The organism is Serratia sp. TSA_105.2 (assembly GCF_052692115.1).
Window position 1 is genome coordinate 57,672 of sequence record NZ_JBQZFT010000002.1, and the last position, 56,679, is coordinate 114,350.

General features: G+C 58.5%; 55 protein-coding genes and 1 tRNA gene (2 of these 56 running past the window's edge). 21 read left to right on the forward strand and 35 right to left on the reverse strand.

All coding sequences use genetic code 11. The features are described 5' to 3' along the window. The 4 genes in view from lysC to ACUTSC_RS06615 are tightly spaced (at most 52 nt apart) and all read right to left on the reverse strand, a layout consistent with a single transcriptional unit that may run on beyond the window. On the reverse strand, nt 1-232 hold the 5' portion of the coding sequence (gene lysC / locus ACUTSC_RS06600; protein WP_445653207.1) for an Rz1-like lysis system protein LysC. Its footprint begins 26 nt before the window's first position; only the first 232 of its 258 coding nucleotides appear in the window; its start codon is at nt 230-232; the stop codon falls past the left edge of the window. Then, nucleotides 132-542 carry a hypothetical protein gene (locus ACUTSC_RS06605; RefSeq protein WP_445653208.1) on the reverse strand — a complete coding sequence of 137 codons (411 nt, stop codon included), beginning with the start codon at nt 540-542 and terminating at the stop codon, nt 132-134. Before ACUTSC_RS06605 ends, lysC begins: the two co-directional genes overlap by 101 nt. Before the next feature lie 52 nt (nt 543-594). Continuing rightward, nucleotides 595-1,122 (reverse strand): lysozyme, encoded by a 528-nt coding sequence (locus ACUTSC_RS06610; RefSeq protein ID WP_445653324.1) that lies wholly within the window; start codon nt 1,120-1,122, stop codon nt 595-597. Next, nucleotides 1,122-1,373: a phage holin family protein gene (locus ACUTSC_RS06615; RefSeq protein ID WP_223182091.1), complete on the reverse strand. Its 252-nt coding sequence runs from the start codon at nt 1,371-1,373 to the stop codon at nt 1,122-1,124. The genes ACUTSC_RS06610 and ACUTSC_RS06615 overlap by 1 nt, the downstream gene beginning before the upstream one ends. Nucleotides 1,374-1,684: 311 nt before the next feature. Here ACUTSC_RS06615 and ACUTSC_RS06620 point away from each other — a divergent pair, with 311 nt between their 5' ends. Continuing rightward, the gene (locus ACUTSC_RS06620) at nt 1,685-2,155 is read left to right on the forward strand and encodes a hypothetical protein (protein WP_445653209.1); all 471 of its coding nucleotides are present in this window, start codon (nt 1,685-1,687) and stop codon (nt 2,153-2,155) included. 821 nt (nt 2,156-2,976) lie between these two features. Here ACUTSC_RS06620 and ACUTSC_RS06625 read toward each other — a convergent pair. The 16 genes from ACUTSC_RS06625 to ACUTSC_RS06700 all read right to left on the reverse strand — a co-directional run bounded on the left by ACUTSC_RS06625 (nt 2,977) and on the right by ACUTSC_RS06700 (nt 12,235). Then, nucleotides 2,977-3,053, reverse strand: a tRNA-Ile gene (locus ACUTSC_RS06625). Between the two features lie 143 nt (nt 3,054-3,196). After that, nucleotides 3,197-3,340 carry a hypothetical protein gene (locus ACUTSC_RS06630; protein ID WP_154806004.1) on the reverse strand — a complete coding sequence of 48 codons (144 nt, stop codon included), beginning with the start codon at nt 3,338-3,340 and terminating at the stop codon, nt 3,197-3,199. 213 nt (nt 3,341-3,553) lie between these two features. Next, nucleotides 3,554-4,336 carry an antitermination protein Q gene (locus ACUTSC_RS06635; RefSeq protein WP_445653210.1) on the reverse strand — a complete coding sequence of 261 codons (783 nt, stop codon included), beginning with the start codon at nt 4,334-4,336 and terminating at the stop codon, nt 3,554-3,556. A gap of 102 nt (nt 4,337-4,438) precedes the next feature. Beyond that, nucleotides 4,439-5,422 (reverse strand): hypothetical protein, encoded by a 984-nt coding sequence (locus ACUTSC_RS06640; RefSeq protein ID WP_445653211.1) that lies wholly within the window; start codon nt 5,420-5,422, stop codon nt 4,439-4,441. Nucleotides 5,423-5,478: 56 nt separating this feature from the next. Further along, entirely contained in the window at nt 5,479-5,823 is a 345-nt protein-coding gene (locus ACUTSC_RS06645) for a single-stranded DNA-binding protein (RefSeq protein WP_445653212.1), read from the reverse strand. After that, complete coding sequence (locus ACUTSC_RS06650) at nt 5,823-8,534, reverse strand: DUF927 domain-containing protein (RefSeq protein WP_445653213.1); 2,712 nt, start codon at nt 8,532-8,534, stop codon at nt 5,823-5,825. The genes ACUTSC_RS06645 and ACUTSC_RS06650 overlap by 1 nt, the downstream gene beginning before the upstream one ends. Then, nucleotides 8,527-8,883 (reverse strand): hypothetical protein, encoded by a 357-nt coding sequence (locus tag ACUTSC_RS06655; protein WP_445653214.1) that lies wholly within the window; start codon nt 8,881-8,883, stop codon nt 8,527-8,529. The genes ACUTSC_RS06650 and ACUTSC_RS06655 overlap by 8 nt, the downstream gene beginning before the upstream one ends. Nucleotides 8,884-8,892: 9 nt before the next feature. Then, nucleotides 8,893-9,525, reverse strand: a complete 633-nt coding sequence (locus ACUTSC_RS06660) for a hypothetical protein (protein ID WP_445653215.1) — start codon at nt 9,523-9,525, stop codon at nt 8,893-8,895. Then, a complete protein-coding gene (locus ACUTSC_RS06665) occupies nt 9,525-9,893 on the reverse strand; it encodes a hypothetical protein (RefSeq protein ID WP_063991032.1) in 369 nt (122 codons plus the stop codon). Before ACUTSC_RS06665 ends, ACUTSC_RS06660 begins: the two co-directional genes overlap by 1 nt. Before the next feature lie 88 nt (nt 9,894-9,981). Beyond that, complete coding sequence (locus tag ACUTSC_RS06670) at nt 9,982-10,287, reverse strand: hypothetical protein (RefSeq protein WP_445653216.1); 306 nt, start codon at nt 10,285-10,287, stop codon at nt 9,982-9,984. Continuing rightward, nucleotides 10,284-11,069, reverse strand: a complete 786-nt coding sequence (locus ACUTSC_RS06675; protein WP_445653217.1) for an ORF6N domain-containing protein — start codon at nt 11,067-11,069, stop codon at nt 10,284-10,286. The genes ACUTSC_RS06670 and ACUTSC_RS06675 overlap by 4 nt, the downstream gene beginning before the upstream one ends. After that, complete coding sequence (locus tag ACUTSC_RS06680; protein ID WP_197822887.1) at nt 11,062-11,295, reverse strand: hypothetical protein; 234 nt, start codon at nt 11,293-11,295, stop codon at nt 11,062-11,064. Before ACUTSC_RS06680 ends, ACUTSC_RS06675 begins: the two co-directional genes overlap by 8 nt. Then, nucleotides 11,288-11,458 (reverse strand): hypothetical protein, encoded by a 171-nt coding sequence (locus ACUTSC_RS06685; protein ID WP_172837493.1) that lies wholly within the window; start codon nt 11,456-11,458, stop codon nt 11,288-11,290. Before ACUTSC_RS06685 ends, ACUTSC_RS06680 begins: the two co-directional genes overlap by 8 nt. Beyond that, a complete protein-coding gene (locus ACUTSC_RS06690; protein ID WP_445653218.1) occupies nt 11,451-11,651 on the reverse strand; it encodes a hypothetical protein in 201 nt (66 codons plus the stop codon). Before ACUTSC_RS06690 ends, ACUTSC_RS06685 begins: the two co-directional genes overlap by 8 nt. Next, nucleotides 11,620-11,886 (reverse strand): hypothetical protein, encoded by a 267-nt coding sequence (locus ACUTSC_RS06695; protein WP_445653219.1) that lies wholly within the window; start codon nt 11,884-11,886, stop codon nt 11,620-11,622. Before ACUTSC_RS06695 ends, ACUTSC_RS06690 begins: the two co-directional genes overlap by 32 nt. Further along, nucleotides 11,879-12,235: a host cell division inhibitor Icd-like protein gene (locus ACUTSC_RS06700; RefSeq protein WP_445653220.1), complete on the reverse strand. Its 357-nt coding sequence runs from the start codon at nt 12,233-12,235 to the stop codon at nt 11,879-11,881. Before ACUTSC_RS06700 ends, ACUTSC_RS06695 begins: the two co-directional genes overlap by 8 nt. 106 nt (nt 12,236-12,341) lie before the next feature. Here ACUTSC_RS06700 and ACUTSC_RS06705 point away from each other — a divergent pair, with 106 nt between their 5' ends. After that, on the forward strand, nt 12,342-12,527 hold the full coding sequence (locus ACUTSC_RS06705) for a YlcI/YnfO family protein (RefSeq protein WP_399587689.1): 186 nt from the start codon (nt 12,342-12,344) through the stop codon (nt 12,525-12,527). A 193-nt stretch (nt 12,528-12,720) separates the two neighbouring features. On the opposite strand, the gene ACUTSC_RS06710 is transcribed toward ACUTSC_RS06705, so the two are convergent. From ACUTSC_RS06710 to ACUTSC_RS06725, 4 genes are all read right to left on the reverse strand, one after another. After that, on the reverse strand, nt 12,721-13,416 hold the full coding sequence (locus ACUTSC_RS06710) for a hypothetical protein (RefSeq protein ID WP_445653221.1): 696 nt from the start codon (nt 13,414-13,416) through the stop codon (nt 12,721-12,723). A 91-nt stretch (nt 13,417-13,507) separates the two neighbouring features. Further along, on the reverse strand, nt 13,508-13,825 hold the full coding sequence (locus ACUTSC_RS06715) for a helix-turn-helix transcriptional regulator (RefSeq protein WP_445653222.1): 318 nt from the start codon (nt 13,823-13,825) through the stop codon (nt 13,508-13,510). A gap of 731 nt (nt 13,826-14,556) precedes the next feature. Further along, nucleotides 14,557-15,210 (reverse strand): hypothetical protein, encoded by a 654-nt coding sequence (locus ACUTSC_RS06720; RefSeq protein WP_445653223.1) that lies wholly within the window; start codon nt 15,208-15,210, stop codon nt 14,557-14,559. Continuing rightward, nucleotides 15,207-16,433, reverse strand: coding sequence for a tyrosine-type recombinase/integrase (locus tag ACUTSC_RS06725; RefSeq protein ID WP_445653325.1), 1,227 nt, complete (start codon nt 16,431-16,433; stop codon nt 15,207-15,209). Before ACUTSC_RS06725 ends, ACUTSC_RS06720 begins: the two co-directional genes overlap by 4 nt. A 401-nt stretch (nt 16,434-16,834) precedes the next feature. Between ACUTSC_RS06725 and ycaO the strand changes: the two genes are divergently transcribed. From ycaO to pflA, 4 genes are all read left to right on the forward strand, one after another. Beyond that, the gene (ycaO, locus tag ACUTSC_RS06730) at nt 16,835-18,598 is read left to right on the forward strand and encodes a 30S ribosomal protein S12 methylthiotransferase accessory factor YcaO (protein ID WP_197766471.1); all 1,764 of its coding nucleotides are present in this window, start codon (nt 16,835-16,837) and stop codon (nt 18,596-18,598) included. Between the two features lie 461 nt (nt 18,599-19,059). Continuing rightward, nucleotides 19,060-19,920: a formate transporter FocA gene (gene focA / locus ACUTSC_RS06735; protein WP_107227716.1), complete on the forward strand. Its 861-nt coding sequence runs from the start codon at nt 19,060-19,062 to the stop codon at nt 19,918-19,920. A gap of 54 nt (nt 19,921-19,974) precedes the next feature. Beyond that, entirely contained in the window at nt 19,975-22,257 is a 2,283-nt protein-coding gene (gene pflB / locus ACUTSC_RS06740; RefSeq protein WP_049208015.1) for a formate C-acetyltransferase, read from the forward strand. A 280-nt stretch (nt 22,258-22,537) separates the two neighbouring features. Further along, complete coding sequence (gene pflA / locus ACUTSC_RS06745; RefSeq protein WP_015377324.1) at nt 22,538-23,278, forward strand: pyruvate formate lyase 1-activating protein; 741 nt, start codon at nt 22,538-22,540, stop codon at nt 23,276-23,278. Nucleotides 23,279-23,326: 48 nt separating this feature from the next. Here the strand turns inward: pflA and ACUTSC_RS06750 are convergent, their stop codons facing one another. After that, entirely contained in the window at nt 23,327-24,478 is a 1,152-nt protein-coding gene (locus ACUTSC_RS06750; protein WP_033637849.1) for an MFS transporter, read from the reverse strand. 163 nt (nt 24,479-24,641) lie between these two features. On the opposite strand from ACUTSC_RS06750, the gene ACUTSC_RS06755 reads away from it, so the two are divergent. After that, nucleotides 24,642-25,007 carry a DUF1801 domain-containing protein gene (locus ACUTSC_RS06755; RefSeq protein WP_197766472.1) on the forward strand — a complete coding sequence of 122 codons (366 nt, stop codon included), beginning with the start codon at nt 24,642-24,644 and terminating at the stop codon, nt 25,005-25,007. 53 nt (nt 25,008-25,060) lie between these two features. Here ACUTSC_RS06755 and serS read toward each other — a convergent pair whose 3' ends face one another. From serS to lrp, 5 genes are all read right to left on the reverse strand, one after another. Continuing rightward, entirely contained in the window at nt 25,061-26,353 is a 1,293-nt protein-coding gene (serS, locus tag ACUTSC_RS06760) for a serine--tRNA ligase (RefSeq protein WP_015377321.1), read from the reverse strand. Nucleotides 26,354-26,462: 109 nt separating this feature from the next. Further along, on the reverse strand, nt 26,463-27,749 hold the full coding sequence (locus ACUTSC_RS06765) for a replication-associated recombination protein A (protein ID WP_060421860.1): 1,287 nt from the start codon (nt 27,747-27,749) through the stop codon (nt 26,463-26,465). Nucleotides 27,750-27,816: 67 nt separating this feature from the next. Further along, nucleotides 27,817-28,428 carry an outer membrane lipoprotein chaperone LolA gene (lolA, locus tag ACUTSC_RS06770; protein WP_019454555.1) on the reverse strand — a complete coding sequence of 204 codons (612 nt, stop codon included), beginning with the start codon at nt 28,426-28,428 and terminating at the stop codon, nt 27,817-27,819. 198 nt (nt 28,429-28,626) lie between these two features. Then, nucleotides 28,627-32,232, reverse strand: coding sequence for a DNA translocase FtsK 4TM domain-containing protein (locus tag ACUTSC_RS06775; protein ID WP_197766473.1), 3,606 nt, complete (start codon nt 32,230-32,232; stop codon nt 28,627-28,629). Nucleotides 32,233-32,352: 120 nt separating this feature from the next. Then, complete coding sequence (gene lrp / locus ACUTSC_RS06780; protein ID WP_004928318.1) at nt 32,353-32,847, reverse strand: leucine-responsive transcriptional regulator Lrp; 495 nt, start codon at nt 32,845-32,847, stop codon at nt 32,353-32,355. A gap of 653 nt (nt 32,848-33,500) precedes the next feature. Between lrp and trxB the strand changes: the two genes are divergently transcribed. The 7 genes from trxB (at nt 33,501) to infA (ending at nt 40,909) form a co-directional block, all read left to right on the forward strand. After that, complete coding sequence (gene trxB, locus ACUTSC_RS06785) at nt 33,501-34,472, forward strand: thioredoxin-disulfide reductase (RefSeq protein WP_047727946.1); 972 nt, start codon at nt 33,501-33,503, stop codon at nt 34,470-34,472. Between the two features lie 75 nt (nt 34,473-34,547). Then, nucleotides 34,548-35,435, forward strand: coding sequence for a LysR family transcriptional regulator (locus ACUTSC_RS06790; RefSeq protein ID WP_187322205.1), 888 nt, complete (start codon nt 34,548-34,550; stop codon nt 35,433-35,435). Nucleotides 35,436-35,528: 93 nt separating this feature from the next. After that, on the forward strand, nt 35,529-36,146 hold the full coding sequence (gene gstA / locus ACUTSC_RS06795; protein ID WP_197766474.1) for a glutathione transferase GstA: 618 nt from the start codon (nt 35,529-35,531) through the stop codon (nt 36,144-36,146). A 175-nt stretch (nt 36,147-36,321) separates the two neighbouring features. Then, nucleotides 36,322-38,088 (forward strand): heme ABC transporter permease/ATP-binding protein CydD, encoded by a 1,767-nt coding sequence (gene cydD / locus ACUTSC_RS06800; RefSeq protein ID WP_197766475.1) that lies wholly within the window; start codon nt 36,322-36,324, stop codon nt 38,086-38,088. 2 nt (nt 38,089-38,090) lie between these two features. Next, complete coding sequence (gene cydC / locus ACUTSC_RS06805; RefSeq protein WP_070913959.1) at nt 38,091-39,830, forward strand: heme ABC transporter ATP-binding protein/permease CydC; 1,740 nt, start codon at nt 38,091-38,093, stop codon at nt 39,828-39,830. Between the two features lie 29 nt (nt 39,831-39,859). After that, on the forward strand, nt 39,860-40,585 hold the full coding sequence (gene aat / locus ACUTSC_RS06810) for a leucyl/phenylalanyl-tRNA--protein transferase (RefSeq protein WP_063989408.1): 726 nt from the start codon (nt 39,860-39,862) through the stop codon (nt 40,583-40,585). A 105-nt stretch (nt 40,586-40,690) separates the two neighbouring features. Beyond that, on the forward strand, nt 40,691-40,909 hold the full coding sequence (gene infA, locus ACUTSC_RS06815; protein WP_002211347.1) for a translation initiation factor IF-1: 219 nt from the start codon (nt 40,691-40,693) through the stop codon (nt 40,907-40,909). A gap of 205 nt (nt 40,910-41,114) precedes the next feature. Here infA and clpA read toward each other — a convergent pair whose 3' ends face one another. After that, a complete protein-coding gene (gene clpA / locus ACUTSC_RS06820; protein WP_445653224.1) occupies nt 41,115-43,394 on the reverse strand; it encodes an ATP-dependent Clp protease ATP-binding subunit ClpA in 2,280 nt (759 codons plus the stop codon). A 27-nt stretch (nt 43,395-43,421) separates the two neighbouring features. Further along, the gene (clpS, locus tag ACUTSC_RS06825; protein ID WP_004928347.1) at nt 43,422-43,742 is read right to left on the reverse strand and encodes an ATP-dependent Clp protease adapter ClpS; all 321 of its coding nucleotides are present in this window, start codon (nt 43,740-43,742) and stop codon (nt 43,422-43,424) included. Nucleotides 43,743-44,097: 355 nt separating this feature from the next. On the opposite strand from clpS, the gene cspD reads away from it, so the two are divergent. After that, nucleotides 44,098-44,319: a cold shock-like protein CspD gene (gene cspD, locus ACUTSC_RS06830; RefSeq protein WP_004928349.1), complete on the forward strand. Its 222-nt coding sequence runs from the start codon at nt 44,098-44,100 to the stop codon at nt 44,317-44,319. Between the two features lie 87 nt (nt 44,320-44,406). Here cspD and macB read toward each other — a convergent pair whose 3' ends face one another. Both macB and macA read right to left on the reverse strand, forming a co-directional pair. Then, nucleotides 44,407-46,353 (reverse strand): macrolide ABC transporter ATP-binding protein/permease MacB, encoded by a 1,947-nt coding sequence (gene macB, locus ACUTSC_RS06835; RefSeq protein WP_107227710.1) that lies wholly within the window; start codon nt 46,351-46,353, stop codon nt 44,407-44,409. Continuing rightward, nucleotides 46,353-47,468 (reverse strand): macrolide transporter subunit MacA, encoded by a 1,116-nt coding sequence (gene macA, locus ACUTSC_RS06840; RefSeq protein ID WP_197766476.1) that lies wholly within the window; start codon nt 47,466-47,468, stop codon nt 46,353-46,355. Before macA ends, macB begins: the two co-directional genes overlap by 1 nt. Nucleotides 47,469-47,662: 194 nt before the next feature. On the opposite strand from macA, the gene ACUTSC_RS06845 reads away from it, so the two are divergent. Next, nucleotides 47,663-48,616: a DUF535 family protein gene (locus ACUTSC_RS06845; RefSeq protein WP_197766477.1), complete on the forward strand. Its 954-nt coding sequence runs from the start codon at nt 47,663-47,665 to the stop codon at nt 48,614-48,616. 14 nt (nt 48,617-48,630) lie between these two features. Here ACUTSC_RS06845 and ACUTSC_RS06850 read toward each other — a convergent pair whose 3' ends face one another. Continuing rightward, nucleotides 48,631-50,289 (reverse strand): ATP-dependent endonuclease, encoded by a 1,659-nt coding sequence (locus tag ACUTSC_RS06850; protein WP_038880734.1) that lies wholly within the window; start codon nt 50,287-50,289, stop codon nt 48,631-48,633. A gap of 187 nt (nt 50,290-50,476) precedes the next feature. On the opposite strand from ACUTSC_RS06850, the gene ACUTSC_RS06855 reads away from it, so the two are divergent. The 5 genes from ACUTSC_RS06855 to ltaE all read left to right on the forward strand — a co-directional run. Continuing rightward, nucleotides 50,477-51,373 (forward strand): lysine exporter LysO family protein, encoded by an 897-nt coding sequence (locus ACUTSC_RS06855; RefSeq protein WP_004928363.1) that lies wholly within the window; start codon nt 50,477-50,479, stop codon nt 51,371-51,373. 180 nt (nt 51,374-51,553) lie between these two features. Next, complete coding sequence (gene hcp, locus ACUTSC_RS06860; protein ID WP_197766478.1) at nt 51,554-53,203, forward strand: hydroxylamine reductase; 1,650 nt, start codon at nt 51,554-51,556, stop codon at nt 53,201-53,203. A gap of 56 nt (nt 53,204-53,259) precedes the next feature. After that, nucleotides 53,260-54,261: an NADH oxidoreductase gene (hcr, locus tag ACUTSC_RS06865; RefSeq protein WP_197766479.1), complete on the forward strand. Its 1,002-nt coding sequence runs from the start codon at nt 53,260-53,262 to the stop codon at nt 54,259-54,261. A gap of 199 nt (nt 54,262-54,460) precedes the next feature. After that, nucleotides 54,461-56,182 carry a ubiquinone-dependent pyruvate dehydrogenase gene (gene poxB, locus ACUTSC_RS06870; RefSeq protein WP_445653225.1) on the forward strand — a complete coding sequence of 574 codons (1,722 nt, stop codon included), beginning with the start codon at nt 54,461-54,463 and terminating at the stop codon, nt 56,180-56,182. Between the two features lie 75 nt (nt 56,183-56,257). Continuing rightward, nucleotides 56,258-56,679, forward strand: partial view of a low-specificity L-threonine aldolase gene (gene ltaE, locus ACUTSC_RS06875; RefSeq protein ID WP_123894484.1) — the start only. 595 nt of this gene lie beyond the right edge of the window; the window shows 422 of its 1,017 coding nt (coding positions 1-422); the start codon lies at nt 56,258-56,260; its stop codon lies beyond the right edge, outside the window.

Genomic DNA, 56,679 nt, shown 5'->3' on the forward strand with positions numbered 1-56,679 from the left:
GCCAGGCGTTAAGCGTCTCTACCTGGCCGGCGCAGATTGATAACGCTGTTTGAAGCGCCAGCGCATGACTGCCAATGTCGCCCCAGGTTTCACCCTGCATTTTTGGTTGCTCGCAGGGGGTGAACACCGACTCAGGGGGAAACAGCACGAGCGGCGCCGGCGTCTGAGGTGTCCGTTCCACGCAGGAGGTCAAGCACAGCGGCAGGAGCAGCGCGCCGACTACACTCGTCATTCTTGGTTGCTTCACGATATTTCCTCTGGTAGCGTTCGCCCTGCTGGCGCAGCTGCTGCTCTCTCCGTTGCTGTTCGGCCATTAGCGAGTTATTCCGGGCGGCGTTCTCGCGTAATGCCGTTATCAGTGACTGCTGCTGCGCCAGCGTCTTTTCCTGCTGCTCAACAGTGCTCGCCAGCTTCTCCGACTTTCCCTGATAATAGCTGGCTACCCAGCAGACAGCCATGACAGCCACCAGCAGTACTCCTGCAATTATCGCGGTCGCTCGATTCATGATAGAAGCAACCCCACAGCCAGGAAGAAAGGCCATGCGTCAACTCCAGCCAAGGCCATAAAACCGGCAAAGAAAAAACAGATACAGTTCATTTATCCAGCCCCCAGCATGCCAGCTCGGCTTCCTGGTCGCGCCGCAGGATCTGTCCGTAACAATTGTTGGAGCGGATGCGGCAATCTCGGCCAGCGTCGTATATCCAACGGCGGATTTCGCGGCAAGCGCCAATGCGGTCGCCGGCGTTCAACTTTTTGTAAAAGGTGGAGGTGAAGCATTTCCCGGGGCCGATGTTCCACGGGCAGAACGAGGCGATACCGACCTTTTGCGGTTCGGTCAGCGTTACCTTGACGTTGCGGTCTACCCAGTCGAGCGCCTTTTTCTGCTCGACTGCATCAATCTGCTTGCACTGCTCAGCGGTGAGGCGCTGGCCCTTAACGACCCTTTGGCCGTTGACCATCGTCACACCGCCGCAAATTGTCCAGATGCCGACACCGTCCTGGTATGCAGTCAGGCGCTGACCTTCTTTTTCTTCCTGAAACTGCGACATCATCACCGGGGCCGATGCGCCGGCGGCGATCAGCGCCAACATTACAGCGCTGAGTTTTGATTTGTTCCCCATCACTCACGCTCCAGCATTTCAAGCTCTTCCGTGTCGATCGTCTCCGTGCGTTTTTTTATCCAATCACGCAGAAGCCGCTCGCGCCGGCAGCGGAAGTAAGTACCAAGGGCAATACCAAACGCAGAGCAGAACATGCCGAAGATAACGCCGAGAATGATCCATTCGCTCTGTGAGAAATAATTAATGATGCCGAGGACGAATGACACTGCGCTACCAGTGTGCACGGCTCCATCGGCTGCTCTGATTAGCATTCGTGACATCCTTACCTCCCGCCGGGCGGTTGGCGCTCATGAAACAGAAAAGGCCACGCGTTAGCGCAGCCTAGAAATAGGTGCCAGATGACGTCTGGCAGCGTATTACCGCATCTGGTATCGTTGAATCGCGACAAACAACATTTCAAACGCGGAGAATTTGACTATGTCAAGTAGCACCCGTCGGCAGGTCAATGACCATATGCCACCGGATTTAGCAAAAAAGATTGCAGAAAACACTAATCAACAATCATCGCCTCCACCAGCAAAAAGTCAGGACGGGGGCGCAAAACCTAAACAGTGAGGTAGTTATGAGCCGAGAAGACATGCTGTACCAGATCCTTTATTCGCACCGTCTGGAAAAAATGTTCAGTACACTGACAGGCCGTATTGACAAAGGTTTGTCGTTTTTACTGATACTTCTCGGCTCAAGTGTTATTGCTGGCTTTGGCTACCCAGTAGTAGTAGGTCTCGCTATCGCAGGGATTTCTGCTTTCAAAATGGCTTTTCACTTTGAGGCAGCTGCTGAACATTCTCGCAAACAGGCAGCAAGCTATCTTAATCTATTCAATACCCAACACCTGATGGAGGATGATTCTGATCTTCTCGGCGCTATAACAAAAGTCCAAGATGATGATCATGCCCCTTGGGCTATTCTCACCTACCCCGCGATGATCGCGACCCAGATTGAGCTTGGTAGAACACCTTCATCTAAGTTATCACTTACCGAAAAATTATTTGCTCGAGCAAGTGGAGCGAACATCAGGATACGATCAGCATAATTGTCTTCAGGGGATCTCCACCAGCGGCTGAAATCTGCCCCACCTGAATGCAAAAGCCCCGGCAGTTAGCCAGGGCTTGAATTGTGTGATGCCGGAAGTCGCCGTTCTGCTGTCCCCATACGCGCCAGCTTAAAGGGTTTCGATGTTGCCGATTCGACCGGACTGCCATCTTGTTCTTCATCACAACGGAAAGAGCACTCCGCTCAACCGCAACGTTACCGCCCGTCTCGCCGCAAATGCTCTTATCGTTGGGTGCCGGTCTTTCCCGGTAGTCAATTCACATCAGAGGGGCGCACTCAAAATCCCAGGTGAAGGATTCGATAGTGCATATCAAACTGAATGCGCCCTTCTGTTGTGTTAGTGAAACTCCCAGTTGTTAGTCAGTACTTTATAGGTCATGGGGAACTAAACAGCTACAACTTGTTAATTTGCACTTGAAGGCGATCCAACTCTTGTTGTATAGATTTCCGTTCTTCAATTGTCCGATTCGGTTCCCAAACCTCATTGCGAAGTTGGTCAATTCGAGTCTGTAGTTTTATCCTCTCTTGATTCTTTGCCTGCTCAACCGTAACGCTATTACTTACCGAGCGACTAACAGCAGCGCTTTTAGCCTGAAGTTCACTTATAGGATCAGCGTGACCACAAATTGGCGCAATACAAAACAGAGAAAAAAAAAACAGTTCTTAATCTCACGATGCTTTCCTCCATGAAATGGACAGCGTAAGCAACAAAACATCTACAGATGGAGCGGTCAGCGGGGATCGAACCCGCACCGTCAGCTTAGAAGGCTGATGCTCTATCCAGATGAGCTAGTGGCGGTTTGGTGGCCCTTGCTGGGCTTGAACCAGCGACCAATCAGTTATGAGCCGACTGCTCTAACCAACTGAGCTAAAGGGCCTAAGTGCCAGAACAGCAGGCTTGCCCTACTCAACGCAAAATGCAATCTCTGCAACAAGAAAATGCCCACCGTTCCGGCGCAATAAATTTACTTCATTGCCAAACTCGTTTCAAGAAATGCCTCTACCAAAACAAATGCGTTCTTTATGTTTCAATATCTGGTACATAACCACAGATACTCACATGCATAAATTCATGCTCGCAAACGGCATTCGCACTTTTGATAAGAGCCAGGCTCCCCAGCACCACAGACATTACGATTACAATCGCCAGCCATCCCTTAAACATTATCCCTCCTTTCACTATATGAAAAGGAGTGTACGGATTAAAAATCAAACAACAGGTTAACGACCAATAAAAAGCCCCGCCATTGCTGGCAGGGTCTGAAATTTATCTAGTGTGTCACACACGCGACTTCCCACTATTTGAGGAATTTACGCCAACTTTATGCAAAATGCAATATCCTGTTTAAAAAATGTCGGCATCCGTGCCAAACGTGCTTCACTTTGTTATTTTGTTGAATACGGACGCGGCCACGCCCTCCTCAATGTCGCATTTCGCCACCAGCGCCTCATAGAACGGCTTCCAGTTACGTGACCATGATGATTGCGTCAGCTCAGGGAGGAGCGCTGTAATCGCCTTGTAGGCCACAGACGAGGGCATGCGACTGAAGCCTTTTCCGCCACAGCGTTCGCAGCCCTTGATGACCGGTGCGCCGCTGGCTTTGGTTGCCACTCGGTCGAGCGCCTTGCCCGTCCCCTTGCAGTTCCGGCAGCGTTTATGGATTTTCCCCTTGCCGTTACAGGTCTGGCATAACTCGCGCACCACCTGGCGCTTCGTTGTCGGCGGTATTTTCTCTTCGCCATCCATACCGACATAGCCCGGGTAGGTCACGACATCACGCTCAACCTCCACCAGCCCCTCGCCGTGACAGTCGTGACAGGTCACGCTGGCGCCGGCGGAGTGCGCGTATTCCTCGTAGGCCAGCGCGGCCAGAATTTGCATACAGCGAGCCATACGACGGCCGGCGACTTTCCCGACGTGCTTCGGAGCCTTGCGCATAGCGTACTGGGTCAGCTCTGCAACGGCCCTTTCGCGGTCTTCGCTGCTAATCCCTGTTTTACCCAGGAACGCCGCCATCCCAAAGCGGGCTTTTGATTCCGCAAGCCCCAGCGCCGCCATAACATCGGTACCGGTGATGCGATCTGCCGATGTGCACGTGGGTGAATCAGAAATAGCCAAACCCTGCGGGCTGAAGTGCTTTAACGCCGCTTCCAGTCTCATTTTTTTCCACCTTTCACGTAATGAAATCAACGCACCAATTATTGCATAATTTGCAACATAACTCACTTCATTGCATTTTATGAAACAACGTCACTGCAGACGCTATACGTCCCCGTGAGCACCAATCAGATTCAAGTAAACAGCGTCACTGTCGGCACCGTAGCTCCCCTGGTGGCGCTCGCTTTGCAGATACCATTTCAGCACCGCCAATGCTTCTCGCTGGTCTTTCGGACGCAGGGTTTCCAGCTTTTTATCCAACCACGCCTCTCTGTCTGCAATAGGTCCATCGCCATCGTCATAGCCACCAGGATCAATTTCTTTTCTTGCTGCGCTTCGCATACGGTATAACCAGCTCCAATACTCAAACTCGCGCACGACATCGGACAATGTGTAAGGGTTCGGTAAAACATCCGCAAATCCCTTCGATGCCGTTTTGCGTACGTCCCAGGCTTCAAGTATGCGATTTCCGCTAATGCTGCCCCGTTGCCGCTCATCGTCAGACCATCCATAACATTCGTCATCGTAAATCTCGCCGCATTCAGCCAACATTCGCCGCTCAGCCTCGGTCGGCTCCATTGCCGCCTCATAGCTGCCAAACGCACCCCGCGCAGCCAACGCATTCTCACGCTGTCGCTTGGCCCCCTCGATATAATGTTGTGGGTTGTCCATCCACATGGTGGAAAATACTGATGTCCAGCCGGCCCCTTGCGCCTGCAGGTGTCGCGTGTAGTTTTCCTGCGCCTGCTTCGGCGTGATGGTCAGCTTTTTCAAGGCATCTTCTGCTGCGGCAATGTGTGCCGGCTCACCGGTCTTGATGACTTCCAGCACCCACAAATAGGCATCGGTCTGTTTATCGCCCGTAATTGTGCGCTGAGGCGGTAATAGCTTGGGCACCGCCACAGCCGTGCTGTATTTCTTCTCTGGAATGGTGAAGAGCACCCGGTGTTCAGGGTTATCACGGAACAGCCCCGACCGGCGGCAGGTGGTCTTTACCGTGTTGAGATTCACGCCGGTAAGACGTGAGATGGTTTTATACCCCTTGCCTTCTCGCTTAAGGCGCAGGATTTCGGCTTTCTGGTCTTTCATGCGTTGCACACCCTATGTTCAGCTTGTCAGGGGCGGCCAGATGACCGCCCTTCTCGTTATTGACTCTGGCGCTTGCCGCCACTGCGTACCGTACGGGCGCTGATGACCGAGTCCGCCAGCACCTGATACCCGGTGTTCGTCTGTCCTTCGCCGCCGGTCCATTGACTGATATTCAGGGTTCCCGAGACACTGATAAGGTCGCCCTTGCTGTGTTTCGCCAGGAAATCCGCCTGTTTTCCAAAAGCCGTTACCGCCAGCCAGAATGTCGCTTGCCCCTCTTCGGCACCGTGACACGGCAGTGGTACGGCCATTCTGCCCAATGCCATCGAGTGCCCGTTGCTGGTGGTTTTGGTTTGCACATCGGCCACCAGCCGGCCATGTGCTGCGATATGTGCCGTCATTACATGTCCTCCTCGGTGTCGTCAGGCATCATCAGCACCACAAAGCGCGGCTGCTTGCCGTCAATCCTCAGTGTCTTTTTGGTCATCCCCTTGGCCGGTTTATCCAGCATGCCGGCATCGGCCAGCGCCTGAGCAAACGCGACAGGGTTGGCGCCGGCGGCAATCTCATCGCGGAACACCGACGGGTAAGTATGAAATATCAGCGTCTCAAGCCCTGGACGTTCTTCCCGATACCCGGCCAAATCCCGGATTGGCAAATCGCGAGGGTCAGTGTGTGGATGCGGCAAATAGCGGCTGTAACCGAAGCGCTGCAAGAAGGCTTCCGCCTGTTCTACCCAGGCCTTGGCCTCACGATTCCCCATGCCGAACTCATTGACCCAGGCGTTAAAGCTGTGCTGCAGCGCGTCGCGGCTTTCCTGCTCACTCCAACCCGTGAGCGTTTTCGACAGGATAAGCGCCCCTTCCAATACGGCAAAACGTGACGCCACCCGCCGAACCTGTTCGCTCGCTTCTTCGGGCAATAATCCCAACCACCGGCGCTCGGCAGCACGCACCGCATCAATAGCCGTCTTCTTCTGGCCGGCAAGCTGGTTTATCCACTCACGCCCCACAACGCCATAGTTCTGTTTGCAGGCGTCACGCATTGCATCAGCATGTGTTTTGCCGTCGGCGTAGCCGTGGTACTGCGTTGCCTTGGTAATGGGCACATTGAGCAGCCGCACCAGTTGCCCGGCGTTGATCTTCCCCCCGTCGGCACGAATGTAGCTTTCAAGGTCAATTTCACCGGTACTGAACGCCATTGCTCGCCAGCGTTTGATATCCCGGTTACCGCCCTCCTTGGCGCCCTGAATCTTGCCCACGCCGTTGAAGAGCGCATAGGCCGCCTCCGCAACTGCCTTGCGGTTACTGCCCTGGCCAATTTCATCCAGCGGCATAAATCCGTCGTTGTGCGCCGCCGCTTCGTTCACCAAGCCTAGTGCCGTTGAGTACCAGGTGAGTTTCAACGCATCGGGCTCACCGTAGACGGTACTGGCAGCGTTGCCGGTGGTGGTTTTCCCTGCCGACGAACCGCCGAACAGGTGCACCCCGAAACCGTCCGCGCCGGCGATGCCAATCAGCGGCGCAGCCAATGCGCAAGCAATACCGAGCATCATCGACGGGTTACCCTTCGCCAGCCTGGCCACGCTATTACGCCAGCTATCAACCGTTCCCTTGACGGTATATCCCCGGGCAGCAGCAGAGCGTCCATTGAACAGCACCGGCTTTTCAGGCGTGCCCAACACTTCCCCGTCGGGCATGATGTAGGCGCCACTCTGCCAGCCGCTGGCGCTGGCAATCGCCCACATGTCACGTTTGCCACTGCGCTGCAGATGATCGGCAAGAATGGCACGCAGACCGCTTTTCGAAGTGATCAGCATGCCGCCGGCCTTGAGTTTGGCCCAGCCGTCACGCTCCCCGATATCGCGCAAGGGAACCGCTTCGGTGCGTCGTTCATCGCTGCCCTCCGGCGTCCAGGCGAGAATGAGATAACGCTCCGAATCATCCTCGCCCACGCCCACCACCTCGACAAACGACGAGAGCCACACCTCTTTTTCAATTACCTCCCCACTGTCCTTGTCCAGCTTGGGCTCCACCCAGTACAGACCGCCACGGCGCCCGTCGATATAAGGCTTTAGGTCGTCTTTCGTTGGACGGCTGTCCGCAGCGGTGATCTGAATACCTGCCGGCTGATACAAGCCATTGACGAAATCCTGTCGGGCAATATCAACGCCATGCAACTGCCGGTGGTCGTCCCAATCGGCTTTTACCTCCCCTGGCGGGAGCGTGATCCAACCATCAACGGCTTTGGCCGCTTTCTCTGCCGCCAATTTGCCTGTGTTAACGCGAGGTTTGCCCTGCTCATCAACTTCACCCGGCGCGTGCCAGTCATTGTCACCGGCGATAATGATCCGCGCTGCCGGGTATGCTTCACGAAACGCCTGCGCCACCGGCAGCAGGTTCCCGGCGTCAATCGCGGCGACATGCGACACTTCAGGCATCAGTAACGCCGCTGTAACGCTGGTGGCGTTACCTTCAGCGATCACAACCGTTTCAATCGCATCGGGTAGTGGCCACGGCGAAATAAACGCGCCTTTCTTTTTGGTGCCGGCCAGCAGACGTTTTTCGCCTGTCGGTTTGATGATCTGCGCGCCGGTAACCGCCCCAGCTATCGACCGCAAAACCAGCACCATCGAGCCATCGTCCAGCAGGGCTTCAAAGGGGCTTGGAAGCCCCTTGTTGGCGAGATAAAGCGCATCACCCGGATGGGTTTTCAACAGCAATTCAGCGACACGGTCTGCGATCGCCTTCTGGTCCCTGTCCTCACGGGCAGGTTTGACGGGCGACGGCGTGACAATTGCTGGCGTTTGCGTTGAACGGTCACCGATACCCAGTACCCCGGCCACCATTTCGGCGGCTTCGGTGATGCCGATACGGTGCCTACACGCTACCAGGTCAAGGCCATCACCATGATTCGGCGCATCACACTGACGGCAATGCCACTCGCCGCCGTCGTGATCGTCGATAAAGTGAAACCGGTCAGTACCGCCACAAACAGGGCACGGCCCATGCCCATCACGGGCAGGAACATCAACGCCACACTGTGGTAAAAGCTGGGACCATCCCCCCGTTGACTGGCGTTTTACCTCTCGGATCAGGTCGATGTTACGCATGGAAGTTACCCCCGCGCTTGGCAACCGAATCACCCATGTCTGCTCGCATGGACGTCCAAAGCTCCATGCCTCGCTCGGTCAGCTCCCCCTCAACAACACACTGCGCCAGCCATTTGATAGCGACGCCCTCCCACTGCGGCGCTACCTCCTTCAGAGCCGCCAGAAAACCTGCATCCACCAGCTCCCGCATGCCGCTGACGCCGCCGATAACCGCCACATGGATTTCCTGTCCATCAGCATCGACTGTGAACCAATCACCGCCGTTCTGTTGGCGAATAAGGTTGAAGATGGCCGTTGAAAACTGGTTTGCCAGCGCATTCAGGCGAAAATTCTTGGTTAAAGGTTTCATCTTTCCTCCTCAGTGCGCCGTTGGAGTCTTCGGTAAACCTTCACGGTTCATCTGTTCAATAAAGCTATCGTGCAAATCGGCCAGGATTTCCCGACCGGCGTCCGACAATCCGTGATCTTCACCCGCCATCATCATGTAGAACTCGATGGCATTGTTAACGCCTTGCTCGCGGCCATAACGCTCAATGAGCGCCCCTTCAATGTTATTTGCCATGGCCAGTCGTTCCGCCATGGGGTAAAGGTTCATACCGCCATGCTTGCCGACATAAAGCGCACAATCCTTAAACTCACCGGGTCGCCACTCCACGCGTGCCGATCCGTTTTTCTCATGCTGTTCACGGATAAACGCCGTTGCTATCAGCCAGCGCCATAGCAGCAACCGTTCTTCGTCCGTCGCAGCCTCATTTGTGTCCTTTGGCTTTTTCCCCCAGGCCTTGAGAATGTCGAACGACAGCTTGATTTCATCCTCCCATTCACCGGCGTCCAGGCGGCGCATAACGTCAGCAAACGGCACCAGGTCTACCTGCTCGAATACCCCTTCATGGTTGCAACGCAGAATGCGGACACCGTCTGACGTAGCTTCTGCGCGGTATTTACCGACAATTTCATTTTTCCCGAAGGCGGCATGAATAATATTTTCCATTAGTACATCTCCAGACCGAGGGTATTGTCCTGCGGGTTCTTTAATGCCATTTCCACCGCATTGCTCATTAGCGATGCCATAAACTCGATGCCTTCCGGTGATAATTTGCTGTTATCTTTATTCAGCATGCCGGCATAGGTCGATGCCAGCAGCTTGAGGCTGTTCGCCTGCCCGTACTTTTTGAAGCACTCCACCTCAAAACAGTCTGTCAGGCAGCGGTGCACGGCCTCTGCACTCAGTTCGCCCAGGATGACCTGCTGGCGGTTTACCGTTACAGAGAACACCGGGTGTCCGCCGCTGCGGCGCTTGCAATAATCCACAAACGCCTCGGCAATGTGCTTGCGATTTAATTCAATTGAGCGATTCATATTCCATCCTTACCGAATTCCGGCCGAGTGAAGCCCCCGACCGGCGTCGGTATTAAATTTATTGATAGCGATTAATTAATGCTGGACGTTAGCGTTTCTTTTTCTGCTCACGCTCGCCAATATTAAAGTTTGCGGTTTCCGCATTCGTTTTCAGTGCGGCGGCAATTCCCGGCAAATGCATTAACATTTCGCCCAAACTACGCAAATCCTCTCGCGCATCTGATTCCGAATAATTTTCACTGTCACACGCCCAGAAAGCCAAATTACCGATCGCGCCCAGCCCTGAAATGATGCCCTCATAGGCCGCGTCAGAGTGCTGGCGGATGTAGAAAAGCGCATCGGTATCTTCTTCCTGCATAGTCGCCTGAGTTAATACCTGCTCAATATGGCTCATGCCTCACCTCCGAAGATTTTGCGCAGATCGACGCCATACACATCCAACCACGCGCCCGCCGGCCAGGACTTGACGCTGCCGTAGCGAGGGTCGGGCACATCCACAGCAGTTACACCGCGTTCCTTGCACCATTTACGCAGGGCTGCAAACTTAAACTCACCACCGGTTTTCTTCTCTACCTTGGTGATCGTCGCATGCTTCACGCTTTCGCCCAGGCGCTCCTCAAGGTTTCGGCATTTGCGGTTGGCCGCGCTGAGTTTACCAAGGGCTGAGGCTTCACGTTTGCGGCTGATTTGTGACTTGGTGCGTTCGGCATGGTCTGCGCGCTCTTTTTCTGCCAGCCGACCTTTTTCGGACTCAATGGCCAGTTGCAGGATCTCCAACTTCGACAAGTCGGCTGGAGCCGGCAGCACATCACGACGAGTGAAGTAGAACTCGACCATTTCGTCGTAGTAGCTCCACGCCTGATCGGTTTCCAACATCTTCGCGTGGTTGGCGGCACCGCGTTCAGTCCAGAGGCGAAGACGTGGCGTGCGTTTATCAACTACCCCTCTTAAAGAGGGTAAGTTCTTCAGGGACTGAAGCTCTTCGCCCTCAACATCGAAATAGTGCTTACCTTCGATAAAGCGATTTTGGTTTCGCGAGAAGTTGTTGCTGATCATTTTCTCGGTTGCGCCATACCCCGCCGCTAGCTGCTCGGTAGTTACCACACGCAGACCGCGATACTCGATGATCTGCAGGTCTTTAGGCTCAACGGCCATCAATTCGGTTTTCTTAGCCATTGCACACCCCCTGTTCATTTTTCACCGTTGGTTGTTCACCGAGATCCAGCGCGTTAGCTGCCCGTTGAGTGAAATCCTCGGCCACATCCACCAGCGACATAACGTATTTCTGCATATGCTTGTCCTGTGCGTTGATAATGAGCTGCGCACAGCTCAGCAGATCCAGCGACCGCTGCAGGTGCAGCAGCACATCCTCATTCACCTGGTAGGTGTAGGTCTTATTCATCGTCTGCCTCCACACAGCGTCGGGCTGTCAATTCGATGATGTCCAAAAGCTCAAAGCACAGGCTTTTTTCCTTATCGTTCGCGGAAAGGTAACCGGCAGCAGCGGCCAAAGCCTGTATTTTGGCGAGCGCATCCAACGTATCGAGCGAACCAACGTTACGCATTTTTCTTCTCCCGGCGACGCAGCTCTTCCTGCAACCAAATGGCGGGCCCGTTAACCAGGTCAATCGCGAGCGTGACGAGCGTATTCATGTCCGTAATATCGAGATCGTCAGCGCCGATATTCATCGCTACCAACAACGCGTTTAGCTGATCGGCCTGTCGGCTAATCTCTGGCAATGAAGTTCCATGCGACATGAGCAGCCTCCTCGGCAGTAGCATGACTTTTCGTGACGTCGGCGTTATTCGGCGTGACATGCCACCCGGCGCGCTGAGCCAGTTCGATGAAAGCCTCTACCGAACAGCAGAAATGATGCTCGGGGATCGGCAGGTTCGATGTGATGACGCCGTTCTCCACGTACAACATCACGCGGCCTGTGGTGCCAGGGTAAACGCCAAGCAAGGTCAGTATTTCAGGGGAAATGTTATGCATGAGCCACCTCCGGCGCTGCCTGGCGCTGCTCGTAAACCCACATAAAGCCGTCGTCAGTGGAGAAGATTTGCAGGCGACAAGGCGCAGCCGTGCGGATTTGAGCGGCAAAGGTCAGCGTCCAGCGAGGGAATTTGGCACGAGCGTCATCTTCACTATCGGCCTCAGCACGAAGCACCGTCGGTGTGGAGTCGGGAAATTCGTTAGGGGTGCCCAAGAACAGGTATACAAATTTAGGGCGAGTTTGGGTATCATGTAAACATGCCATATCGTTATCCTTAGTAACGGTTTGGTTAGACGCCTCAGTAGTGTTCCCGCACTCTGGGGCGTTGCCATTTTGGTACCCTGACATAATCAAGGTGCTATTCACTTTATGGCTAGGTGAATAGCACGTCAAGCATTGAACAGCTCTTTTTTTTGCGTATACTGAATCGCACCTATTACCGAGGAGTCCAGAAATGGCAACGGGTTCAATAAACAACAAGTCAAAACAAGTGAATGTCAGAGTTCCACATGAAGTGCTACAAGAAATCGAATCAGTAAAAGATGATAGCGAAAGCACCGCTGCTTTTTTTGTTAACGCTGCGATCGGTGAGATCAAACGTCGGCAACGGAAAAAAGCCAAGGAATCACCAGAGGGCTGACCTACGAAAGTTTCGTAGTGCCGATCCTGCGGTTCTGCAATATACTGATAGAGCTTCTGATTGAGAAAGCAGTCGTCCCAAAGGGCAGCATTTGCGGTGCTGCCTTTTTCTTTGTCTAAAAGCTGCTGGACAACATCGTGGTAGCCCTTGTGCGGCGCGGCTCTCTTTGGGCACACCCCATAGGTATTGGTCATCATGCCAACACCTCCACTTTCAATTCTCCAGCAGTGTAGCCCTGCACGCGAACACCATCGACACGATGCCGTTTTTTCGTCAGGAAGCGAATGTGATCGGCATAGACGTTCTGCCATTTTCCATCAAGTGCCACACGCTTAAACCACGGATGCGGCTTCGTCATGGTCTGGACAACTACGCCGTAACCCTTGCACTGTGCGGGTTCTGCTGGGCAGACCCCTTTATCTTTCCCGGTTGCGCGATACAGCCAGAAACTTTCTTTCTTCCCGGTCAGCTTCCGGGTGCGAACCGGTACATAACCCGCATCTCGCATGGCATTACCGAATGCAGCATCGTCAGAGTAATACCGGCGACGCAGTTCAGCGGGGATAGAAACCGCAAAGCTGCGTTTCGTCTGGTACTCCTTCCACTGGCGAACCATCGCCAAAGGCAACCCGTTGACACTACCGGCAGTCTTATCTTTGCCCAATACCCCGGCGTCATAATCTGCCTGGTGAACAGAGACGCCAGAACGCAACCAAACCAAACCGCCGCCGCTATGACGCAGCCCAAGATCCGCGAGCGTGCAGATGCCAGCGTTTATTGCTGACCAGTCTCCGGAAATAACATGCCGGCGGATCTTTGTTAATTCGTCCAGGCTGATTTTGGGCCGAGTTTGGCCCTGACCAAGAATGGCCGTATTTTTCAGTTTCATTGGTTATTCCTCGTTAAAGCTTTTGATTGCCGCAGGTGAATAATGGAGACAACTCACCGCAACAGCACGCAACAAATGAACACCCGGTATTTTAGATAGCCTCCTTACGCAATTTACCTGAAGCCTTACGACGTAAGTGAGGGTTGTGAACTCCTTCGACTGTCGGAGGATTTCGGATCCACCACAGGAGATCACTAAGCAACCAGACGCATGTTTTTTTGCCAAGATGCCGGCGGGCAGGAAATAGCCCATCTCGTTCGTATTGCCAAGCTGTTGAGCGAGAAATGGCAGTTATGCGCTCTCTTTCTGCTTCTTTGGTATTACGATCTGTCGGCTCTCCATACTCAGCAAGAATTTCTCGACGCTGCTCTGCCGTTGGTGGGGTGTAAGTGCGTTCTTTCTGTTGCATGTGGACTCCACTGTTTGAATGTTATGCGAACATGCTACTGGATAATCAAACAGCCTTTCCAGTGAGTCTGGAATCTTTTAAGAAAACAATAAAATCTATTGAAACAAAACAAATCCAGTAAAAAAACCATCCCGCGTGCAATCCAGAGAGAACATGGAGTTATGGCTCAAAGTCAGAACATTAACCAGATGTTTTATAGTGCATTTTGCTTGATTTTCGCATAGTGCATTAAATGCAGGTTTTTCCGTAAACCATGTACTTATGAAACAAGATGAAACCGCGTGAGTACTAATGGGTACAAGTAGGTACAAGAGGGTACTAGCGAGTACAATGGAACCCCTACGAGGCCGAAGGCTCACACCGACACCAACTGGCACCAACTGGCACCAACTGGCATTAACTGGCATTAACTGGCGTTGTTCAGCTTAACCCAGCTGAATTATGGGAAATTTTTGATGCAGTAAAATGCATACGAATACCTTCGAATACCTTCGTATAGACGCTTATACCTTCGTATGGATGCTTATGGATGCGTTAAGAGTGTTTTGAGAGGCAGGATGCATAGAAGTCCAGGGCCCAGTCACAGTGCACATGGTTGCTGGGGTCTGCTAGGGTCTGTTGGGGTCTGTTGGGATCCGGTGATACCCCAAACGGTAACGCCTGCAAAATCTGCAGGCGAATCTTTGGCCAGTATCTTGATCTGGGCTATTCAAATAGGAAGCTTGAAACAGTTAATCTTCGTCATACTCAATAGAATTAAGTGAATCAGAAATTTTTTTATAGACCGTCGCGCGAGCTAGGCCTGACATAGATAACTTATTGTCCTTCGCCAATTTTTCCATATCAGCCAATAGAACTGAGATAATCGGCTTTTCAATTGTTCCATATGGCCCACCCACTTTTTTTGCAAGTAATTTCACCAACATGGCAACTAACTTTTCCGTATTATCTCTCTCAGTTTCTTTCCTGTGTAACCCTCGTTTATTCTTTGAAAGTTCGATACCTTTTTGCTGAAGTTCATCCCCTCCAAGGGCATAAAGAATTTCCTTACCCTTGGCTCTTACGGCAATAAACTCAACGGCATCCAAGCACCTTTTTTTGATTGGTTCCGGTGTCAAATCCTCATCTATTAGTGGATACGCCAAAGCAAACATATAGTCAGCACGATGCGCTGATGAGTTACTCCCTCTAAATAACCTAGAAGATGATAACCATTTAGAAATATGCCGATAATAAATTCCATATGCTTCTATCTTGTCATCCGGTATATCATCGTTTCTTGTTTCTGGGTCTTCCCCGCAAAGCAAAAGGGCCAATTGCCTAACTTTCAATTCAGGTGTTTTCGCTTCTCGCTCAAATATACCTAATTTGATAAAACTGGTCATGAGTTCACCTTATTAAAAACAATAACGTTTTCGTGATTTCCAGCGAGCAAATCCAAACGCTCCAGCCAGCGATTCAACGCATCAAGTTTCTCTGGCAAATACTGGCTACGATTGTATACCGCCATTACGCCGCCCAGCGTGTGGCCAAGCAACAGCTCGACAATGTGTGGAGCAATACCAAGATCGCTCATCCCTGTAGAGAATGTCCGACGCAAGTCGTGAAGTCGCCAATGCTCGGAGTGCCCCAGCCGCTGGCACATTTTGCGCCCTGTCTGGCTCACGGCCGAATCGGTTTTAACTTCCCCCAGCAACAACCCAGATTTTTTGTTTTGCTGCTTTAGCTGATCGATAAGCGGACATAGACGCTCTGGAATAGGCCTAATTATCTTCTCACCATTTTTGCTGTGCGCTTCCGGAACGGTCCATAGCTTATCGCGCAGGTCCCACTCCTTCAGTTCCGAAAGCCTAACTTCTCCGGTACGGGCACCAAACGAGATAAGAAGCGATACCAGGTTGGTGTAGTACGGCGAAAACGAATCGTTTTTCAAGGCTACGAGCAGATCTGTAAGTTCCCTGCTCGTCAGTACCCTTTTTCGCTTACTGGTTTTGACTCCAATATCCTGCATCGTCAGCCCATCGAGAACATGGCAAACGGCATAACGGCGTATACGGCAAAACTTGAAGGCCTGCTGACCCATCTGTAAAACCATCCCAGCGACGCTAGGAGCGTTTTTCTTCGTTCTGGCTAGGCAGGTAAGCCAATGGTGAGTTTCGCAGTCAGAGAGCGCCATATCGCCGATATAGGGGTATATGTGATTAGTGAACCGCTCACGATAGCGAACGTCGTTAACCAGGTTCCCATCAACGTACTCGGTGAGCCAGTACTCGAGAGCCTCTTTCACAGTCACCGGCTTTAGCGTTTCTTCCCTGCCAAGTTTGAACATGCGCTGTGGGTCGCGCCCTTCTGCCAGCCAGGCGCGGCACTGGTCACGTTTCTCTCTTGCCTTGGCAAGGGTAAGGTCTGGGTATTTCCCTAAAGCGAGCATCAAAGCAGGTGTATCACGCCCACCAAGGCGATACTTGTAGAACCAACTTATTGAGCCGGCCTTACTGACCCGAACCATTAGTCCCGCACCGTCAGAGATCTTGGACTCTCGTTCTCCCTTCCTACCCAGCAGAGCCCGTAGCTTCTTATCCGTCAGCTTATTCATTCCATACGCCATGCGCAGCCTCTCGCTTGATATTTCTGCATCTCGTTGCTGTAGGGTCGGTTCAAACACCCCTAAAGTCGGTTCAAGGTCGGTTCAAAAAATAGAAGGATAACCATATAAATCATATATATATAAATATTGAACCGACTGAACCGACTGAACCTACCCTTTTTTCTCTCACGTGTGAGAAGATACCACTCAAGGTTGAGGTAACCCTCAGGGTAACGCCATCTTCATGGCAGGCTGTTTTTAGTGTTCAGCTCGGCCCCACCACGTACCCCACATTTTGCTGCAAGAATGAGAAAACGTCAAAAAACACTGGAACAATATACAGCCCTAAATTTCAGTTAATACATTGAAAAATAAAGGCAAAATAAAAACACCAGTCAACATGAAAACATGAAATGAAGACAATGACGCAAACTTTTATCCCCGGTAAAGACGCCGCCCTGGAAGACTCCATCGCCCGTTTCCAGCAGAAACTGAGCGATCTCGGTTTCAACATCGAAGAAGCCTCCTGGCTGAACCCGGTGCCGCACGTGTGGTCGGTGCACATTCGCGATCGCGATTGCCCGCTGTGCTTCACCAACGGCAAAGGCGCCAGCAAAAAAGCCGCGCTGGCCTCCGCGCTGGGTGAATATTTCGAGCGCCTGTCCACCAACTACTTCTTCGCCGATTTCTATCTGGGCAAGCAGATCGCCGAAGGCGACTTCGTGCACTACCCGAATGAGAAATGGTTCCCGATCCCTGAAGACGACGCGCTGCCGGCCGGCATCCTCGACGAGCGCCTGCACGCCTTCTACGATCCACAGCAAGAGCTGAGCGCCAGCGATCTTGTCGATCTGCAATCCGGCAACGCCGATCGCGGCGTGTGTGCGCTGCCGTTTACCCGTCAGTCCGATCAGCAAACTGTGTACATCCCGATGAACATCATCGGCAACCTGTATGTTTCCAATGGCATGTCCGCCGGCAACACCGCCAACGAAGCGCGGGTGCAAGGCCTGTCAGAAGTGTTCGAGCGCTATGTGAAAAACCGCATCATCGCCGAATCCATCAGCCTGCCGGCGATCCCGGACGAAGTGCTGAACCGCTACCCGGGCGTGGTGGAAGCCATCGCCAAGCTGGAAGAGGAAGGTTTCCCGATCCTCTCCTACGATGCCTCGCTGGGCGGCAACTATCCGGTGATCTGCGTGGTGCTGTTCAACCCGACCAACGGCACCTGCTTCGCTTCGTTCGGCGCGCACCCGGACTTCGGCGTGGCGTTGGAGCGCACGGTGACCGAGCTGCTGCAGGGCCGCAGCCTGAAAGATCTCGACGTGTTCACCGCACCGACCTTCGATGACGAAGAAGTGGCGGAACACACCAACCTGGAAACGCACTTCATCGACTCCAGCGGCCTGATCTCCTGGGATCTGTTCAAACAGGATGCGGACTATCCGTTCGTTGACTGGAGCTTCAGCGGCAACACGCAGGAAGAGTTTGCCACCCTGATGAGCATCTTCGACAAAGAAGACGCGGAAGTGTACATCGCCGACTACGAGCACCTGGGCGTCTACGCTTGCCGCATCATCGTGCCGGGTATGTCCGACATTTATCCGGCGGAAGACCTGCTGTTGGCCAACAACAGCATGGGCGCGCACCTGCGCGACACGCTGCTGGCGCTGCCGGGCAGCGAGTGGGAACCGGAAGAGTACCTGGCGCTGATCGAGCAGTTGGACGACGAAGGGCTGGACGACTTCACCCGCGTACGCGAACTGCTGGGCATTGCCAGCGGCAAAGACAACGCCTGGCATACCCTGCGCGTGGGCGAGTTGAAGTCGATGCTGGCGCTGGCGGGCGGCGATCTGGATCAGGCGCTGATCTGGACCGAATGGACGCAGGATTTCAACGCCTCGGTGCTGAACCCGGCGCGCAGCAACTACTACCGCTGCCTGCAAACGCTGCTGCTGCTGGCGCAGGAGCCTGAACGCGAAGCGGCGCAGTACTACACCGCGTTCGTGAAGATGTACGGCCAGGAAGCGGTCGAGGCCGCCTCCGCCGCCATCAGCGGTGAAGAGCGTTTCAACGGGCTGTTCGCCGTCGATGCCGATCTGAAGGCGCTGCCGGCCCATCAGGCGCTGCTGGCGGCCTACGAGAAGCTGCAGGCGGCCAAACGCCACCACTGGGCCAAGGGCTAAGCATCATCAGGGGATACTGCCACTTTGGGAGTACCCCTGCTGCCAAACGCCGCACTTCGTTGCGGCGTTTTCATTTTTGCGGTGTATTTCAACGCATTCGGTTTTATTTTCTCGCCGTAAAATTGGCGGTTAAACGACCATAAAAATAAATAAACCGTCAATTGTTGCCGGACGGTGAAATAATAATTAACCGATAATTAAACTTTCAGCGCCTCGCGGCGACAAAACGCCTAAAAATTTAACTTTACCCTACGCCGTCCACCCGGTGAATTCAAAAAATTTTGCAAACATTAAAAAATTGTTTTTAATTAAAAATCAATAAATTAACCATAAAAACCACACGAAAAACACGTCATTTTGCCGCTCTACTTCCCCGCCTTATGATCCAAATCAAATTTTCCCCTATACTGCTTTGCTAGTATCTCATTGCGTTGTTTTAACCCTTAAGAGCGAGAGTTAGTTTGAAAACTGACAGCCCCTTCGATCTGATTTTACCTGCGGCCACGGCGAAAATCGCTGAAGATGCCGGCGTGTATAAAGCCACCAAACATCCGCTGAAAACGTTTTATTTGGCGATCACCGCCGGTGTCTTCATTTCCATCGCCTTCGTCTTCTACATCACGGCGACCACCGGCACCGCCGGCGTGCCTTTCGGGCTGGCGAAACTGGTCGGCGGCATCTGCTTCTCTCTCGGGTTAATGCTGGTGGTGGTGTCGGGTGCCGACCTGTTCACCTCTACCGTACTTATCGTCATCGCCAAGGCCAGCGGCCGCATCAGCTGGGGCCAACTGGGCGCCAACTGGCTGAACGTTTATCTCGGCAACCTGGTCGGCGCGCTGTTCTTCGTGGCGCTGATCTGGTTCTCCGGCGAGTATATGGTCGCCAACGGCCAGTGGGGCCTGAATGTCCTGCAAACCGCAGACCACAAGCTGCATCACACCTTTATCGAAGCCGTGTGCCTCGGCATTCTGGCTAACCTGATGGTCTGCCTGGCGGTCTGGATGAGCTACTCCGGCCGCACCCTGACCGACAAGATGTTTGCCATGGTGCTGCCGGTCGGGATGTTTGTCGCCAGCGGCTTCGAGCACAGCATCGCCAACATGTTTATGATCCCTATGGGCATCGTGGTCAAACACTTCGCCACGCCGGAATTCTGGCAAGCCGTAGGGGCGGTACCTGAGCAATTCGCTCATCTGACAGTAAGCAATTTCATCATCGATAACCTGATTCCGGTCACCATCGGCAACATCATCGGCGGCGGTCTGCTGGTTGGGTTGACTTACTGGGTAATTTATCTGCGCGGGGGCCGCGAACAGCACTAAGCTGTGAGTTACCGCGCGCCGAGTTAGAAATCCACAATCAAAGGTAGGTGTACAATGACCGAACTTAACGAGAAATTAGCCAACGCTTGGGAAGGTTTCAGCAAGGGTGACTGGCAGAATGAAGTCAACGTTCGTGACTTCATCCAGAAAAACTACACGCCTTATGAGGGTGACGAATCCTTCCTGGCTGGCGCAACTCAGGCCACCACCACCTTGTGGGACAAGGTTATGGAAGGGATCAAACTGGAAAACCGCACTCACGCGCCGGTTGATTTCGACACCAACGTTGCTGCAACCATCACTTCTCACGACGCGGGTTACATCGCCAAAGAGCTGGAAACCATCGTAGGTCTGCAGACCGACGCCCCTCTGAAACGCGCGCTGATCCCGTTCGGCGGCATCAAAATGGTCGAAGGTTCGTGCAAAGTGTACGGCCGCGAACTGGATCCGCAGCTGAAAAAGGTGTTCACCGAATACCGTAAAACCCACAACCAGGGCGTATTCGACGTTTACACCAAAGACATCCTGAACTGCCGTAAATCCGGCGTGCTGACCGGTCTGCCAGATGCTTACGGCCGTGGCCGCATCATCGGCGACTACCGCCGCGTGGCGCTGTACGGTATCGACTTCCTGATGGCCGACAAACTGAACCAGTTCAAATCGCTGCAGGAAAAACTGGAAAACGGCGAAGATCTGGAAATGACCATCCAGCTGCGCGAAGAGATCGCTGAACAGCATCGCGCTCTGGCTCAGATCAAAGAGATGGCCGCCAAATACGGTTACGACATCTCCGGCCCTGCCACTAACGCGCAAGAAGCAGTGCAGTGGACCTACTTCGGCTACCTGGCCGCTGTGAAATCCCAGAACGGCGCCGCCATGTCCTTCGGCCGCGTGTCCACCTTCCTCGACGTGTTCATCGAGCGCGACATCAAGGCGGGCAAACTGACCGAAGAACAAGCGCAGGAACTGATCGACCACCTGGTGATGAAACTGCGTATGGTGCGCTTCCTGCGTACCCCTGAGTACGATGAGCTGTTCTCCGGCGACCCAATCTGGGCGACAGAATCCCTGGCCGGTATGGGCGTCGACGGCCGCACCCTGGTCACCAAAAACAGCTTCCGCTTCCTGAACACCCTGTACACCATGGGGCCGTCTCCGGAGCCGAACATGACCATCCTGTGGTCTGAGAAGCTGCCGCTGAACTTCAAGAAATTCGCGGCGAAAGTGTCCATCGACACCTCTTCCGTTCAGTACGAAAACGACGACCTGATGCGTCCTGACTTCAACAACGATGACTACGCCATCGCTTGCTGCGTCAGCCCGATGATCGTCGGCAAACAAATGCAGTTCTTCGGCGCCCGCGCCAACCTGGCGAAAACCATGCTGTACGCCATCAACGGCGGCGTTGACGAAAAACTGAAAATGCAGGTCGGCCCGAAAGAAGCGCCGATGATGGACGAAGTGCTGGACTATGACAAAGTCATGGCGCGCATGGACCACTTTATGGATTGGCTGGCCAAGCAGTACGTGACCGCGCTGAACATCATTCACTACATGCACGACAAGTACAGCTACGAAGCTGCGCTGATGGCCCTGCATGACCGTGACGTTTATCGCACCATGGCTTGCGGCATCGCTGGTCTGTCCGTTGCAGCCGACTCCCTGTCCGCCATCAAGTACGCGAAAGTCACCACCATTCGCGACGAAGACGGCCTGGCTATCGACTTCAAAGTGGAAGGCGAGTATCCGCAGTTCGGTAACAACGACGCCCGCGTCGATGACATCGCCTGCGACCTGGTGGAACGTTTCATGAAGAAAATTCAGAAACTGCGCACCTACCGCAATGCGGTACCGACCCAGTCCGTACTGACCATCACCTCCAACGTGGTGTACGGTAAGAAAACCGGTAACACCCCGGATGGCCGCCGCGCAGGCGCACCGTTCGGCCCTGGTGCCAACCCGATGCACGGCCGCGACCAGAAAGGCGCAGTAGCCTCCCTGACCTCGGTAGCCAAACTGCCGTTTGCCTACGCGAAAGACGGGATCTCCTACACCTTCTCCATCGTGCCTAACGCGCTGGGTAAAGACGACGACGTGCGTAAAGCCAACCTGGCGGGCCTGATGGATGGTTACTTCCACCATGAAGCCTCCATCGAAGGCGGCCAGCACCTGAACGTCAACGTGATGAACCGCGAAATGCTGCTGGATGCGATGGAAAACCCTGAGAAATACCCTCAGCTGACCATCCGCGTTTCCGGTTACGCCGTGCGCTTCAACTCGCTGACCAAAGAGCAACAGCAGGACGTCATTACTCGTACCTTCACTCAAACGATGTAATACGCCAACCGGGCGGGAAACCGCCCGGTGCCAACGACAGGGCCGGCTCTGCCGGCCCTTTTCTCCCACCGCTCTCCCCTGACTCTGTAGAGTCTGTTTTGCCGGACATCTATACTGAATGGATAGCCGGCAAAACAGTTATCCGGCAACTGACCGGCCGACAGGCATCATTACCCCCGGTGGCGGGCTCACCCCGCTGCTGCATCGCAGATACCTGGCCGGCGGCCACGCGCCTATTTTTAGACTGCGTTTGACAGTCAATATTGGAGAAAACCCCGCAATGTCAGTAACTGGTCGCATCCACTCCTTCGAATCCTGCGGCACCGTCGACGGGCCCGGGATCCGCTTTATCGTCTTCTTCCAGGGCTGCCTGATGCGCTGCCTCTATTGCCATAACCGCGACACCTGGGATACCCACGGCGGCAAAGAAGTGACCGTTGAAGAGCTGATGAAAGACGCGGTGGCCTACCGCCACTTCATGAATGCCTCCGGCGGCGGCGTGACCGCGTCCGGCGGCGAGGCGATCCTGCAGGCAGAATTCGTGCGCGACTGGTTCCGCGCCTGCCACGCCGAAGGCATCAATACCTGCCTGGACACCAATGGCTTCGTGCGCCGCTACGATCCGGTGATCGACGAGCTGCTGGACACCACCGATCTGGTGATGCTGGACCTGAAACAGATGAACGACGAGATCCACCAGAACCTGGTCGGCGTCTCCAACCACCGCACACTGGAATTCGCCCGCTACCTGGCGAAACGCAACCAGCGCACCTGGATCCGCTACGTGGTGGTGCCGGGTTGGTCAGACGACGATAAGTCGGCGCACCTGCTGGGCGAGTTCACCAAAGACATGACCAACATCGAGAAAATCGAGCTGCTGCCCTACCACGAGCTGGGCAAGCACAAGTGGGTGGCGATGGGGGAAGAGTACAAGCTGGACGGTGTTCATCCGCCGAAGGCCGAGACCATGGATCGCGTCAAAGGCATCCTGGAAAGCTACGGCCACAAAGTCATTTACTGATTGGCGCGGCGCCAAAGAAAAACCGGCTCATAGCCGGTTTTTTTATGCTCAGGCGGCGGCGAACGGCGTGTGATGGTGATCCGGCTTCTGCTTCTTCAACAGCATCAGCAGGTAAACCAGCGCCACGGCGGCGATCATCACGAACAGCACGCGATCGGAATAGTTTTGCATCAGCAGCGCCGTCATCGACGGGCCCAGCAGGCTGCCTATGGTGTAGCTCATCAACAGCGCCTGGTTCATCGCCACCAACTCGTGCGGCAGCGCCTTCTCGCAGGCCCAGGACATCGCCACCGGGTACAGGGTAAAACCGGCGCAGCCGAGGATGAACAGCGAAGGCGCCATGGCGTAGTTGCCAAGCATCGCCACGCTGGCCAGGATCACCACGAACACCTGAATGCGCAGCACCAGCAGGCGCCCGTAACGATCGGCCAGGCGACCGACCGGCCATTGGCCGACGATGCCGGAGCTGACCAGCAGCGCCATCCAGTAACCGACGTTGGCATCGCTCATGCCCTGATGGGAGAGGTACAGCGGCATCAGGCCGTACAGCGAACCGAGCACGATGCCGGAGATGATGCAGCCATTGATGCCGAGACGCGCGCTGCGGCGTCTCAGCATTGTCCACACCGCCGCCTGCTGCGGCTCGTCTTCATGGCGGTTGACCCGCGCAAACAGCATCGGCAACATCGCGCTGATCACGATGGCGGTCACCCACGGCACCACGTGCAGCAATTCGGTCGAGGTCATGCTCAACAGCAATTGGCCGGTCACCGTACCGAGGTAATAAACGATCATATAGGCCGCCAGCAGCTGGCCGCGGTTGCTCAGATTGCCGCTGCGCAACAGCGCGCTCTCCACGATCACCCAGATCCAGGCGCAACCGACGCCGGCGAAGAAGCGCCAGCCCAGCCAGCTCCAAAAATCGATCGACAGCACCATGCCGGCGGTCGCGGCGGCGAACACCAGACAAGAAAGATGATAGCTGCGAGTAAAACCGACGCGCTGAATCAGTTTGCCCGCCACCAGCGTGCCCAACAGGTTGCCGCTGAAATAAGAGGAACTGACCATTCCCACCTGCCAGGTCGACAGCTGAGCGTGGGTTAACCAAAGAGGCACTAACGTATTCAAAACGGCAATGGATACCGTGAGCAGCAAGAGGCCGCAGAGCAATAAGAGCACTGGGCGGGAGTATGCGGACATAGTGAAATTGTGACCGAACGCGCAATGAGAGTGCGCGCATCATGCCACTGGCGATAAAAAAGTCAATCGCCTCTTATCGTTCCACCGCACGATTTGTTTCCGGCTAACCGGCTGAAAAAGCGCTATGCTCAGCGCAGAGCGAATTTAACGACAGAGGGGCAAGATGAGTCAGGCAAATGATGCGGCGGTAGAGGCCCTGCTGGCGGACATCGACAGCACGCAAGGTGACCTGCTGGCCATTGTGCAGCAGGTGCGGCGAATCGCTGCGGCGAGCGGCAACGGCGTCACCGAATCGGTCAAATACGGCGGCATCATGTTCTCGCATAGCCAATTTTTCTGCGGCGTTTTCGCCTATCGCCACCACGTCACGGTGGAGTTCGGCCACGGCTACCGATTGGAAGATCGTTATCTCCAGCTCGAAGGCAGCGGCCAGTATCGGCGGCACATCAAGCTCCACTCGCCCGACGAGGTGAAAAGCAAGCATCTGGCGGACTACATTCAACAGGCTTATACGCTGGCGACGGGCTGAACTCTCGGCATAAAAAAAGCGCCCGCAGGCGCTTTTTTCTCATGGTTTGCCGTTTAGCCGATGTATTCCAGGCCACCCATATATGGACGCAGCACTTCAGGTACCTGAATACGGCCGTCGGCCTGCTGGTAGTTTTCCAGCACCGCCACCAGCGTACGGCCAACCGCCAGGCCGGAGCCGTTCAGCGTGTGAACCAGACGCGGCTTCTTGTCGGCTTTGCTGCGGCAGCGCGCCTGCATGCGGCGTGCCTGGAAGTCCCACATGTTGGAGCAGGACGAGATTTCGCGGTAGGTATCCTGCGCCGGCAGCCACACTTCCAGATCGTAAGTTTTGCATGCGCCGAAGCCCATATCGCCGGTGCACAGCAACACCTTGCGGTAAGGCAGGTTCAGCAGCTGCAGCACTTTTTCCGCGTGGCCGGTCAGCTCTTCCAGGGCATCCATCGAATCTTCCGGACGAACGATCTGCACCATTTCAACCTTGTCGAACTGGTGCATGCGGATCAAACCGCGGGTGTCACGGCCGTAAGAACCGGCTTCCGCACGGAAGCATGGCGTGTGTGCGGTCATTTTCAGCGGCAGAGTTTCCTCTTCCACGATCTCGTCGCGCACCAGGTTGGTCAGCGGCACTTCCGCCGTTGGGATCAGCGCATAGTTGCTGCTGTCGGCTTCTTCTTCCAGCGGACGGGTATGGAACAGGTCTTCGCCGAACTTCGGTAGCTGGCCAGTGCCGTACAGCGTGGCGTGGTTGACCAGGTAAGGCACGTAGGCCTCCAGGTAGCCGTGCTGCTCGGTGTGCAGATCCAGCATGAACTGAGACAGCGCACGGTGCATGCGGGCGATTTGCCCTTTCATCACCACGAAGCGCGAACCGGTCAGCTTAACCGCGGCGGCAAAATCCAGCCCGCCGGCCATTTCGCCCAGATCGACGTGATCGCGCACCGCGAAGTCGTACTGGCGCGGTTCGCCCCAGCGGGTCACTTCCAGGTTTTCGCTGTCGTCTTTACCATCCGGCACGGCGTCGTCCGGCAGGTTAGGCAGCGTCAGGGCGTAATCGCGGATCTCGCTCTGCAGCGCATCCAGCGCCGCCTTGGCGGCATCCAGCTTGTCACCCAGCTCGTTCACTTCGCGACGCAGCGGCTCGATGTCTTCCCCACGCGCTTTGGCCGCGCCGATGGATTTCGATCGGGAGTTGCGTTCCGCTTGCAGTGTTTCAGTTTCTACCTGCAGAACTTTGCGACGTTCTTCCTGCGAACGCAGCAGATCCAGATCGAGTTTAAAGCCTCGGCGAGCCAGTTTGACGGCGACTGCGTCTAGCTCATTACGCAGCAGATTGGGATCGAGCATGCTAATCCTGTGCTTGTTGTTATTGAAAGAAGTGTTGTTGTTCTATGCGGCTGATTTATAGCCGCATAAAAGAAGAGTGATACCCGCTAACCTTACCGCAACGGCCTCGCTAGCGGTAGCGTTTTGTCGGGCTATTTTGATCCTGCTCAGCCAGCCATGCCAACTTTTCGCCGATTTTCCCTTCCAGCCCGCGCGAGGTCGGTTGATAGTAGCGCGTATGGGCCATTTCAGGCGGGAAATAGTTCTCGCCGGCGGCGTAGGCGTTGGGTTCGTCGTGGGCGTAACGGTACTCCGCTCCCAGCCCCATCTCCTTCATCAGCTTGGTCGGCGCGTTGCGCAGGTGCTCCGGCACGTCATAATCGGCCTGCTCTTTGGCGTCGCGCATGGCGGCCTTGAACGCGGTGTAGACCGCGTTGCTCTTCGGCGCGCAGGCCAGGTAGACGATCGCCTGCGCGATGGCGCGCTCGCCCTCCGCCGGCCCCACGCGGGTGAAGCAATCCCAGGCGGCGATCGCCACCTGCATGCCGCGCGGATCGGCGTTGCCCACGTCTTCAGAGGCAATCGCCAACAGACGGCGGGCCACATAGAGCGGATCGCCGCCGGCGGTAATGATGCGCGCATACCAGTACAGCGCTGCGTCCGGCGCCGAGCCACGCACCGATTTATGCAGCGCGGAAATCAGGTCGTAATAACGGTCGCCCTTGTTGTCGAAGCGCGCGCTGCGCTCGCCCGACACCTCTTTCAGCAGCTCCGGCGTCAGCACCCGCACGCCTTTGGCGTCTAACTCCGCCATGTCCGCCATCATTTCCAGGCTGTTCAGCGCCCGGCGCGCGTCGCCGCCCACCAGCTCCGACAGCAGGCGGCGCGTTTCCGCCGGCAGCTCGACGTTCTGATTGCCAAAGCCGCGCGCCTTGTCGCCCATCGCCTGATCCAGCACCTGGCCGATATCTTCGGCGGTCAGCGCCTTCAGCAGGTAAACGCGGGCACGAGACAACAGCGCCGAGTTCAGCTCGAACGACGGGTTTTCGGTGGTGGCGCCGATAAAGGTGATGGTGCCGTCTTCAATGTGCGGCAGGAAAGCGTCCTGCTGACTTTTGTTGAAGCGGTGCACTTCGTCGACGAACAGGATGGTGCGGCGACCGGCGTCACGATTTTGTCGCGCCCGCTCGATCGCCTCGCGGATCTCCTTGATACCGGAGGTCACGGCGGAGATCCGTTCGACATCAGCCTGACCGTAACGGCCGATCAGCTCTGCCAGCGTCGTCTTCCCGGTGCCCGGCGGCCCCCATAAAATCATCGAGTGCAGCTGCCCGGCCTCGATGGCGCGCGGCAGCGGCTTGCCGGCGGCCAGCAGGTGCTGCTGGCCGATATACTGTGCCAGCGTGGTCGGCCGCATACGCGCGGCCAACGGCTGGAACTCGTTCTGGGAAAAATCGAGCGACAGATTATTACTCACTTGCACCTCACTGGCGCTGGTCGTCCAGCGTCACCCCCTTCGGCGGGGTAAATTTGAATTTGGCCGGATCGGCGGCGACGTTCTGCTGGCTTTTCAGCGTGTAGGAACTGCGCTGGCCATCCTGCTCCACCGCAGCAAAGCTGCGAATGGTACCGCTGTTGGTCACGCTGATGGCGAATTGCTTCAGGTTGCCGCTGGCGGATTTTGGCGTCAGCTCGAAATCATCGCCCTTTTGCTTCACGTTGTACTGTTTCCAGTCGCTGGCATTATTGCGGGTGATCAGCATAAACGGCGTATTGCCGGTGGCGTTCTTCAGCCAGGTCGCCGTCACCTGCTCGACGAACGGGTTATAGAACCACAGAGTCTGGCCATCGGAGACCAGCACGCTCTCATCGGGCGACGTCATGTGCCAGTTGAAGAGGTTTGGCCGCTTCACCCACAGCTCGCCTTCCCCCTGTTGCACCGCGGCGCCGTCGGCGCTGGTCACGGTTTGCGAGAAGCTGGCGTGGAAACTGTTCACCTTCGCCAGGCGACTTTGCAGATCCTGTGCGGCATCGGCCAGCACGGAGGTAGACGCGAATCCCGAAAGCAGACAGCAGGCAACTAACAGTTTTTTCATTATTCCAGATACCTTATGAAATGCGTTAACCGCAGGGCGACGCCGTGCGGGTCAAATCAACCCTTTACCCGATTACTTTACCCGAAGCCGGCGATCGGCCGGTAGGCCAATGTTCCGAGAAGAAACGGGTTTACGCTTCTTTGCACAAGGGCCGCTTAAGCGGCCCTTTCTTATTGAATTGCAATGGCTAAACGACCATCAATCGTGCCGTGGTGGCGCCAGCACCTCACGGTTGCCGTTGTGCCCCTGCTCGCTGACGATGCCTTGCGCTTCCATCTGTTCGATGATGCGCGCCGCGCGGTTATAGCCGATACGGAACTGGCGCTGCACGCCGGAGATGGAGGCGCGGCGTTTATCCACCACGAAATCCACCGCCTGGTCAAACAGCGGATCCAGCTCTTCGTCACCGTCCATACCGCCGCCGGCACCGCCCTCACCGTCTTCGCCGCCGCTGAGAATGCCCTCTTTATATTGGGGCCGCTCGCGCGCTTTCCAATCCTTGACCACCGCATGCACTTCCTGATCGCGCACGAATGCACCATGTACGCGCACCGGAATCGAGGAGTTCGGCGCCAGATAGAGCATGTCACCCATACCCAGCAAAGACTCGGCGCCCCCCTGATCGAGGATGGTGCGGGAGTCGATTTTGCTCGACACGGTAAAGGCGATACGCGTCGGGATGTTGGCCTTGATAAGACCCGTGATCACATCCACCGACGGACGCTGGGTCGCCAGCACCAGGTGGATACCCGCCGCACGCGCTTTCTGCGCCAGGCGAGCGATCAACTCTTCGACCTTCTTGCCGACCGTCATGATCAGATCGGCGAACTCGTCGACCATCACCACGATGTAAGGCTCTTTCTCCAGCACCGGCGGCGTGATGTCCATGCTGTCGGTCGGCTTCCAGAACGGATCCGGGATCGGCCGCCCCATCGCTTCGGCCTGATCGACGCGTTCGTTGTAGCCGGCCAGGTTACGCACGCCCAGGGCAGACATCAGCTTGTAGCGGCGTTCCATTTCACCCACGCACCAACGCAGCGCATTGGCGGCGTCTTTCATGTCGGTGACCACATCGGTCAACAGGTGCGGAATGCCTTCATAGACCGACAACTCCAGCATTTTCGGGTCGATCATGATAAAGCGCACTTCTTTCGGCGTGGCTTTATACAGGATGCTCAGGATCATGGCGTTGACCCCGACCGACTTACCGGAACCGGTGGTACCGGCGACCAGCAAGTGCGGCATTTTGCCCAGATCGGCCACCACCGGTTCGCCGGAGATGTCTTTACCCAATACGATGGACAGCGGCGACGGGTTGTCACGGAAGGCCGGGCAATCCAGCACTTCGCGCAGGTACACCGTTTGCCGCTTGGCGTTCGGCAGCTCCAGACCGACGTAAGGCTTGCCGGGGATCACTTCCACCACGCGCACCGCCGAAGTCGACAGCGAGCGCGCCAGATCGCGTGACAGGTTGGAAATGCGCGCCGCTTTAACGCCCGGCGCCAGATCCAGCTCGAAGCGGGTGATCACCGGCCCCGGCAGGATGTCCACCACGTCGGCTTTCACGCGGTAATCGGCCAGGCTGGCCTCCACCAGGCGCGCCTTCTGTTCCAGCGCGAAGGAGTCGACCGGCTCCACCTCTTTCGGCGCTTCGGTCAGCAGATCCAGCGTCGGCAGCGGCGTGGTCGGCTTCTGCAACGGCTGATCGTTACGCATCAGGAACGGGTGAATCAAGCTGTCCATCGCCGGATGTTGCTCGGCCGGAGCTTGCTGAGGCTGCTGCACCGGTTGCTGCGGCTGCTGATATTGCTGCTGCGGCTGCTGGTATTGTTGAGGCTGTGAGTGCGATTGCTGAGGTTGAACAGCCGGCGCCGCAGGCTCAAACTGGCCGAACGGCACGTCGTCCTCTTGCTCGCTTTGCTGTTCAATGCGCTCTTCAAGCTGCGGGGACAGCGTGAACATCGGTTCGCTCGGGCCATCGTCCACCAGATCCGCCATCGGCGAGAAGCTGAAAGCATTGCGGGTATCGACCGGGCTGGCCGCAGGTGCCTGCGGGGCAGTCTCTTGCTGGCCATAACGCGCCTGCTGCTGCTCGGCGAATGCCTGACGCAGCGCAGCCTCTTGCCGCGCCTCTTCATCGTCCTGTTGGACTTCACCGTAACGTTGGTTCTGTTGTTCGGCGAACGCCTTGCTCAGCTCGGCTTCCTGCTGAGCATTTTCATCATCCTGCTCCGGCTCGTAGCTTTCGCCATAGCGCTGGCTTTGCTGCGTGGCGAATGCCTGGCGCAGCGCAGCTTCTTGCAGCGCCTCTTCTTCCTGCGGATTCATCGCCGTCGGCTGTTGAGGCTCCGCCTGGCGCTGTTCCTGCTCGGCCGCACGCTGCGAAGGCAGCTTGATGCCGTATGAGGCCAGCTCACGACGGGTCGGAATACGCACCGGATTCGGCCGCGGCAACTCAGGGCCGATACCCTGTTTAACCTGCGAATTGCTGTCGCTGGTCGCCGTGAAGGCCGGCATAAAGGTCGCCGCCGCGGCGCCCGCAGCGGCAGCGGCTGCCGTATCCAGCTGTGGCTTGGCGCCGGTGGCGCTGAAACCACCCGCTCCGCTGACGTCGGCACTGTCGCGCTGCGCGGCAGTAAAATCAAAGGGAGAACGCGCCGGCGGCTGCGGCGCAGCCGGCTCTTGCCAATTGCCCAGGCGCGGCTCATCGTCGTCCCGATAAGGGTCGATGGGACGCGTCGCCTTAGGCGCAGGCGTTTCTTCCGGGATTTCGAAGGAGTACAGCGGCGGCGTGGCGTCTTGCGCCGGTGCGCTCACCGGGTGCTGATTGACCGAGGCCGGCGCGGCCGGCGCCACCGTTACCGACGGCGCCTGTGTGGCGATCGGTGCGGCAACGGGCTCGTGGATCTCTGCCTTCACCGCCGGTGCAGGCGAAGCCGCCGGCGCGATTGGCGCGGCGTCGGCTTCAACCTCACCATCGTCGGCTCGCAGGCCGCTGAGCAACGGATCGGCGGCGTCTTCCGCCGCCTCTTTGGCGCTTTCGGTGACCGAAGGCGCGGAGAACAGCACGTCGTTATCGGCGGCTGCGGCTCCGGCGGCGGCAACCGCGGCTGCGGCGCCCTTCCCTGCCTGCTCAGGCTCGTCGTCAACGTAACGTTCGTCATCCTCGAAATAGCGCTCTTCGCGGCGTGAACGGTTGGTCATCACTGTCGCGACGCCCAGCACCGCCCCGCCTATCTTCTCGGCGATGACCAGCCAGGACCAGCCGGTAAACAGCGTCAACCCCGCCGCCCACACGCACAGCAGCGCCAGCGTGGCGCCGATGCCGTTGAACCACGGCAACATGGCGTTGCTCAGCAGGCTGCCGATCACGCCGCCGGAAGCGAAGTAATAGAGATCGTCAACGTTCAGCGCCGCCAGCCCGCAGGAGGTGAGCACTAACGCCAGGGTGCCGATCAGGCGCAGGGAGAGCGCGAAATAGTCAATGTAGTCTCTGTTGCCGCGCTGGCGATAGGCCGCCCAGCACAGGATCAGCATGATCGGTGGTATCGCGTAAGCGAGCACCCCGAAGGTGAAGAACAGCGTGTCGGCCAACCAGGCCCCGACACCGCCGCCCAAATTGTGAATCGGCTCATGCCACGCGGTCTGCGACCAGCTTGGGTCAGACGGGTTGAAACTGACCAGCGCAGCCATGAGGTAAACGGCAAAAATCGCTACCACGATAAGCACAGCCTCCAGCAAACGCCGGCCACTGCTGAGTCTTTTCAGGGTAACTTCTTTATCTTCTGTATATTCCTGGCTCAAGAAAGGCTCTCCAGGTTCCTGTTAGCTGACATAGCAACAGCGCCGAGAAGCTTCCCCGGCGCCGAAACTGTATGAATAAACAGGAGTGTAACCAATTTAATCAGGTTTTGCACCTGCACCTTACCGTGTTTTGATAACCAGACGGTTACTCTGTTTCACTTCTTCCATCACTACGTAGGTACGGGTGTCGTTAACCCCCGGCAAACGCAGCAAGGTTTCGCCCAGCAATTTGCGGTAAGCCGACATGTCCGGTACGCGGGTTTTCAACAGGTAGTCGAAATCACCGGAAACCAGATGACACTCCTGAATCTCTTCAAGCTTCTGCACTGCCGAGTTGAATTGCTCAAACACATCCGGCGCGCCGCGGTTCAGCGTGATTTCCACGAAAACCAACAGGGACGCATCCAGATAATGCGGGTTAAGCAATGCGGTATAGCCATGAATGAAACCCTGGCGCTCGAGACGGCGCACGCGTTCTAAACATGGTGTCGGGGATAACCCCACGCGCTTCGAAAGCTCGACGTTCGAAATACGCCCATCCTTCTGCAGCTCATTAAGGATGTTGCGGTCGATACGGTCAAGATCTTTACCCGGGCGTTTCTTGTTGTCTGCCATTATTATTGTCTCTCTTATTTTCTTCCGTGCACTTGCCACACCCTAGCCAACGTCAATGTGTAAGGGTTCGTTCCAAGCGAAGACCCGATGCCTGTCATATGCTTCTTCACTACCATCATTCCACGCCGCGCAGCCTGTCTGTCCAACCCCGCGCGACGCCGGTAACGACGTTTAGGTCGAGAAAAAATCAGCAAACGCTTGCGCGCCCTGCTCCGTAAACCCACCGCGCATTGCCGCCTCGCGGCGCAAATACGTACGATTTGCTGGTGTTACGGGGATAATTTCTTCTTCCTATGATGTTTTCGCAAATGCGCAGCGGATTGTCAAAGTAAAAGAAGCAAAATCAGAACAACGTACCGTCACGAAAAGTCTGCATCCCATTTTTGGTTATGAATCGCTGGTTGCTAAACCCCAGCCAGGAGCGGCTCAAGTCGCAGAATGCGCCGTTTTTGCGCGGTTGGCGATTCGGCAGCCGAATGCGGCTTTGATAAGGTAAATTTCTGCGTTTGGCGTGCGATTTGCCGACAGCGGGTGCATTAATAGGCGACAACTATCATACAAATCGTTAACAACGTCGCCCGGCGCTTTTTTTACTGCGCCATTTTCCCTACAATCGGTCCATTGTCCGCCATTGTGGAATAAAGAGGTTATTCATGGGCACGGCTAAACATAGCAAATTACTGATTCTGGGCTCCGGCCCGGCCGGTTACACCGCCGCCGTTTACGCAGCGCGCGCCAACCTGAGCCCGGTGCTGATCACCGGTATGGAACAAGGCGGCCAGCTGACCACCACCACCGAAGTGGAAAACTGGCCGGGCGACGCCGAAGGCCTGACCGGTCCGGCGCTGATGGAGCGCATGCGCGAGCATGCGGAGAAGTTCCAGACTGAAATCGTCTTCGATCACATCAACAGCGTCGATCTGCAGCAGCGTCCGTTCCGCCTGTTCGGCGACAGCGGTGAATACAGCTGCGACGCGCTGATCATCGCGACCGGCGCCTCTGCACGCTACCTTGGCCTGCCTTCCGAAGACGCCTTCAAGGGCAAAGGCGTTTCCGCCTGTGCGACCTGCGACGGTTTCTTCTACCGCAACCAGAAAGTCGCGGTGGTCGGCGGCGGCAACACCGCCGTTGAAGAAGCGCTGTACCTGTCCAACATCGCCGCCGAAGTTCACCTGATCCACCGCCGCGACAGCTTCCGCTCGGAGAAGATCCTGATCGACCGGCTGATGGAAAAAGTGAAAAGTGGCAACATCGTGCTGCACACCGACCATACGCTGGACGAAGTACTGGGCGATGAAATGGGCGTGACCGGCGTGCGTATCCGCAGCACCAAAGCGGAAAACGAAACCCGTGAACTGGAGCTGGCCGGCGTGTTCATTGCTATCGGCCACAGCCCGAACACCGGCATCTTCGGCGGCCAGCTGGAGCTGGAAAACGGCTACATCAAGGTGCAGTCCGGCATTCACGGCAATGCGACCCAAACCACTATCCCCGGCGTCTTCGCCGCAGGCGACGTGATGGATCACATTTACCGCCAGGCGATCACCTCCGCCGGCACCGGCTGTATGGCGGCGCTGGACGCAGAGCGTTACCTGGACGGCATCGCCGGCGCAGAAGTCTGCTAAGGCTTTCTCGCCACCGGCAAAAAGCGGCTCTCGGGCCGCTTTTTTTGTCTTCGCTCCTCAAGAGGATGCACGCCGATGCATAATCTTCTTCACTGGCGCCTGCTGGTTGCCGTCGCCGACAGCGGCACCATCACTCAGGCTGCGGCGATCTGCGGTATGACGCAGTCTGCCGCCAGCCAGGCCATCGCTCAACTGGAGACAATGCTGAGCACCCGGCTTTTGGTGCGCCAACCGCACAATGTCGTCCTGACCCAAAGCGGCCTGCAGATCGTCGCCCATGCCCGCACGATGTTGGAAGCACTGCGGGCCATTCAGCAGTGTGCGCAACAAGCCGGCAACGCGCACGCAGGCAAAATACGCCTGGCCAGTTTCCCGTCGGCATTCAGCAAGCTGTTGCCGCCGCTGCTGCGTAAATTTCGCCGTCTGTACCCCGACATTGAGCTGATTACGCTCGAGGGCACCGATCACGAAGTGGAGAGCTGGTTAACATCGGCGACGGCAGACATCGGCGTGGTGCTCAATCCGGCGCCGGAGCGGCAGTGCTTCCCTTTGGGAGAGGATGCCTGGCTGGCGGTCGTGCCCAGCGCGCATCCGCTGGCGCGAGCGCGGCGGCCGGTGGCGCTGGATGCCCTGTTCCGGCTGCCTTTTATCCTGGCGACCGGCGGGTGCGATCTCAATGCGCAAAGCTTGGCGCAGCAGTCGGGCCTGGCGCTGGCCGATATCCGCGCCACCGTCAGCGATTGGCAAACGGCATTGACGCTGGTCAGGGAAGGCACGGGCGTCGCGCTGATGCCCGCGTCCGTGATCCCGCCCGACGCGCTTGGGGTTTGCGCTCTGCCGCTCGTTGCGCCGATTTATCGCCGTTTCGGCCTCGCGTGCTCATCCGAGGCGGCGGCCCTGCTCCCCGTCCAAACCCTGCTGAGTTACCTGCGAGAACAGGAGCAAACTCTGGCCAGTCGCTGAGCTAATAGCGGCTTTCTGAAATTTCCATTTTCCCGCCGGTGCCCGCGTCGGCATGCTGTGGCAAGCGTTCTCATTGACCCACAAGGAAATAGCATGAAGCTGTATTTTGCTCCCGATGCCTGCTCGCTTGCCCCACATATCGTCCTGCGCGAATTAGCGCTCCCCTTCACCCTGATCAGGGTGAACAATCGCAGCAAGCGCTGCGCCGACGGTGAGGATTTCTATCGCATCAACCCCAAAGGTTACGTCGCCGCCCTGCAACTGGACGATGGCAATGTGATCACCGAAGGCTCCGCTATCGTTCAATACCTCGCCGACCTGCGCCCAGAGCGCCGGCTGGCGCCGCCACCGACGGCCTTTGAGCGGGTACGGCTGCAGGAATGGCTTAATTTCATCACCAGCGAGATCCATGCCGGCGCCGCCCCTTTATTCAATGACGCCCTGCCCGATGGTGCCAAGGCGTTGCTGCGCGACAAGTTGAGGCGGCGATTGAGTTATCTCGCGCAAGCTTTGGCACCACAAACTTATCTGCTGGGAAAGCATTTCAGCGTCGCAGACGCTTATCTGTTTACCGTGTTGCGCTGGATGGCGCGCTTCGAGATTTCGCTGAGCGAGTGGCCGCCGCTCCAGCATTATGTGGCGCGGATTGCAGAGCGAGCGTCGGTGTGCGCAGCGCTGGAAGCCGAGGCCGCGAGTGAGGAAGTCAAATAGTCGGTAACGCGTCTGTTATAGCCACATTTGGCCGCTTTATTATTTTCAGTCTGCCGGGTGACGAGGTAACATGGGACCTCGCTTGTTTGCCGCCGATTGCGCCAAACACTATTATTTAACAGTACGTTAACCCAGCCCGTAACAAACGGGCGCCGGCGACGCAGACGCATATCTGATGAAAAAAACCAGACAGCAACAGTTAACCCGTTGGCTTAAAACCCAGAGTTCGTTAGCGCAGCGTTGGCTGCGCCTTTCCATGCTGTTGGGGCTGTTCAGCGGCCTGCTGATCGTGGCGCAGGCGTGGCTGCTGGCCAGCCTGCTGCACGCCCTGATCATCGAGCATACCCCGCGCGAACAGCTGATCCCTTCGTTTATCTGGCTGGCCGCCGCGTTCGCGCTGCGGGCGCTGTTAAGCTGGCTGCGGGAACGGATCGGTTTCCTGTGTGGCCAGGTGATCCGCCAGCGCATGCGCCAACAGGTGCTGGATAAGCTGCAGCAGCTCGGCCCGGCCTGGATCCAGGGCAAACCGGCGGGCAGCTGGGCCAGCATCATCGTCGAACAGATCGAGGATATGCAGGACTATTACTCGCGCTATCTGCCGCAGATGTATCTGGCGGTTTTCATCCCGCTGCTGATTTTGATCGCCGTCTTCCCGATCAATTGGGCCGCAGGCATCATTCTGCTGGCGACCGCGCCGCTGATCCCGCTGTTTATGGCGCTGGTCGGCATGGGAGCCGCCGACGCCAACCGCCGTAACTTCGTGGCGCTGGCGCGCTTGAGCGGCAACTTCCTCGACCGCCTGCGCGGCCTGGACACCCTGCGGCTGTTCGACCGCGCGCAGGCCGAAACCGCGCAGATCGCCAAATCCTCCGAAGACTTCCGCAGCCGCACCATGGAAGTGCTGCGCCTGGCCTTCCTCTCTTCCGGCGTGCTGGAGTTCTTCGCCTCGATCTCCATCGCCGTGGTGGCGGTGTACTTCGGCTTTTCCTACCTCGGCGAACTCAACTTCGGCAGCTACGGCCTCGGCGTGACGCTGTTTTCCGGTTTTCTGGTGTTGATTCTGGCGCCGGAGTTTTTCCAACCGCTGCGCGATCTCGGCACCTTCTACCATGCCAAAGCGCAGGCGATCGGCGCGGCGGAAGCGCTGGAAACCTTCCTCAGCGCCGAAGGCGAGCAGATGGGCAACGGCACGCGGCAACTGCCCGCCGATCAACCGCTGACGCTGCAGGCCAACGCGTTGGAAATCCTGTCGCCGAACGGCGTACTGCTGGCCGGGCCGCTGAGCTTCACCCTGCAACCGCAGCAGCGCGTGGCGCTGGTCGGGCTGAGCGGCGCCGGTAAAAGCTCGCTGCTGAATCTGCTGCTCGGCTTCCTGCCCTATCGCGGGTCGTTGACCGTCAACGGCATTGAGCTGCGTGAACTGTCCGCCGAAACCTGGCGTCAGCAGCTGAGCTGGGTCGGCCAGAACCCGCATCTGCCTGCGCAAACTCTGCGCGCCAATATCCTGCTGGGCTGCCCGCAGGCCGACGAAGCACAGCTGCAGCAGGCGGTGGAACTCGCCTACGTCAGCGAACTGCTCCCTTATCTGCCGCAGGGGCTCGACACCGAAGTGGGCGACAACGCCGCCCGCCTGTCGGTCGGCCAGGCGCAGCGCGTGGCGGTCGCCCGGGCGCTGATCGGCCCGCGCAGCCTGCTGCTGCTGGATGAACCGGCCGCCAGCCTCGATGCCCACAGTGAACAGCGGGTGATGCAGGCGTTGAACGACGCTTCGCATCAGCAAACCACCCTGCTGGTAACGCACCAGCTGGAAGACACCGAAGACTACGATCAGATTTGGGTGATGGATAACGGGCGCATCGTGCAACAGGGCGATTACGCCACCCTCAGCGCCCAGCCGGGCCTGTTTGCCACTCTGATCGCCCATCGCCGCGGGGAGCTTTAATCATGCGCGTTTTGCTGCCGTTTTTGGCGTTGTACCGCCGCCATAGCCTGCTGATTAGCCTCGGCATCCTTTTGGCGATCGTCACTCTGCTGGCCAGCATCGGCCTGCTGGCGCTCTCCGGCTGGTTCCTGGCCGCCTCGTCGCTGGCCGGATTGGCGGGCCTGTTGACCTTCAACTACATGCTGCCGGCCGCCGGCGTGCGCGGCGCGGCAATCTTCCGCACCGCCGGGCGCTATGCCGAGCGAGTCGTCAGCCACGACGCCACCTTCCGCGTGCTGTCGCACCTGCGGGTGTTCACCTTCAGCAAGATCCTGCCGCTGACGCCGGGGGGCATCGCCCGCTTCCGCCAGGCCGAGCTGCTCAACCGCCTGGTGGCGGACGTGGACACGCTGGATCATCTTTATCTGCGGGTGATCTCGCCGTTGATCAGCGCGGCGGTGGTGATCCTGGTGGTCACCTACGGCCTGAGCTGGCTCGATCCTGCGCTCGCCCTGACGCTGGGCGGCATTCTGTTGCTGCTGTTGCTGCTGGTGCCGCCGGTGTTCTATCGCGCCGGCAAGCCGATCGGCGGCCAACTCACCGCGCTGCGCAGCCAATACCGTACCGACCTGACCGCCTGGCTGCAGGGGCAGGCCGAGCTGGTGGTGTTCGGCGCAGTCAACGACTTCCGCCAGACGCTGAACGCCACCGAACAGCGGTGGCAACGCCGCCAGTGGCAGCAGGCCTCGCTGAGCGGCAAGGCGCAGGCGTTGATGATCCTCGCCAGCGGGCTGACGGTGACGCTGCTGCTGTGGCTGACCGCCGCCGGCATCGGCGGCGATACCCAACCCGGCGCGCTGATCGCGCTGTTTGTCTTCGCCGCGCTGGCGTCGTTCGAAGCGCTGATGCCGGTCGCCGGCGCCTTCCAGCATCTCGGCCAGGTGATTGCCTCCGCCACGCGGGTCAAACAGATCATCGATCGCCAGCCGGAAGTCACCTTCCCTGCCGCCGGCCCGGCCGCGGCCGATCGGGCGCAGCTTAGCCTGCAGCAGTTGAGCTTCACCTACCCCGACCAACCGCAGCCGGTGCTGCGCGACGTCACGCTCGAGATCGCGGCCGGCGAACACATCGCCTTGCTCGGCCGTACCGGCTGCGGCAAGTCCACCCTGCTGCAGCTGCTGACCCGCGCCTGGCGCACCGACGGCGGTAAAATTCTGCTCAACGGTGAACCGCTGGAGGATTATGATGAAACCACGCTGCGTCGGATGACCACGGTCGTCAGCCAGCGGGTGCATATCTTCAGCGATACCCTGCGGGAAAACCTGCGGCTGGCCGCGCCGGATGCCGACGACGCTCGCCTGAGCGACGTACTGCAGCAGGTGGGGCTGGGCAAATTGCTGGACAGCGACGGCGGGCTGAACGCCTGGCTGGGCGAAGGCGGCCGGCAGTTGTCCGGCGGCGAGCAGCGCCGTCTGGGCATCGCCCGTGCGCTGCTGCACCCTGCCCCGCTGCTGCTGCTCGACGAACCGACCGAAGGGCTGGACGCCGAAACCGAGCAGCAGATCCTGGCGCTGCTGCGCCGGCATTGTCAGGGCAAGACGCTGATCCTGGTGACGCACCGTCTGTACGGCCTGGAGCATCTCGACCGCATTTGCGTGATGGACGACGGCCGGATTGTCGAACAGGGCGATCACGCCACCCTGATGCGCCGGCAGGGCCGCTATGCCCGCTTTCGCAACCGTATCAGCAACCTGGCGCCGTAATCGGCCCGTAGAGGACGCAGAGAGCCTGTATGCGCATCGTTAAGCTTTCCCCCCAATCGCTGGCGTTTCCCTCGCCTGAGGGCGCCCTGCGCGATCCCAACGGCCTGCTGGCGATCGGCGGCGACCTGACGGCGCCGCGGCTGCTGGCGGCCTACGAGCGCGGCATTTTCCCCTGGTATTCGCCGGGGGAAGCGATTCTGTGGTGGTCACCCGATCCGCGTGCGGTATTGTTCCCTGCCGAGTTTCATCTCAACCGCAGCCTGAAACGCTTTTTGCGCCACGATCCGTTTCGCATCACGCTCAACCACGACTTCGCCGCGGTGATCGCCGCCTGCGCCCATCGGCCGGATGAAGGCACCTGGATCGGCCCGGAGGTACAGCGCGCCTATCAGCATCTGCACCGCCTCGGCTACGCGCACTCGGTGGAGGTATGGCAGGATGATCAACTGGTCGGCGGCATGTACGGCGTGGCGCAGGGCGCGTTGTTCTGCGGCGAATCGATGTTCAGCCGCGTCACCAACGCCTCAAAATGCGCATTGATGGCTTTTTGCCGCCATTTTGCCGCTTATGGCGGGGAATTGATTGACTGCCAGGTGCTGAACGCTCACACTGCCCGCCTTGGCGCGCGTGAAATTCCGCGCCGTCAATTTTTGCAGCAGCTCAGCACCCTTCAACGGCGGCCTTTGGCGCCGGCGTGCTGGGAGCAGCAAGTCATATCCCCACAGCCGGTTGAACCGCCCTCTCCAGTAAACTAATTGATGGAAACGGTGCAATGTTCACCGACACATCTTTACATAATGGGGGTTTTTCGGCATTATCTTGCCGGTTAAAAACTAAGGTAGTTAGACCTAGAGGATTCGATGGCCAAAGAAGACAATATTGAAATGCAGGGCACCGTTCTTGATACGCTGCCGAACACCATGTTCCGCGTTGAATTGGAAAACGGGCACGTGGTAACCGCACACATCTCCGGTAAAATGCGTAAAAACTATATCCGCATCCTGACGGGCGACAAAGTCACTGTAGAGCTGACCCCGTACGACCTGAGCAAAGGCCGCATTGTCTTCCGTAGCCGTTAATCGGCTCACCGCGCGCCACATGCTGGCGGCATCGAGGATGTAATCCCTCGGGAGCCCTTTCCGTTTACCCCCGCAGCGACGTTATACAACGGGTTGCAGGTGCGCAGGTAAACTGAGAGGGCTCAATCGTTTCTGTTGTACGGTGAATCTCACCCATAAAAAAAGCGATGCCGAAGCATCGCTTTTTCTTTGCCTGAAGGCGGCCTTAGTGCACCGCGCCCTCGTCCGCCTTGCGCTTGGCGGCGCTGAGGAAGTGGTAGGTCAGCTGTTTCTTGTCCTTGTCCAGTTCGACCTTCACGGAACCGCCGTCCACCAGCGAGCCGAACAGCAGTTCGTTAGCTAACGGTTTCTTCAGGTTCTCCTGCATGACACGCGCCATCGGACGAGCCCCCATCGCACGGTCGTAGCCTTTCACCGACAGCCAGTCGCGCGCTTCGTCGCTCACTTCCAGCGAGACGCCCTTCGCATCCAGCTGCGCCTGCAGTTCGACGATAAACTTGTCGACCACCTGCTGGATCACCTCGGTAGACAGATGGTTGAACCAGATGATGTTGTCCAGACGGTTGCGGAATTCCGGCGTAAACACCTTCTTGATCTCTTCCATCGCGTCGGTGCTGTTGTCCTGCTGCACCAGGCCGATCGATTTGCGTTCGGTTTCCCGCACCCCGGCGTTGGTGGTCATCACCAGGATCACGTTGCGGAAGTCCGCCTTGCGGCCGTTGTTGTCGGTCAGCGTCCCGTTGTCCATCACCTGCAGCAGCAGGTTGAACACGTCCGGATGCGCCTTCTCGATCTCATCGAGCAGCACCACCGCATGCGGATGCTTGATCACCGCATCGGTCAGCAGCCCGCCCTGATCGTAACCGACATAGCCCGGAGGCGCGCCGATCAGACGGCTGACGGTATGCCGCTCCATGTACTCGGACATGTCGAAACGCAGCAGCTCGATATCCATCGCCTTGGCCAACTGTACGGTGACCTCGGTTTTCCCGACCCCGGTCGGCCCGGCGAACAGGAAGGAACCGACCGGCTTGCGCTCGTGGCCCAAACCGGCGCGGCTCATCTTGATGGCTTCCGTCAGCGCTTCGATCGCCTGATCCTGGCCGAACACCAGCATCTTCAGGCGATCGCCCAGGTTTCTCAGCACATCGCGATCGCTGGCCGACACGGTTTTCTCCGGGATGCGAGCGATGCGCGCCACCACGGATTCGATATCGGCCACGTTGACGGTTTTCTTGCGCTTGCTGGCCGGTATCAACCGGCTGCGGGCGCCCGCCTCGTCAATCACGTCGATCGCCTTGTCCGGCAGATGACGATCGTTGATGTATTTCACCGACAGCTCCACCGCGGCGCGGATCGCCTTGGCGGTATAACGCACGTCGTGGTGCGCTTCATACTTGGTCTTCAGGCCGTTGATGATCTGAACGGTCTCTTCCGCCGTCGGTTCAGTGATATCGATCTTCTGGAAACGGCGCGCCAGAGCGCGATCCTTTTCGAAGATGTTGCTGAACTCCTGGTAGGTGGTCGAGCCGATCACCCGGATCTTGCCGCTCGACAGCAGCGGTTTGATCAGGTTGGCGGCATCCACCTGCCCACCGGAAGCCGCACCGGCGCCGATGATGGTGTGAATTTCATCGATGAACAGGATGCTGTTCTGATCCTGTTCCAGCTGTTTGAGCAGCGCCTTGAAGCGCTTCTCGAAGTCGCCGCGGTATTTGGTGCCGGCCAGCAGTGAGCCGATATCCAGCGAATACAGCGTGCAGTCCGCCATCACTTCCGGCACGTCGCCCTGCACGATACGCCAGGCCAGGCCCTCGGCGATGGCAGTCTTGCCGACGCCGGATTCGCCGACCAGCAGCGGGTTGTTTTTACGACGGCGGCACAGCACCTGAATCGCGCGCTCCAGCTCACGATCGCGGCCGATCAACGGATCGATGCCGCCCACACGGGCCAACTGATTGAGGTTGGTGGTGAAGTTTTCCATACGGTCTTCCCCTCCGGACTGCTCTTCGTTCACCGGGTTTTCCGCATTCGGCGCTTGGCCCGGCTCGTCTTTACGCGTGCCATGTGAAATGAAGTTCACCACGTCGAGACGGCTGACGTCGTGTTTGCGCAGCAGATAGGCCGCCTGCGACTCCTGCTCGCTGAAGATGGCCACCAACACGTTGGCGCCGGACACTTCGCTGCGGCCGGAAGATTGCACATGGAAGACCGCGCGCTGCAGCACGCGCTGGAAGCTGAGCGTCGGCTGAGTGTCGCGCTCTTCTTCGCCGGCCGGCAGCGTCGGTGTGGTTTGTTCGATGAAGGCTTCCAGCTCCTGGCGCAACGCGGCCAGATCCACCGTACATGCCTCAAGCGCTTCTCGCGCGGCAGGGTTGCTCAGCAACGCCAGCAACAGGTGCTCCACGGTCATAAACTCGTGTCTGTGCTCACGCGCCCTGGCGAAAGCCATGTTGAGACTGAGTTCCAGTTCTTGATTGAGCATAAGCACCTCCCCAATAGATTGCCTTATTCAGGCTTTTTCCAGCGTACAAAGCAACGGATGCTCGTTCTCCCTTGCGTACCGGTTCACATGGACGACTTTGGTTTCCGCCACCTCGGCGGTAAAAACACCACAGATCGCCTTGCCTTGATAGTGGACCGTGAGCATCAGTTGCGTTGCGCGTTCAATATCATAAGAAAAGAACTTTTGCAGAACGTCAATCACAAATTCCATCGGTGTGTAATCGTCGTTGTTAAGTATAACTTTATACATAGACGGCGGTTTTACCGCATCGATTTGTTTTTCTTCGGCCAAGTGTTCAAAATTTAGCCAATCATTGTTATTGCCCATCGCTGCTCATCTTCTCTGCTCTGCCCTCTGATATGGGGGCAGGTTTCGGTTATTCAAAGTGGGGATAGTTACTATTTTATCATCTTCGGCCTCGTCCCGCCGCACTGTAACGTGCGCAAAAAAACGGGCCAATTGTGACTGAACCGTGGCAATAGCGTTACCTGCTTCAAACTTTGGTGAACTGCTCCCCGCCGACAAAAGCCGATCCCTTGACGCCCCGATCATTTGCTCTAGAGTGTAAATTCGTGGCTGGTGGTCTTTTAACCACCCCTTGTCCACCCTGCTACCCGCCCACGGCGGGTGCGAATTCAGTTATTCATCTCACTTAAAATAGCGTTGCGAGGGATGTAAAAGCATGGAGACGGGTACTGTTAAATGGTTTAACAACGCCAAAGGCTTTGGCTTCATCTGCCCAGCCGGCGGTGGCGAAGATATTTTCGCGCATTATTCCACCATCAAGATGGATGGTTACAGAACGTTGAAGGCGGGCCAGCAGGTCAGCTTCGACGTGCATCAAGGGCCAAAAGGGAACCATGCCAGCCTTATTGTGCCGGTGGAAAGCGAGGCGCTGTCCTAAACGCTTCCGGCAGCGTCGCGCTGCATTGACCGTGACTGCGATAAAAATGCCAGCCGCCGTGTGACTGGCATTTTTTATGCCTTTTACTTACTCGCGCGCCAGCGCATCGATCGGATTCAGCCGCGCGGCATTGCGCGCCGGCAGGTAGCCGAACACCACGCCGATGCCGGTGGAACAGAGGAACGCGCTCAGCAACGCCGCCGGCGGGAAGCTGATCTGCCAGCCCGGCAATACCAGCTGCACCGCCAGGCCGATGGCGAACGACAGCGTAATCCCCAGTGCGCCCCCCACCAGGCAGACCAGCACCGCCTCGATCAGGAACTGCTGCAACACGTCGCCGGAACGGGCGCCCACCGCCATGCGGATGCCGATCTCGCGCGTGCGTTCGGTCACCGACACCAGCATGATGTTCATCACGCCGATACCGCCGACCACCAGCGAAATCACCGCCACCAGCGTCAGGAACAGCTGCAGCGTGCGGGTGGTTTTCTCAGCGGTTTGCACCAGGCTGTCCATGTTATAGGTGAAGAAGTCCTTCTTGCCGTGACGCAGCGTCAACAGGCGCGACAGCTGCTGTTCCGCTTCCTTGCTGTCGTAGCCGTCGCGGATGCGCACGGTGATCGAGTCAAAATAATTGTTGCCCATCAGCCGGTTGGCCATGGTGCTGTAAGGTACCCACACGTTCAGCGTCTTGCTGCTGCCGAACATCGACTGCTTCTCCTTGGCCACGCCGACCACCGTCGCCGGCATGTTGCCTACCAGGATCACCTCGCCCACCACGTTCTTCTGGTGCGGGAACAGCCGCCGCTGGGTATTGGCGTCGATCACCACCGTCTGCGCCTGCGACTGCACCTGCAGCGGATCGATGCCGACGCCCTGGGTAAAGCTCATGCCGTACACGCGGAAGAACTGCTCGCTGACGCCGTTGACGTTGGCCGCCGCGTCGACGTTGCCCAAGCGCAGCCGCATGCTGCTGCTGATGCTCGGCGACAGCGCGCTGATGTAAGGCTGTTCGCGCAGCGCATCGAGATCGCCGTATTTCAACGATTGTCGGTAGGTCGGATCGTCATCGCCGAAGTCCTTGCCGGGATAGATATCGACGGTGTTGGTGCCGATGGATTTAATGTCCGCCAGCACCATCTGCTTGGCGGCATCGCCGATCACCAGGATCGACACCACCGAGGCGATGCCGATAATGATGCCGAGCATGGTCAGCGCGGTGCGCATCTTGTTGGCCGCCATCGCACGCCAGGCCATCACCAGCGCCTCGCGGAAACGGCCGCCCACCTGCCGCCAGGAAGGTGCCGCAGTGGCCAGCGCCAGCGGCTTGGCCTGCGCATTCTCCTGCGGTGCCGGGCGCGAATCGGCGATGATCTCGCCGTCGCGGATCTCGATGATCCGCTCCGCCTGGCGCGCTACCGCCGGATCGTGGGTCACCAGGATCACCGTGTGGCCCTGGGCGCACAGCTGTTTGAGGATCGCCATCACCTCTTCGCCGGAGTGGCTGTCGAGCGCGCCGGTCGGTTCATCCGCCAGGATCACCTGCCCGCCGTTCATCAGGGCGCGGGCGATGCTGACGCGCTGCTGCTGGCCGCCGGAAAGCTGGCTCGGCCGGTAGTTGACGCGCTCCCCCAGCCCCAGACGCCGCAACAGCGCCACCGCCCGTTCGCGCCGCGCCGCTTTGCCCAGCCCCGCGTACACCGCCGGCACTTCGACGTTGTGCGCCGCGCTCAGGTGCGGCAGCAGATGATAGCGCTGAAAGATAAAACCGAAATGCTCGCGCCGCAGCTGCGCCAGCGCATCGTCGCTCAGCGTCGCCACATCCTGCCCGGCCACCCGGTACACGCCGGCGCTCGGCTTGTCCAGACAGCCGAGAATGTTCATCAGCGTCGATTTTCCGGAGCCGGAGGCCCCCATGATTGCCACCATTTCACCGGCGTCGATGCTCAGGCTGATCCCCTTCAGCACCTCCACCGTCTGCTCGCCGGAACGGTAGCTGCGGCGAATGCCGCTCAGCTGCAACAGCGCCGCCATCAGCCGGCCTCCACGCCGCCGCGGCTGACGATCACCTCATCGCCCGCCTCGAGGCCGCTGAGGATCTGTACGTCGATATTGTTACGCAGGCCGATAGCCACCTCGCGCTTCTCTTCCTTGCCCTGCTTCAGCACCGAGACGTGGTAGCGATTGTCGGCGATCTGATCGCCCAGCGCCGCCAGCGGGATCACCAGCGCCTGCTCGACGCCGGCCAGCTGGATATGCACCTGCGCCGTCATTTGCAAGCGCAACAGCCTTTCCGGGTTGGGCACTTCGAAACGTGCATAATAGAAGATGGCGTTGTTGACCTTTTCCGGCGTCGGCTGAATGTCTTTCAGCACGCCGTCGAAGCGCCGGGTCGGATCACCCAACACCGTGAACCAGGCCTTCTGACCCGGCTTGAGGTTAATGACGTCGGCCTCCGACACCTGCGCCTTCACCAGCATGGTACCGAGATCCGCCAGCGTCAGAATGTTCGGCGCCTGTTGCGCCGCGATCACCGTCTGGCCCTGCAGCGTGGTGATCTGCACCACGTCGCCGTCCATCGGCGCCTCAATGCGGGTATAGGCCAGGTTGATCTTGGCGGTATCCAGGCTGGCCTGGTTCCGCGCGATCTGCGCATTGATGGTGCCCACCTGCGCTTTCTTCACCGCCAGCTGCGTCGCCGTCTGATCCAGATCCTGGCGCGACACCGCCTGTAGCTTGGCCAGCGCCTGGTTGCGCTGCAGCGTGACCGCCGCCAGCTGCTGCTCGGCCTGCGCCTGCAGCAGTTGCGCATGCAGTTCACGCAGCGTCGCCTCGCCTTCGCGGATGCTGTTCTGCGCCTGTTGCGGATCGATAACCCCCAGCAACTGGCCTTTCTTCACCTTGTCGCCGATCTCGACATACAGCTTTTCCAGCTGTCCGCTGACCTGCGCGCCGACGTCGACCTTGCGCACCGCGTCCAGCTGGCCGGTCGCCAACACGTTCTGCTGCAGATCGCGCTGGGTGGCCTTTACCGTTTTGAAATCGGTTGGCGCCGGATGGCGAAAGTGCCAAACGGCCGCCGCGGCAAGCGCCGCAATGACCGCCAGAACGAGTATCCAGCGGCGTTTATGTCCTTTAAACCCTGTCAAAATTGACCTGCCTGTGCTTGTGAATATCAACCGCCCATTGCGGCGGCGGAGCTAAATTAGCACGCACCGTAGGGAATAACTAAACCTTAGCTCAACACAATGTGGAGACACGCCTGGTTACAGTTCAGCATTGAACTCCCGTTTAGTGAAGCCTTGATGAAATAGCGCCATTCAATACAGCCAAGGATTTCATCATGTCACAGCTCAGCTACCCACTCGCCTCCGCCCGGCCGCTTAACGGCTGGCAACTGATGACGGCGCTGATCAATGGCGAAAAGGCACCGAGCAACGCCTGGAAAAAAACCTCGTTTCGCCTGAAGTTTCTCGGCCGTTCGCTGCTCAACTGGCGCACTACCAGCGGCCTGCTCAGCACCCTGGCCAGCAACCCGCTGCTGGAGGAGATCCTGAGCGCGCAGCCGAACCTGCCGTGCAAACTGCATCGCCCCTACCTGGCAGCCAACATGAACAAGATCGAATGCCTGTTCGCCCTGCGCGATCATTACGATCTCATCGTGCAGCGCATGCCGCTGAAGATGCGCCTCGGCCACCTCGGCCCGCAGCCTTTCCTGCTAGCCAGCGCGATGGGCAAAAACGAAGCGCCGATCGCGCTGGAACTGGCGGCGATCGACAAACTGAATAAGGAAGGGGAAGCCACGCTGCTGCTGCGCAACGCCAACGGCGTGATGCTGGCGGAGATCACCTTTGCGCTGATGCATTATCAGCAGCAACCGACGCTGTTTATCGGCGGCCTGCAGGGCGCAAACCATGAGGTGCCGCACGCCGAAATCCAGCACACCACCAAAGAGTGTCACGGCCTGTTCCCCAAACGGCTGGTGCTGGAAGGCATCTGCACGCTGGCGCGGCACCTCGGCATCCGCCAGATCGTGGCGGTCGGCAACGCCACCCATATCTATCAAAACTGGCGTTACCAGAGCAAGAAGAAGGACAAACTGCACGCCGATTACGATCAGTTCTGGCTGTCGATGGGTGCCAAACCGCTCGACAGCGGCTATTTCCTGCTGCCTGAACGCATCGCTCGCAAGCCGATCGAAGAGATTGCCAGCAAGAAGCGCGCCGAGTATCGCCGCCGCTATCAGCTGCTGGACGAGCTGGAACAAGGATTGGCGGCGCATTTCTGCGCCCGATAACGCCCGGCGGGCCGTCAGTCCGCCCGGCCGCGCGCCAGCCAGATTACCCGTGAGAACATTTTCTTCAGCAGCGGCGGTACCGAGTCCGTGCCCCATTCACCGGCCTGCATCGCGACCTCGATCGCCAGATCCGGCTTCGACGAGTGGTGGACCGCTTTCAGGATCACCTTGCGCACCGGCATCTGCGCGTTGAGCGGCACCGACGCCATCCGGTGATAGACCGGGCCAAACCCTTCGCGGAACATGAAGTGCTCCATATCCGGTGCCGGCAGCGCGGTCAGCCGATCGCGCTCGTTGTCTTCATGATTGTCCAGCAGGCTGCGCACAGTATTGGCGTACTTTTTGCCCGCCTCGTCGCCGTCCACCAGCGCATGCCACTCGATGCCCATGCGGCGGGCAAAGCGCAGCAGCGGCTTCAGGCCGCACTGGGCGAATTCGATGACCCGCACCCCTTCCGCCTCGAAATGGTAGCCGCACTGGCGCGCCAGCTCGTTCAGCAGCCACACTTCAGTCTCGCCTTCCACCAGCAGCCAGCAGCGGGCGAACAGCGACGACGGCCGGTTAAAACGGATGTGAAACGCGATGCGCCGCCCATCTTCGGCGCTCAGCCCGCGCGGCCCGAGACGGTAGGTCGCGACCCGCCCCGACTCGCGCACCAGCCGGCAGACGTGCTCCACCGGCACCAGCGACACCAGTTCGCTGGAGTTGGTGGTGGTGATGCGCTGCAGCGGCAGCTGATTGAGCAGCCCCCAGGCCACCGACAGCATGATCGGGTGCAGGCGAGTTTCCGGGTCTTCCACCAGCAGCAGCGGCCGGGCATGAGGATCCAGCTTGACGTCGCCCTTGGCCTGCAGCAGGGTGGAAAACATCCCGAGCAGGATCAGGCGCATGCTGCGGCTGTTCGGTTCGGCCACCATGCGGTTGATGCCGTCCAGCGCGCGCCAGGCATCCTGCTCCGGTTCGCCGCCGCGGCGGCGCGGCCGCGCCACCTGCGAACTCTGCTCGGCAAAATAGTGCTCCAGCAGCTGCTGCATGGCCGCCAGGCCCTGACGCAGCTCGCCGTTGGTCAGCTTCTGCGGATTGCGCACCAGCTCGCGCGTCAGCTGATCCAACTGCTGCGCCAGCGCCTGGGTATCGGGTTTGCGTTCATCGCCGAGGCTGCTGGGGCGCAGGCGACGAATAAAGCGCGCGTCGCGCAGGCGCAATACCGGGTGGATGCGGATAATGGCGTGGGCCAGCTGTTCGATATGGTGCAGTTGAAAGGCGTTGCCGTCAGCATCGAGAAAACCGCGCCAGGTGCACACCGTGCCGTCGTCGGCCAGCTCGCCCTCGCAGCGGTAATGAATGCGGCTCAGGCCATCCTCGCCCTTGACCCACAGCGGCGTCAGGTGGCGATAGCGCGGCAGGTGCGCATGGCCGATGTCTTTTTCGCAGAAGGTGAACACCACCTGCAGGTGGCGCTCTTTGGCCGATTCTTCACCGGGGGGGAAATGAAAGTCGTGCGCTTCAAACCGATACAGCTTCTGCTCCGGCGCCAGCAGCAGCGTCAGCGCATCCAGCAGGCTGGATTTACCCCAGGCGTTTTCGCCGAGCAACAGCGTGTTGTCGTCCAGCATCAGGGACAGCCGATTAATGCCGCGAAAACCTACAATTTCGATACGCTCCAAGAACATCCGCCGCCTCCCGTGCGCGCCGTCGCCTCTTCAATGAGGTGACCTTCACAGAGCATGGTCAAAAAACCCCTTGCAGGTCAAGCGGCCAACGTCAAATCTGCCGCTTTACTCCGGCCGGGCTTTTGGTTAGCGTGTGCTCCTCGCCGCCGTTCGGCGCGCTTCAAAACTCAAGGACACAAGCTGCACCATGTACTCAGGACTGTTGATTATTCTGTTACCGCTGATTGTCGGTTACCTCATTCCCTTACGCCATCGCCCGCTGCTGGTGCTGATCAACCGGCTGCTGAGCTGGATGGTGTACGTGATCCTGTTTTTCATGGGTATAAGCCTGGCGTTCATGGAAGATCTCAGCAGCAACCTGGTGCTGATCTTCCAGTACAGCGCGGTGTTCTTCTTCTGCATTCTCTGCGCCAATCTGCTGTTGCTGGCGCTGCTGGAACGGCGCATGCCGTGGCGCAGCAGCCATAAACAGGAAAAGCTGCCTTCGCGCGTGCACATGGCGCTGGAGTCGCTCAAGCTGTGCGGCGTGGTGCTCGGCGGCTTCCTGCTCGGCCTGACGCAGTGGCAATGGCTGCAGTTCGCCCATAAAGGCAGTGAATATGCGCTGATCTTCCTGCTGCTGTTGGTCGGCATTCAGCTGCGCAACAGCGGCATGACGCTGCGCCAGATCGTGCTCAACCGCCGCGGCACGCTGGTGGCGCTGGTGGTGACCGTCGCGTCGCTGGCCGGCGGCGCGCTGGCGGCGCAGCTGCTGGGGCTGCCGGTCAAGGCCGGGCTGGCGATGGCCTCCGGCTTCGGCTGGTATTCGCTGTCCGGCATTCTGATCACCGACGCCTACGGCCCGGTGATGGGCAGCGCCGCGTTCTTCAACGATCTGGCGCGCGAGCTGGTGGCGATCATGCTGATCCCGACGCTGGTGCGCCGCAGCCGCTCCACCGCCCTCGGCCTGTGCGGCGCAACCTCGATGGATTTCACCCTGCCGGTGCTGCAGCGCAGCGGCGGGCTGGACATGGTGCCCCCTGCCATCGTGCATGGCTTCCTGCTGAGCCTGCTGGCGCCGGTGCTGATCGCCCTGTTCTCCTGATCCTTCCCCCTGGGGGCCGCCCGGCCCCCAAAGCGTAATAATTCCCATCCGCACGGCAAAATTGCGCTAAATCAAACTTGCCCGCAGTAGTCGCACAAAAGCCTTTTGCAACCCCGATCGCCGATCTATGCTTTTAAACAAGCATTACAAATGCAACTTTAAAAATAAAAGGAAGCGACTATGTTCTGTGTGCAATGTGAACAAACCATCCGTACTCCGGCAGGCAACGGCTGCGCGTATGCTCAGGGCATGTGCGGCAAAACGGCGGAAACCTCCGATCTGCAGGATCTGCTGGTGGCGGCGCTGCAGGGCCTCTCCGCCTGGGCGCTGCAGGCGCGTTCGCTGGGCATCGTCGACCACGAAATCGACAGCTTCGCCCCGCGCGCCTTCTTCTCCACCTTGACCAACGTCAACTTCGACTCCCAGCGCATCATCGGTTACGCGCGGGAAACCCTGCTGCTGCGCGATTCGCTGGCTGCCCGTTGCCGGCTGCTGGACGCCGGCGTGCGCGTCGATCACCCCATGGCGGCGCTGCAGCTGGCCGGTGACGATATGCCTGCGCTGCTGCAACAGGCGGCGCAGTTTGCCCTCAACAGCGACAAGGCCGAGGTAGGCGACGACGTCCACGGGTTGCGCATGCTGTGCCTGTACGGCCTGAAAGGCGCGGCGGCCTATATGGAACACGCGCACGTGCTCGGCCAGTTCGACGAGCAGCTCTATGCCGACTACCACGCCTTTATGGCCTGGCTCGGCACCCGGCCGCGCGACGTCGACACCCTGCTGAACAACGCCATGGGCATCGGCAAGATGAACTTCAACGTGATGGCGATCCTCGATCGCGGTGAAACCCAGGCCTACGGCGATCCGCAGCCCAGCGCGGTCAACGTGCGCCCGGTGGCCGGGAAAGCCATTCTGATCTCCGGCCACGATCTGAAAGATCTGCGCATGCTGCTCGAACAAACCGAAGGGCAAAACGTCAACGTCTACACCCACGGCGAAATGCTGCCGGCGCACGGCTATCCGGAACTGAAAAAATTCAAGCACCTGGTGGGCAACTACGGCAGCGGCTGGCAGAACCAGCAGACGGAATTCGCCAAATTCCCCGGCCCGATCGTGATGACCTCCAACTGCATCATCGATCCGAACGTCGGCAACTACGGCGATCGCATCTGGACCCGCAGCATCGTCGGCTGGCCGGGCGTCAACCATCTGGAAGGCGACGACTTCGGCGCCGTGATCCGCCAGGCGCAGGGCATGAACGGCTTCCCTTACACCGAGATCGAACATCTGATCACCGTCGGCTTCGGCCGCCAGACGCTGCTGAACGCCGCCGACACGGTGATCGATCTGGTGTCGCAGAAAAAACTGCGCCACGTCTTCCTGGTCGGCGGCTGCGACGGTAGCCGCGACGAGCGCAGCTACTTCACCGACTTCGCCCGCAGCGTGCCGCAAGACTGCCTGATCATGACGCTGGCCTGCGGCAAGTACCGTTTCAACAAGCTGGACTTCGGCACGCTGGAAGGGCTGCCGCGCCTGCTGGACGTCGGCCAGTGCAACGACGCCTACTCCGCCATCATGCTGGCGGTCAAGCTGGCGGACACGCTCGGCTGCAGCGTCAACGAACTGCCGCTCAGCCTGGTGCTGTCGTGGTTTGAACAGAAGGCGATCGTCATTCTGCTGACGCTGTTGTCGCTGGGGGTGAAAAACATCGTCACCGGCCCGACCGCGCCGGGCTTCCTGACCGACAACCTGATGGCGGTCCTCAACGAGAAATTCGGCCTGCGTCCGATCACCACCGTCGAGCAGGATATCAACGCGCTGCTCGCCTGATACCGTTATGTTATGGGGCCGCCTGCGCCGGCCCCTTTGCTTTTTGAGGTGCCCCGATGACTCAACCCACTCCGCTTTGCCCGAACCGCATGCAGGTACATTCCATCCGGCGTGAAACCGCCGACGTCTGGACGCTGAACCTGATCTGCGACGTTTTCTATCCCTATCAGGCGGGCCAGTTTGCGCTGGTCAGCATCCGCAACAGCGAGGAGACGCTGCGCGCCTATACGCTCTCCTCCTCGCCCGGCCAGAGCCGCTTTCTCAGCATCAGCGTGCGCTGCCTGCCGGACGGCGTCGGGTCGCGCTGGCTGACGCAAGAGGTCAAGCCCGGCAACACGCTGTGGCTGTCCGATGCGCAGGGCGAGTTCAGCTGCGAGCGCCACCCGGCCGATCGTTATCTGATGCTGGCCGCCGGCTGCGGCGTGACGCCGATCGTCTCGATGTGCCGCTGGCTGACCGCCAACCGTCCGGCCTGCGATATCGCCGTGATCTTTAACGTGCGCAGCCCCGCCGACACGATTTTCGCCGATCAATGGCGCACGCTGTGCGCCGCCCATCCGCAGCTGCGCCTGACGCTGATGGCCGAGCGGGATCTGCAACCCGGCTATCTCAGCGGCCGCATCGATGAACAGACGCTGCGGCAGGCGGCGCCGGATATCGTCGAACGCACGGTGATGACCTGCGGCCCTGCGCCCTACATGGACCACGTGGAGCAGCTGTGCCGCCGGCTCGGCGTGCCGGCCGAGCGTTTCCATAAAGAGCAGTTCCACACGCCGGCGACGCAGGCCGATACCACTGAAGGGCTGACGCTGCGCGCCGCCCGCCCGCTGCGCGAATTCCGCGTGCCGGTCGGCAGCACGCTGCTGGCGGCGATGGAGGCCAATGCCCTGCCGGTCAACGCCGCCTGCCGCGCCGGGGTGTGCGGCTCGTGCAAAACCCGCATCCTCGAGGGCGACTACACCACCACCAGCACCATGACGCTGAGCGAGGAAGAGGTAGCGCAAGGCTACGTGCTGGCCTGCAGTTGCCAGCTGCAGGGCGACGTCACGCTGGCATGATCCCCAGGCCCCATCGCCGCGATGGGGCATTTATCGGCAAGTTCCCTCATCCCCGCCCGGTTACACTTTCCTCCGTCCTACGCTCTTTACCCTTCCTGACCGCATCTCGTCCACAGCCGGTAAGCTATGCTTGCAGTTGTTCTGCTGCCACTCACCGGATCGAGTACACATCGTTTTTCAAACCATGTTTGGGGGAACCATGAAGCAAACCGTAGCCACACTGATCGCCAAAACGCTGGATCAAGCCGGCGTAAAACGCATTTGGGGCGTGACCGGCGATTCGCTCAACGGCCTTAGCGACAGCCTGCACCGCATGGGCACCATCGAATGGCTGGGCACCCGCCATGAAGAGGTGGCCGCCTTCGCCGCCGGCGCCGAAGCCCAGCTCACCGGCCAGTTGGCGGTGTGCGCCGGTTCCTGCGGCCCCGGCAACCTGCATCTGATCAACGGGCTGTTCGACTGCCACCGCAACCATGTGCCGGTGCTGGCGATCGCCGCACACATTCCTTCCAGCGAAATCGGCAGCGGCTACTTCCAGGAAACGCATCCGCAGGAGCTGTTCCGCGAATGCAGCCACTATTGCGAGCTGGTTTCCAACCCGGAACAGCTGCCGCGCGTGCTGGAGATCGCCATGCGCAAGGCGATCCTCAACCGCGGCGTCTCGGTGGTGGTCTTGCCGGGCGACGTGGCGCTGCGCATGGCACCGGAAGACGCGACCCTGACCTGGCATACCCCGGCGCTGCCGCTGGTGCAGCCGCCGATGAGCGAGCTGAACAAGCTGGCGGAGACGCTGAACAAGGCGAAGAACATCACCCTGATGTGCGGCAGCGGCTGCGCCGGCGCGCACGATGAGGTGGTCAAGCTGGCCGAGCTGCTGCAGGCGCCGGTGGTACACGCGCTGCGCGGCAAGGAGCATATCGAATGGGATAACCCCTACAGCGTCGGCATGACCGGGCTGATCGGCTTCTCCTCCGGCTATCACGCGATGATGAACGCCGACACGCTGGTGCTGCTCGGCACCCAGTTCCCCTACCGCGCGTTCTACCCCACCAACGCCAACATCATTCAAATCGACATCAACCCCGGCAGCATCGGCGCGCACTGCCCGGTCAACATGGCGCTGGTGGGCGATATCCACACCACCCTCACCGCCCTGCTGCCGCAGCTGGAGCCCAAGCGCGACCGGGCGTTCCTCGACAAGGCGCTGGAGCATTACCGCAACGCGCGCAAGGATCTCGACGGGCTGGCGACCGCCAACGACGACCAGCCGATCCACCCGCAGTATCTGGCGCAACAGCTCAGCCAGTACGCCAGCGACGATGCCATCTTCACCTGCGACGTCGGCACGCCGACGGTGTGGGCCGCTCGCTACGTGAAAATGAACGGCAAGCGTCGCCTGCTCGGTTCGTTCAACCACGGTTCGATGGCCAACGCCATGCCGCAGGCTATCGGCGTCCAGGCTACCGCGCCGGATAAACAGGTGATCGCCATGTGCGGCGACGGCGGCTTCACCATGCTGATGGGGGATTTCCTGTCGCTGGCGCAACTCAAGCTGCCGGTGAAAATCGTGGTGTTCAACAACAGCGTGCTGGGGTTCGTGGCGATGGAGATGAAGGCCGGCGGCTATCTGACCGACGGCACCGACCTGCATAACCCGGACTTCGCGGCGATCGCCAACGCCGCTGGCATCAAGGGCATCCGCGTGGAAAAAGCCTCGGATCTGGATGGCGCGCTGCAGGAGATGTTGGCGCACCCCGGCCCGGCGTTGCTGGACGTGGTCACCGCCAAGCAAGAGCTGGCGATGCCGCCGCAGATCAAGTTCGAACAGGCGAAAGGCTTCAGCCTGTACATGCTGCGCGCCATCATCAACGGCCGCGGCGACGAAGTGGTCGAGCTGGCGAAGACCAACTGGCTGCGCTAAGCAAGCTGCCCCCGGTAAAATAAGGGTATATGATGCCATGTACCCTTTTCCTCTCCCTTACATTCCAGGAACCCTATGCTTATCGATCTACGCAGCGACACCGTCACCCGCCCCAGCGCCGCCATGCGCCAGGCGATGGCTCAGGCAGAGGTCGGCGACGACGTCTACGGCGATGACCCGACGGTCAACGCGCTGGAGGCCGAGGCGGTACGCCTGTCAGGCAAAGAAGCGGCGCTGTTTTTGCCCAGCGGCACCCAGGCCAACCTGGTGGCACTGCTGAGCCACTGCCAGCGCGGCGACGAGTATCTGGTCGGCCAACAGGCACACAACTATAAATACGAGGCCGGCGGCGCGGCGGTGCTGGGCAGCATCCAGCCGCAGCCGATCGAGGCCGACGCGGACGGCACGCTGCCGCTGGACAAGCTCGCCGCCGCCATCAAACCCGACGATATCCACTTCGCCCGCACCCGGCTGCTGAGCCTGGAAAACACCATCAG

Bases quoted from the DNA above. Each gene is read 5' to 3' on its own strand.
- ACUTSC_RS06790 (WP_187322205.1), top strand. From the start codon at position 34,548: ATGCATAATCTTCTTCACTGGCGCCTGCTGGTTGCCGTCGCCGACAGC.
- ACUTSC_RS06855 (WP_004928363.1), top strand. From the start codon at position 50,477: ATGTACTCAGGACTGTTGATTATTCTGTTACCGCTGATTGTCGGTTAC.
- ACUTSC_RS06620 (WP_445653209.1), top strand. From the start codon at position 1,685: ATGAGCCGAGAAGACATGCTGTACCAGATCCTTTATTCGCACCGTCTG.
- lolA (WP_019454555.1), bottom strand. From the start codon at position 28,428: ATGAAAAAACTGTTAGTTGCCTGCTGTCTGCTTTCGGGATTCGCGTCT.
- pflA (WP_015377324.1), top strand. From the start codon at position 22,538: ATGTCAGTAACTGGTCGCATCCACTCCTTCGAATCCTGCGGCACCGTC.
- ACUTSC_RS06850 (WP_038880734.1), bottom strand. From the start codon at position 50,289: ATGTTCTTGGAGCGTATCGAAATTGTAGGTTTTCGCGGCATTAATCGG.
- hcr (WP_197766479.1), top strand. From the start codon at position 53,260: ATGACTCAACCCACTCCGCTTTGCCCGAACCGCATGCAGGTACATTCC.
- clpS (WP_004928347.1), bottom strand. From the start codon at position 43,742: ATGGGCAATAACAATGATTGGCTAAATTTTGAACACTTGGCCGAAGAA.
- ACUTSC_RS06640 (WP_445653211.1), bottom strand. From the start codon at position 5,422: ATGAAAGACCAGAAAGCCGAAATCCTGCGCCTTAAGCGAGAAGGCAAG.
- ACUTSC_RS06670 (WP_445653216.1), bottom strand. From the start codon at position 10,287: ATGAGCCATATTGAGCAGGTATTAACTCAGGCGACTATGCAGGAAGAA.
- ACUTSC_RS06765 (WP_060421860.1), bottom strand. From the start codon at position 27,749: ATGCGGCCGACCACGCTGGCACAGTATATCGGCCAGCAGCACCTGCTG.
- lrp (WP_004928318.1), bottom strand. From the start codon at position 32,847: ATGGCAGACAACAAGAAACGCCCGGGTAAAGATCTTGACCGTATCGAC.
- ACUTSC_RS06655 (WP_445653214.1), bottom strand. From the start codon at position 8,883: ATGAAACCTTTAACCAAGAATTTTCGCCTGAATGCGCTGGCAAACCAG.
- ACUTSC_RS06610 (WP_445653324.1), bottom strand. From the start codon at position 1,122: ATGGGGAACAAATCAAAACTCAGCGCTGTAATGTTGGCGCTGATCGCC.
- ACUTSC_RS06605 (WP_445653208.1), bottom strand. From the start codon at position 542: ATGGCCTTTCTTCCTGGCTGTGGGGTTGCTTCTATCATGAATCGAGCG.
- ACUTSC_RS06725 (WP_445653325.1), bottom strand. From the start codon at position 16,433: ATGGCGTATGGAATGAATAAGCTGACGGATAAGAAGCTACGGGCTCTG.
- ACUTSC_RS06845 (WP_197766477.1), top strand. From the start codon at position 47,663: ATGTCACAGCTCAGCTACCCACTCGCCTCCGCCCGGCCGCTTAACGGC.
- ACUTSC_RS06645 (WP_445653212.1), bottom strand. From the start codon at position 5,823: ATGACGGCACATATCGCAGCACATGGCCGGCTGGTGGCCGATGTGCAA.
- ACUTSC_RS06705 (WP_399587689.1), top strand. From the start codon at position 12,342: ATGGCAACGGGTTCAATAAACAACAAGTCAAAACAAGTGAATGTCAGA.
- ACUTSC_RS06715 (WP_445653222.1), bottom strand. From the start codon at position 13,825: ATGCAACAGAAAGAACGCACTTACACCCCACCAACGGCAGAGCAGCGT.
- ACUTSC_RS06710 (WP_445653221.1), bottom strand. From the start codon at position 13,416: ATGAAACTGAAAAATACGGCCATTCTTGGTCAGGGCCAAACTCGGCCC.
- ACUTSC_RS06675 (WP_445653217.1), bottom strand. From the start codon at position 11,069: ATGGCTAAGAAAACCGAATTGATGGCCGTTGAGCCTAAAGACCTGCAG.
- ACUTSC_RS06690 (WP_445653218.1), bottom strand. From the start codon at position 11,651: ATGTCGCATGGAACTTCATTGCCAGAGATTAGCCGACAGGCCGATCAG.
- ACUTSC_RS06720 (WP_445653223.1), bottom strand. From the start codon at position 15,210: ATGACCAGTTTTATCAAATTAGGTATATTTGAGCGAGAAGCGAAAACA.
- ACUTSC_RS06650 (WP_445653213.1), bottom strand. From the start codon at position 8,534: ATGCGTAACATCGACCTGATCCGAGAGGTAAAACGCCAGTCAACGGGG.
- cspD (WP_004928349.1), top strand. From the start codon at position 44,098: ATGGAGACGGGTACTGTTAAATGGTTTAACAACGCCAAAGGCTTTGGC.
- clpA (WP_445653224.1), bottom strand. From the start codon at position 43,394: ATGCTCAATCAAGAACTGGAACTCAGTCTCAACATGGCTTTCGCCAGG.
- poxB (WP_445653225.1), top strand. From the start codon at position 54,461: ATGAAGCAAACCGTAGCCACACTGATCGCCAAAACGCTGGATCAAGCC.
- ACUTSC_RS06695 (WP_445653219.1), bottom strand. From the start codon at position 11,886: ATGCATAACATTTCCCCTGAAATACTGACCTTGCTTGGCGTTTACCCT.
- trxB (WP_047727946.1), top strand. From the start codon at position 33,501: ATGGGCACGGCTAAACATAGCAAATTACTGATTCTGGGCTCCGGCCCG.
- ACUTSC_RS06700 (WP_445653220.1), bottom strand. From the start codon at position 12,235: ATGTCAGGGTACCAAAATGGCAACGCCCCAGAGTGCGGGAACACTACT.
- aat (WP_063989408.1), top strand. From the start codon at position 39,860: ATGCGCATCGTTAAGCTTTCCCCCCAATCGCTGGCGTTTCCCTCGCCT.
- cydD (WP_197766475.1), top strand. From the start codon at position 36,322: ATGAAAAAAACCAGACAGCAACAGTTAACCCGTTGGCTTAAAACCCAG.
- ACUTSC_RS06685 (WP_172837493.1), bottom strand. From the start codon at position 11,458: ATGCGTAACGTTGGTTCGCTCGATACGTTGGATGCGCTCGCCAAAATA.
- infA (WP_002211347.1), top strand. From the start codon at position 40,691: ATGGCCAAAGAAGACAATATTGAAATGCAGGGCACCGTTCTTGATACG.
- pflB (WP_049208015.1), top strand. From the start codon at position 19,975: ATGACCGAACTTAACGAGAAATTAGCCAACGCTTGGGAAGGTTTCAGC.
- gstA (WP_197766474.1), top strand. From the start codon at position 35,529: ATGAAGCTGTATTTTGCTCCCGATGCCTGCTCGCTTGCCCCACATATC.
- ACUTSC_RS06680 (WP_197822887.1), bottom strand. From the start codon at position 11,295: ATGAATAAGACCTACACCTACCAGGTGAATGAGGATGTGCTGCTGCAC.
- ycaO (WP_197766471.1), top strand. From the start codon at position 16,835: ATGACGCAAACTTTTATCCCCGGTAAAGACGCCGCCCTGGAAGACTCC.
- ACUTSC_RS06750 (WP_033637849.1), bottom strand. From the start codon at position 24,478: ATGTCCGCATACTCCCGCCCAGTGCTCTTATTGCTCTGCGGCCTCTTG.
- ACUTSC_RS06755 (WP_197766472.1), top strand. From the start codon at position 24,642: ATGAGTCAGGCAAATGATGCGGCGGTAGAGGCCCTGCTGGCGGACATC.
- ACUTSC_RS06630 (WP_154806004.1), bottom strand. From the start codon at position 3,340: ATGTTTAAGGGATGGCTGGCGATTGTAATCGTAATGTCTGTGGTGCTG.
- serS (WP_015377321.1), bottom strand. From the start codon at position 26,353: ATGCTCGATCCCAATCTGCTGCGTAATGAGCTAGACGCAGTCGCCGTC.
- ACUTSC_RS06615 (WP_223182091.1), bottom strand. From the start codon at position 1,373: ATGCTAATCAGAGCAGCCGATGGAGCCGTGCACACTGGTAGCGCAGTG.
- macB (WP_107227710.1), bottom strand. From the start codon at position 46,353: ATGGCGGCGCTGTTGCAGCTGAGCGGCATTCGCCGCAGCTACCGTTCC.
- hcp (WP_197766478.1), top strand. From the start codon at position 51,554: ATGTTCTGTGTGCAATGTGAACAAACCATCCGTACTCCGGCAGGCAAC.
- ACUTSC_RS06635 (WP_445653210.1), bottom strand. From the start codon at position 4,336: ATGAGACTGGAAGCGGCGTTAAAGCACTTCAGCCCGCAGGGTTTGGCT.
- ACUTSC_RS06660 (WP_445653215.1), bottom strand. From the start codon at position 9,525: ATGGAAAATATTATTCATGCCGCCTTCGGGAAAAATGAAATTGTCGGT.
- ACUTSC_RS06665 (WP_063991032.1), bottom strand. From the start codon at position 9,893: ATGAATCGCTCAATTGAATTAAATCGCAAGCACATTGCCGAGGCGTTT.
- cydC (WP_070913959.1), top strand. From the start codon at position 38,091: ATGCGCGTTTTGCTGCCGTTTTTGGCGTTGTACCGCCGCCATAGCCTG.